This window comes from Rhizobium sp. PP-F2F-G48 (assembly GCF_004342335.1).
Classification (GTDB): Bacteria; Pseudomonadota; Alphaproteobacteria; order Rhizobiales; family Rhizobiaceae; genus Ferranicluibacter.
Genome location: NZ_SLVH01000006.1, coordinates 227,411 through 285,081, shown reverse-complemented (window position 1 = coordinate 285,081; position 57,671 = coordinate 227,411). Strand labels below are relative to the sequence as shown.

At 64.6% G+C, this 57,671-nt stretch carries 44 protein-coding genes and 1 pseudogene (2 of these 45 running past the window's edge); 14 read left to right on the top strand and 31 right to left on the bottom strand.

Features of this window, described 5'->3' with window-relative positions:
• From paoA to C8J36_RS15870, 4 genes are all read left to right on the top strand, one after another.
• Positions 1 to 679, top strand: partial view of an aldehyde dehydrogenase iron-sulfur subunit PaoA gene (paoA, locus tag C8J36_RS15885; protein ID WP_132536344.1) — the 3' portion only. 11 nt of this gene lie to the left of the window's left edge; only the last 679 of its 690 coding nucleotides appear in the window; its start codon lies beyond the left edge, outside the window; the stop codon is at positions 677 to 679.
• Positions 676 to 1,626, top strand: a complete 951-nt coding sequence (locus C8J36_RS15880) for a xanthine dehydrogenase family protein subunit M (protein WP_132536247.1) — start codon at positions 676 to 678, stop codon at positions 1,624 to 1,626. The genes paoA and C8J36_RS15880 overlap by 4 nt, the downstream gene beginning before the upstream one ends.
• Positions 1,627 to 1,630: 4 nt before the next feature.
• Positions 1,631 to 3,829 (top strand): aldehyde oxidoreductase molybdenum-binding subunit PaoC, encoded by a 2,199-nt coding sequence (gene paoC, locus C8J36_RS15875; RefSeq protein WP_132536245.1) that lies wholly within the window; start codon positions 1,631 to 1,633, stop codon positions 3,827 to 3,829.
• A gap of 109 nt (positions 3,830 to 3,938) precedes the next feature.
• A complete protein-coding gene (locus C8J36_RS15870) occupies positions 3,939 to 4,250 on the top strand; it encodes a Dabb family protein (RefSeq protein WP_132536243.1) in 312 nt (103 codons plus the stop codon).
• A gap of 11 nt (positions 4,251 to 4,261) precedes the next feature.
• Here the strand turns inward: C8J36_RS15870 and C8J36_RS15865 are convergent, their stop codons facing one another.
• The 13 genes and pseudogenes from C8J36_RS15865 to C8J36_RS15815 form a co-directional block, all read right to left on the bottom strand.
• The gene (locus C8J36_RS15865; RefSeq protein ID WP_245506582.1) at positions 4,262 to 6,601 is read right to left on the bottom strand and encodes a glycosyltransferase family 4 protein; all 2,340 of its coding nucleotides are present in this window, start codon (positions 6,599 to 6,601) and stop codon (positions 4,262 to 4,264) included.
• Positions 6,598 to 9,852 (bottom strand): glycosyltransferase, encoded by a 3,255-nt coding sequence (locus tag C8J36_RS15860; protein WP_132536241.1) that lies wholly within the window; start codon positions 9,850 to 9,852, stop codon positions 6,598 to 6,600. Before C8J36_RS15860 ends, C8J36_RS15865 begins: the two co-directional genes overlap by 4 nt.
• A gap of 109 nt (positions 9,853 to 9,961) precedes the next feature.
• A pseudogene (locus C8J36_RS15855) lies at positions 9,962 to 11,074 on the bottom strand (glycosyltransferase family 1 protein); the annotation flags it as partial.
• A 14-nt stretch (positions 11,075 to 11,088) separates the two neighbouring features.
• The gene (locus C8J36_RS15850) at positions 11,089 to 12,291 is read right to left on the bottom strand and encodes a glycosyltransferase (protein WP_132536237.1); all 1,203 of its coding nucleotides are present in this window, start codon (positions 12,289 to 12,291) and stop codon (positions 11,089 to 11,091) included.
• A gap of 61 nt (positions 12,292 to 12,352) precedes the next feature.
• Positions 12,353 to 12,970, bottom strand: a complete 618-nt coding sequence (locus C8J36_RS15845; RefSeq protein WP_132536235.1) for a BA14K family protein — start codon at positions 12,968 to 12,970, stop codon at positions 12,353 to 12,355.
• 183 nt (positions 12,971 to 13,153) lie between these two features.
• Entirely contained in the window at positions 13,154 to 13,294 is a 141-nt protein-coding gene (locus C8J36_RS24965) for a hypothetical protein (protein WP_165915074.1), read from the bottom strand.
• 81 nt (positions 13,295 to 13,375) lie between these two features.
• On the bottom strand, positions 13,376 to 15,580 hold the full coding sequence (gene glgB / locus C8J36_RS15840; RefSeq protein WP_132536233.1) for a 1,4-alpha-glucan branching protein GlgB: 2,205 nt from the start codon (positions 15,578 to 15,580) through the stop codon (positions 13,376 to 13,378).
• On the bottom strand, positions 15,577 to 18,906 hold the full coding sequence (gene treS, locus C8J36_RS15835) for a maltose alpha-D-glucosyltransferase (protein ID WP_132536340.1): 3,330 nt from the start codon (positions 18,904 to 18,906) through the stop codon (positions 15,577 to 15,579). Before treS ends, glgB begins: the two co-directional genes overlap by 4 nt.
• An 18-nt stretch (positions 18,907 to 18,924) precedes the next feature.
• Positions 18,925 to 22,170, bottom strand: a complete 3,246-nt coding sequence (locus tag C8J36_RS15830; RefSeq protein WP_132536231.1) for an alpha-1,4-glucan--maltose-1-phosphate maltosyltransferase — start codon at positions 22,168 to 22,170, stop codon at positions 18,925 to 18,927.
• Positions 22,171 to 22,277: 107 nt separating this feature from the next.
• Positions 22,278 to 24,134 carry a 4-alpha-glucanotransferase gene (malQ, locus tag C8J36_RS15825; RefSeq protein ID WP_132536229.1) on the bottom strand — a complete coding sequence of 619 codons (1,857 nt, stop codon included), beginning with the start codon at positions 24,132 to 24,134 and terminating at the stop codon, positions 22,278 to 22,280.
• 183 nt (positions 24,135 to 24,317) lie between these two features.
• Positions 24,318 to 24,473, bottom strand: a complete 156-nt coding sequence (locus C8J36_RS24960; RefSeq protein ID WP_165915073.1) for a hypothetical protein — start codon at positions 24,471 to 24,473, stop codon at positions 24,318 to 24,320.
• Between the two features lie 101 nt (positions 24,474 to 24,574).
• Positions 24,575 to 24,757: a hypothetical protein gene (locus tag C8J36_RS15820; protein ID WP_062475557.1), complete on the bottom strand. Its 183-nt coding sequence runs from the start codon at positions 24,755 to 24,757 to the stop codon at positions 24,575 to 24,577.
• 8 nt (positions 24,758 to 24,765) lie between these two features.
• Positions 24,766 to 25,005, bottom strand: coding sequence for a hypothetical protein (locus tag C8J36_RS15815; RefSeq protein WP_062475554.1), 240 nt, complete (start codon positions 25,003 to 25,005; stop codon positions 24,766 to 24,768).
• A 283-nt stretch (positions 25,006 to 25,288) separates the two neighbouring features.
• Here C8J36_RS15815 and C8J36_RS15810 point away from each other — a divergent pair, with 283 nt between their 5' ends.
• Complete coding sequence (locus tag C8J36_RS15810) at positions 25,289 to 25,810, top strand: DNA starvation/stationary phase protection protein (RefSeq protein WP_062595956.1); 522 nt, start codon at positions 25,289 to 25,291, stop codon at positions 25,808 to 25,810.
• 90 nt (positions 25,811 to 25,900) lie between these two features.
• Here C8J36_RS15810 and rfbA read toward each other — a convergent pair whose 3' ends face one another.
• Genes rfbA through rfbC form a run of 4 tightly spaced genes read right to left on the bottom strand, consistent with a single transcriptional unit; the run spans position 25,901 to position 29,351 of the window.
• Positions 25,901 to 26,776 carry a glucose-1-phosphate thymidylyltransferase RfbA gene (gene rfbA, locus C8J36_RS15805; RefSeq protein WP_062595955.1) on the bottom strand — a complete coding sequence of 292 codons (876 nt, stop codon included), beginning with the start codon at positions 26,774 to 26,776 and terminating at the stop codon, positions 25,901 to 25,903.
• Positions 26,777 to 26,795: 19 nt separating this feature from the next.
• On the bottom strand, positions 26,796 to 27,680 hold the full coding sequence (rfbD, locus tag C8J36_RS15800) for a dTDP-4-dehydrorhamnose reductase (RefSeq protein ID WP_132536338.1): 885 nt from the start codon (positions 27,678 to 27,680) through the stop codon (positions 26,796 to 26,798).
• Between the two features lie 5 nt (positions 27,681 to 27,685).
• Positions 27,686 to 28,750 carry a dTDP-glucose 4,6-dehydratase gene (rfbB, locus tag C8J36_RS15795; protein WP_062595954.1) on the bottom strand — a complete coding sequence of 355 codons (1,065 nt, stop codon included), beginning with the start codon at positions 28,748 to 28,750 and terminating at the stop codon, positions 27,686 to 27,688.
• Between the two features lie 22 nt (positions 28,751 to 28,772).
• Positions 28,773 to 29,351, bottom strand: coding sequence for a dTDP-4-dehydrorhamnose 3,5-epimerase (rfbC, locus tag C8J36_RS15790; RefSeq protein ID WP_062595953.1), 579 nt, complete (start codon positions 29,349 to 29,351; stop codon positions 28,773 to 28,775).
• 380 nt (positions 29,352 to 29,731) lie between these two features.
• On the opposite strand from rfbC, the gene C8J36_RS15785 reads away from it, so the two are divergent.
• The 3 genes from C8J36_RS15785 (at position 29,732) to C8J36_RS15775 (ending at position 34,470) form a co-directional block, all read left to right on the top strand.
• Positions 29,732 to 31,534 carry an ABC transporter ATP-binding protein/permease gene (locus C8J36_RS15785; protein ID WP_244481249.1) on the top strand — a complete coding sequence of 601 codons (1,803 nt, stop codon included), beginning with the start codon at positions 29,732 to 29,734 and terminating at the stop codon, positions 31,532 to 31,534.
• A gap of 119 nt (positions 31,535 to 31,653) precedes the next feature.
• On the top strand, positions 31,654 to 32,535 hold the full coding sequence (locus C8J36_RS15780; RefSeq protein ID WP_165915072.1) for a glycosyltransferase family A protein: 882 nt from the start codon (positions 31,654 to 31,656) through the stop codon (positions 32,533 to 32,535).
• A gap of 135 nt (positions 32,536 to 32,670) precedes the next feature.
• Positions 32,671 to 34,470, top strand: coding sequence for an alpha/beta hydrolase (locus C8J36_RS15775; protein WP_132536225.1), 1,800 nt, complete (start codon positions 32,671 to 32,673; stop codon positions 34,468 to 34,470).
• A 51-nt stretch (positions 34,471 to 34,521) separates the two neighbouring features.
• On the opposite strand, the gene C8J36_RS15770 is transcribed toward C8J36_RS15775, so the two are convergent.
• The 5 genes from C8J36_RS15770 to C8J36_RS15750 are packed head-to-tail and all read right to left on the bottom strand — an operon-like array spanning position 34,522 to position 40,350.
• Entirely contained in the window at positions 34,522 to 36,987 is a 2,466-nt protein-coding gene (locus C8J36_RS15770) for a glycoside hydrolase family 2 protein (RefSeq protein WP_132536223.1), read from the bottom strand.
• A gap of 42 nt (positions 36,988 to 37,029) precedes the next feature.
• Positions 37,030 to 37,998, bottom strand: coding sequence for a DUF1839 family protein (locus C8J36_RS15765; protein WP_132536221.1), 969 nt, complete (start codon positions 37,996 to 37,998; stop codon positions 37,030 to 37,032).
• A 7-nt stretch (positions 37,999 to 38,005) separates the two neighbouring features.
• Positions 38,006 to 38,914 (bottom strand): amino acid--[acyl-carrier-protein] ligase, encoded by a 909-nt coding sequence (locus tag C8J36_RS15760; RefSeq protein ID WP_132536219.1) that lies wholly within the window; start codon positions 38,912 to 38,914, stop codon positions 38,006 to 38,008.
• Positions 38,915 to 38,920: 6 nt separating this feature from the next.
• A complete protein-coding gene (locus tag C8J36_RS15755; protein WP_132536217.1) occupies positions 38,921 to 40,102 on the bottom strand; it encodes an acyl-CoA dehydrogenase family protein in 1,182 nt (393 codons plus the stop codon).
• The gene (locus C8J36_RS15750; RefSeq protein WP_062595945.1) at positions 40,102 to 40,350 is read right to left on the bottom strand and encodes an acyl carrier protein; all 249 of its coding nucleotides are present in this window, start codon (positions 40,348 to 40,350) and stop codon (positions 40,102 to 40,104) included. Before C8J36_RS15750 ends, C8J36_RS15755 begins: the two co-directional genes overlap by 1 nt.
• A 324-nt stretch (positions 40,351 to 40,674) precedes the next feature.
• Between C8J36_RS15750 and C8J36_RS15745 the strand changes: the two genes are divergently transcribed.
• Entirely contained in the window at positions 40,675 to 42,759 is a 2,085-nt protein-coding gene (locus C8J36_RS15745) for a GumC family protein (RefSeq protein WP_165915071.1), read from the top strand.
• Entirely contained in the window at positions 42,759 to 44,051 is a 1,293-nt protein-coding gene (locus C8J36_RS15740) for a UDP-phosphate alpha N-acetylglucosaminyltransferase (protein WP_132536213.1), read from the top strand. The genes C8J36_RS15745 and C8J36_RS15740 overlap by 1 nt, the downstream gene beginning before the upstream one ends.
• On the opposite strand, the gene C8J36_RS15735 is transcribed toward C8J36_RS15740, so the two are convergent.
• The 3 genes from C8J36_RS15735 to C8J36_RS15725 are packed head-to-tail and all read right to left on the bottom strand — an operon-like array spanning position 44,038 to position 47,905.
• Complete coding sequence (locus C8J36_RS15735) at positions 44,038 to 45,105, bottom strand: glycoside hydrolase family 5 protein (RefSeq protein WP_132536211.1); 1,068 nt, start codon at positions 45,103 to 45,105, stop codon at positions 44,038 to 44,040. The two genes, C8J36_RS15740 and C8J36_RS15735, sit on opposite strands and share 14 nt — an antisense overlap.
• A gap of 11 nt (positions 45,106 to 45,116) precedes the next feature.
• Positions 45,117 to 46,304, bottom strand: a complete 1,188-nt coding sequence (locus C8J36_RS15730; protein ID WP_132536336.1) for a glycosyltransferase family 4 protein — start codon at positions 46,302 to 46,304, stop codon at positions 45,117 to 45,119.
• A 26-nt stretch (positions 46,305 to 46,330) separates the two neighbouring features.
• Entirely contained in the window at positions 46,331 to 47,905 is a 1,575-nt protein-coding gene (locus tag C8J36_RS15725) for a flippase (protein ID WP_165915070.1), read from the bottom strand.
• Positions 47,906 to 48,250: 345 nt separating this feature from the next.
• On the opposite strand from C8J36_RS15725, the gene purU reads away from it, so the two are divergent.
• Together purU and C8J36_RS15715 are read left to right on the top strand one after the other, a co-directional pair.
• Entirely contained in the window at positions 48,251 to 49,135 is an 885-nt protein-coding gene (gene purU / locus C8J36_RS15720; protein ID WP_062595941.1) for a formyltetrahydrofolate deformylase, read from the top strand.
• A 104-nt stretch (positions 49,136 to 49,239) separates the two neighbouring features.
• Positions 49,240 to 49,626: a winged helix-turn-helix domain-containing protein gene (locus tag C8J36_RS15715; RefSeq protein ID WP_132536207.1), complete on the top strand. Its 387-nt coding sequence runs from the start codon at positions 49,240 to 49,242 to the stop codon at positions 49,624 to 49,626.
• Here the strand turns inward: C8J36_RS15715 and modC are convergent.
• The 3 genes from modC to modA are packed head-to-tail and all read right to left on the bottom strand — an operon-like array spanning position 49,601 to position 52,188.
• A complete protein-coding gene (gene modC / locus C8J36_RS15710) occupies positions 49,601 to 50,674 on the bottom strand; it encodes a molybdenum ABC transporter ATP-binding protein (RefSeq protein ID WP_132536205.1) in 1,074 nt (357 codons plus the stop codon). The two genes, C8J36_RS15715 and modC, sit on opposite strands and share 26 nt — an antisense overlap.
• Complete coding sequence (gene modB / locus C8J36_RS15705; RefSeq protein ID WP_132536203.1) at positions 50,671 to 51,372, bottom strand: molybdate ABC transporter permease subunit; 702 nt, start codon at positions 51,370 to 51,372, stop codon at positions 50,671 to 50,673. Before modB ends, modC begins: the two co-directional genes overlap by 4 nt.
• 60 nt (positions 51,373 to 51,432) lie before the next feature.
• Positions 51,433 to 52,188 carry a molybdate ABC transporter substrate-binding protein gene (gene modA, locus C8J36_RS15700; protein WP_245506581.1) on the bottom strand — a complete coding sequence of 252 codons (756 nt, stop codon included), beginning with the start codon at positions 52,186 to 52,188 and terminating at the stop codon, positions 51,433 to 51,435.
• Between the two features lie 209 nt (positions 52,189 to 52,397).
• Between modA and ung the strand changes: the two genes are divergently transcribed.
• Positions 52,398 to 53,084, top strand: a complete 687-nt coding sequence (gene ung, locus C8J36_RS15695; protein WP_132536199.1) for a uracil-DNA glycosylase — start codon at positions 52,398 to 52,400, stop codon at positions 53,082 to 53,084.
• A 20-nt stretch (positions 53,085 to 53,104) separates the two neighbouring features.
• Here the strand turns inward: ung and C8J36_RS15690 are convergent, their stop codons facing one another.
• The 3 genes from C8J36_RS15690 to C8J36_RS15680 all read right to left on the bottom strand — a co-directional run bounded on the left by C8J36_RS15690 (position 53,105) and on the right by C8J36_RS15680 (position 57,341).
• The gene (locus tag C8J36_RS15690; protein ID WP_132536197.1) at positions 53,105 to 54,001 is read right to left on the bottom strand and encodes a DMT family transporter; all 897 of its coding nucleotides are present in this window, start codon (positions 53,999 to 54,001) and stop codon (positions 53,105 to 53,107) included.
• A gap of 215 nt (positions 54,002 to 54,216) precedes the next feature.
• Positions 54,217 to 55,545, bottom strand: a complete 1,329-nt coding sequence (locus tag C8J36_RS15685; protein WP_062595935.1) for an HlyD family type I secretion periplasmic adaptor subunit — start codon at positions 55,543 to 55,545, stop codon at positions 54,217 to 54,219.
• Positions 55,542 to 57,341 (bottom strand): type I secretion system permease/ATPase, encoded by a 1,800-nt coding sequence (locus tag C8J36_RS15680; RefSeq protein ID WP_132536195.1) that lies wholly within the window; start codon positions 57,339 to 57,341, stop codon positions 55,542 to 55,544. Before C8J36_RS15680 ends, C8J36_RS15685 begins: the two co-directional genes overlap by 4 nt.
• A gap of 270 nt (positions 57,342 to 57,611) precedes the next feature.
• Here C8J36_RS15680 and cobF point away from each other — a divergent pair, with 270 nt between their 5' ends.
• Positions 57,612 to 57,671: the 5' portion of a precorrin-6A synthase (deacetylating) gene (gene cobF, locus C8J36_RS15675; RefSeq protein WP_132536193.1), read on the top strand. Its footprint extends 717 nt past the window's final position; the window shows 60 of its 777 coding nt (coding positions 1–60); its start codon is at positions 57,612 to 57,614; its stop codon lies beyond the right edge, outside the window.

The following is a 57,671-nucleotide window of genomic DNA, read 5'->3' as shown; positions in this document are numbered from 1 at the left end:
CATGCTACACCAAGGCGACCTCGATCTCTCCCGGAGGGACCTGCTGATGGCCTCCGCTGCAACTGTCGCGGTCAGCGGCGTTGCCTCGTCGGCACGCGCGCAGGCCCAGGCCCAGGCTCAGACTCAGGCCCCGGCCAGCGCAAAGGCAGCCGGCATGCCGGCCGGCGAGACCTCCAGCGTGTCGTTCAAGGTCAACGGCGAGAACCGGACCCTGACGCTCGACAACCGGACGACGCTGCTCGATGCGCTGCGGGAGCATCTGCAGCTGACGGGCACGAAGAAAGGCTGCGATCACGGCCAGTGCGGCGCGTGCACGGTGATGGTGGATGGACGCCGGATCAATTCCTGCCTGTCGCTTGCCATCATGCATGAAGGCGACGAGGTCGTGACGATCGAGGGTCTGGGCGAGCCCGGCAAGCTTCATCCGATGCAGGCCGCCTTCGTCAAGCATGACGGGTACCAGTGCGGCTACTGCACGCCCGGTCAGATCTGTTCGTCGGTCGCCGTGCTCGAAGAGATCAAGGCCGGCATTCCGAGCCATGTGACGGGCGATCTGACCGCCAAGACCGAGTTCAGCCTCGAGGAGATCCGCGAACGGATGAGCGGCAACATCTGTCGATGCGGGGCCTACTCCAACATCGTCGACGCCATTGCGGACGTCGCGGGGAGGCCGGCATGAAGTCCTTTACCTATGAGCGTGCGACGTCGGTGGAGGCGGCAGCCAAGGCGGCGGCCAGCCATGAGGCCACCCGGTTCATCGCCGGCGGAACCAATCTTCTCGACCTGATGAAGCTCGAAATCGAAACACCGACCCACCTGATCGACGTCAACACGCTGGGGCTCGACACGATCGAGGCGACGCCCGAGGGCGGTCTGAGGGTCGGAGCGTTGGTGCGCAACACCGAGCTTGCGGCCGACGAGCGGGTGCGGCGCGATTACGGCCTCCTGTCGCGTGCGCTTCTCGCCGGGGCTTCGGGGCAGCTTCGCAACAAGGCGACCACGGCGGGCAATCTTCTGCAGCGCACGCGCTGTCCCTATTTCTACGACACCAACCAGCCCTGCAACAAGCGGCAGCCGGGCAGCGGCTGTTCCGCCATCGCCGGCTTCAGCCGCCAGCTCGGCATCGTCGGCGTCAGCGCCTCCTGCATTGCGACGCATCCGAGCGATATGGCGATCGCCATGCGGGCGCTCGATGCAGTGGTCGAGACCGTTGGTGCGGATGGCGCCAAGCGCAGCATCCCGATCGCCGACTTCCACCTTTTGCCGGGCGACACGCCGCATATCGAAACGGCGCTGAAGAAGGGCGAGATCATCACCGCCGTCGTGCTTCCGAAGCCGATCGGTGGGAAGCAGATCTACCGGAAGGTTCGCGATCGCGCATCCTACGCGTTCGCGCTGATCTCGGTCGGCGCGGTGATCCAGCCGGACGGAACCGGCCGCGTCGCGGTGGGCGGGGTGGCGCACAAGCCGTGGCGTCTCGATACGGCGGACGAGGAACTGCCGAGCGGTGCCGGCCGGGTAACGCGCCGCCTGCTGCTCGATGCCCAGCCGACGGAACACAATGCCTACAAGGTGAAGCTGGTCGAGCGGACGCTTGGCGCCGTCCTTGCCGAAGCGAAGGGTTGAGACCATGAAGTTCGACACACCTGCGACACAGAATCCGATCGACCGCATGACGGTCGTCGGTAAGCCGATCGAGCGCATCGATGGTCAGCTGAAGACGACCGGCCGCGCGAAATATGCCTATGAGTGGCACGATGACGGCTTGCCCTATGCCTATGGTTATCCCCTCGGTGCCGCGATCGCCAAGGGCCGCATCCGTTCGATGGACGTGGCTGCGGCCAGCCGCGCGCCGGGCGTCATCAAGATCGTGACCAGCGACAGCATGCCGGATCTGAAGAGAGCCAAGCGCAATACGGCAAAGCTCTTCGGCGGTACCGAGATCAACCATTATCACCAGGCCATCGCCGTCGTGATCGCCGAAACCTTCGAGCAGGCCCGGGCCGCAGCCCACCTGATCAAGGTGGAATACGAAGAAGCGAAAGGCGCGTTCGATCTCGAGGCGTCGATGGACGGTGCCATCACGCCCAAGGACGGTGAGCCGGATTCGGCGGCAGGCGATTTCGCGCCGGCCTTCGAGGCGGCGGCGGTGCAGCTCGATCAGACCTATACGACGCCCGACCAGTCGCATGCGATGATGGAGCCGCATGCGTCCATCGCTGCATGGGACGGCGATGCGCTGACCGTCTGGACATCGAGCCAGATGGTCGACTGGTGGCGGTCGGATCTCGCCACCGCACTCGATATGGACAAGGAGAAGATCCACATCATGTCGCCGTTCATTGGCGGCGGGTTCGGGTCGAAGCTGTTCCTGCGCGCAGACGCGGTTCTCGCCGCGCTGGCCGCGCGTGCGGTGGGTCGCCCGGTGAAGGTCGCGCTGCCCCGGCCGTTCCTGATGAACAACACGACGCATCGGCCAGCCACCATCCAGCGCATCCGGATCGGTGCCGGGCAGGACGGCAAGATCACCGCGATCGCGCATGAGAGCTGGTCGGGCGACCTCAAAGGCGGTGGGCCGGAGGCGGCGGTGCAGCAGACACGGCTTCTGTATGCCGGCGCCAACCGGATGACGGCGACGCGGCTGGCCGTGCTCGATCTGCCCGAGGGCAATGCCATGCGCGCGCCGGGCGAGGCCCCCGGCCTGATGGCGCTCGAAGTCGCCATGGACGAAATGGCGGAGAAGCTCGGTCAGGATCCGGTTGCCTTCCGGATCCTCAACGATACGCAGGTCGATCCGGAAAAGCCGGAAAAGGCTTTCTCGCACCGCGATCTGATCGGCTGCATGAAGCTCGGGGCCGAACGCTTCGGCTGGGACAAGCGCAGTTCGCGTCCCGGTACGGTGCAGGACGGCGAATGGCTGGTCGGCATGGGCGTCGCAGCCGCCTTCCGCAACAATATGGTCATGGCATCCGGGGCACGCGTGAAGCTCGATCGCGAAGGCATCCTCACCGTCGAGACCGATATGACGGATATCGGCACGGGCAGCTACACGATCATCGCCCAGACGGCTGCGGAAATGCTCGGCCTGCCGCTCGACCGCGTTGCGGTCAATCTCGGCGACTCCCGCTTTCCGGTCTCGTCCGGTTCGGGTGGGCAGTGGGGCGGCAACAGCGCCACGGCAGGTGTCTATGCCGCCTGCGTCAAGATGCGGGACGCCATCGCCAAGGCGCTCGGCTTCAATGCGGACGGCATCGATTTTGCGGACGGCATGGTGATTTCGGGCGATCGGCGCGTGCCGCTGGGCGAGGCTGTCAAGGACGTGCCGCTTGTCGTCGAGGATACGATCGAATACGGCGATATCTCCGAGGAGAAGCAGCAATCGACCTTCGGCGCGCACTTCGTGGAGGTCGGCGTCAACATCGCGACCGGCGAACCGCGCATCCGCCGCATGCTCGCGGTATGCGCGGCCGGCCGTATTCTCAACCCGATGACGGCTCGCAGCCAAGTCATCGGCGCGATGACCATGGGCGTCGGCGGGGCTCTGTCCGAGGAGCTCGCCGTCGACAAGAAGCGCGGCTTCTTCGTCAACCATGATCTTGCGGGGTACGAGGTGCCGGTTCATGCCGACATTCCGCATCAGGAGGTCATTTTCATGGACGAGACAGATCCGATGTCCTCGCCGATGAAGGCGAAGGGTGTCGGCGAGCTGGGCCTCTGCGGCGTGGCGGCGGCGATCAACAACGCCGTCTACAATGCAACGGGCATCCGGGTCAGAAACTATCCCGTGACCCTCGACAAGCTGATCGGGGCTTTGCCTCAGCTCAGCTGAGGATCGGCACACGGAGCTTTGCTTTTGAGGCTGGCGCTTGTTTCGCGCCAGCCTCATCTCGTTTCGGCCCGTCCTCCCGACGGACCATCGGATTGGCAGGAGATACTCGATGATCCGGCATATCGTGCTTTTGAAATTCAAGGACAGCGTGACGGAGGCCGACAAGCAGTCGATCTACCACGAGCTCGACGCGCTGAAGGGCCATGTCGAGGGCATCCGCGCTTTTCATGCCGGTCCCAATGTCAGCGTCGAAACGGAGATGATGCGCGGCTTCAACGATGCGTTCTGGTTCGATTTCGAGAGCGCAGCCGTTCGCGATGCCTATCTTGTCGATCCGCACCACCAGGCGGCCGGAGCGCGGATCGTCGCCCACACCAAGGGCGGACCCGAGGGCGTCATCGTCGTCGATCTCGAGATCTGATCCGCCTCAGGTCAGAGGCGCAAAGCCCGCTGACCTTCCCGTATTCCTGCGCCGGAGTCCTGTCGGCCGCCGTGGTCCAACAGCCGGCCGTCACCCTGCCGGAAGGCGTTGATAGCGGCGGCCAATGGCTCATGAACGCGTCGTCCCTCCGCGGTCATGCCGGCGGAGAGGAGGCCGTTCTGGCAGGGACGCTTGTCGTCCCAGCCGGCATGGTTGACGATCGGGTAGAGACACAGACCTTCGAGCGGGACGCCGGCCTTCATGGCGGCCAGAGCTTCCTGTGCCACATAGGTGAACCAGGCGGCGCGGCGGTCGTCCTCGATGCCGGTTTCGGCGATCATCATCGGCTTGCCGTAGCGGGCATAGGTTTCGATCAGGATCGTGCGCAACGGCTTGTAGAGCGGATGGCCTATGTCGATCGGCGGACCGCCGTGAATCCACTGGTTGTTGAAGTAGTAGTTGACGCCGATGACGTCCAGATAGCGCTCGGCGCCGCCGATCTGCGGCCACATGCGGCCCGAAAGCAAATCCCATCCCTGAAACTGCGACTGCCGGTGTCCCTCCGCGACCGGGGTCTCCCATGGCCGGGACGGATCGGTGATGACGTTGATCACGGGGTCGCAATGCACGAAGCGTGCGCGGGGATCGATGGCGAGGATGGCATCCATGCCGGCGATTGCGGCACGGGCGAGCTGGACCTTCAGCTCGAAGCCACGGCCGTTCGCAAAGGGGTTGAGATAGCCGGCATCGCCGGCACCCCAGGAAAAGAACGAGATCTCATTGACCGGGCAATAGAAAGGGATGTCGTCGCTTTCCTCACGCACAATACGGGCGCAGGCACCGGCGAAGCGGGCAAAGCGCTCCACGAAATGCGGCGTCCAGATGTCGATATCGTCGGGCCAGCCATAATGCAGCACATCCCAGATCACCTGCGTGCCTGAGCGGGCCGCCGCCTGCAGCATGGGTCGCACGCTGGACCAGTCGAAGATGCCGCCGGTCTCGATCCTGTGCCAGCGGAAGCCATCGCGCACAGTGCGGATGCCGAAGCTCTGCAACTGTCGATAATCGCGCTCGGCGTGGATGTCGTGACCGATATCGTCGATCATGTCGAGACGGGGTCCGAGCGGCTCCTCCGGCGTCGGGCGCAGCCGATGCGTCGAACATTCGAACCCGCCCTGGATGAACGACCGGAAAAGACCGGTCGGGCCGCTGGGAACGCGTGCTGCAACCACCGTCTCCAGAAGGTGCTCCCACTGCGGCACGACGGCCTCGACGGCGTAGAGGCGTTCGACCTTCTTCTGCAGGGCATCGCCCAGACTTTTGCAAAGCGCCGGATCGGCGATCAGGCGGCGTGCGGCGGCGGCGACCGATGCAGGATCGTCATAGGGGACGATGAGCCCGGTGGTGCCGTCCTCGATCTGCTGCAGCGCGCCGTTGTCCGGGGTCGAAATGACCGGAAGGCCGGCGGCGCCGGCTTCTGCGATGACATGCGGCATGCCTTCGCCGCGCGACAGCCAGACGAAGATGTCGAAAGCCTGAAGCAGATCGGGAATATCCTTGCGGTCGCCCAGGAACTGCATCGCGTCCGACAGGCCGAGCGCCGCGGCACGCCGCCGAAGGTCTGCGGCATAGTCCGGCATGAAGGCGTCGGGGCCTCCGACGATGACGAAGCGCAAATCGGGATTCTCGGCCTTGAGAAGCGCTGCCGCTTCGATGACCTGTCCGACATTCTTCTTCGGATCGAGCCGACCGACCCACCCGATCAGGATGTGTCGGTCGGAGAGCCCGAGTTCCGCCCGCATGGCCGCCCGCCGGGACGGGTCGAAGGCGGAGAGATCCACCATGGAGGGGATCTCGATCGCATCTCTCTCGCGGCCCGGCATGCGGGAGGCCGCGGCATCCCGGATGGAACGACAGACGCCGACATAGCGGGCGGTCAGATGCTTCGGGCCGGCCAAGGCCTCGGAGACGAGACCGCCATGTTCGATCAGGGGCGGGCAGAGGTTCAGACGCTCCAGCGCCGGATAGATGTCCGCAACGTTCTGGCAGGAGACCACGACGTCGTAGCCCGGAACCTTGCCGGCGAGATAGGAGACCGTATCCTCGAAGGACATGGCGTAGGGGGCGGTGTCCACCGAAACGCCCAGCGCCTTCAGCTGCTCATGCGTCTGTTCCGGCATGCCGGGCTTGCGGAAGCAGGCGACCACGTCGATACGGTAACGGGCGGGATCGAGCGCCTGCGCAAGCAGCCGGACTTCCGTCTCCTCTCCGCCGACCACCAGCCAGGCGAAAACGAAGAGGATACGGATCGGTGGTTCCCCGGATACTGCCGCTTCTGCCGCCTGCATCATGCGCCGACCTTGAAGACGACCTGCAGGAAGTCCGGGCGATGCTCCACGAGATCCTGAAGGAAGGCGGGGCCGTCCTCGAACGGCACGACATGAGTGACCATGTGCTCGCGGATCGCCGCGCCGTCGTGGCGCAGGAGATCGACCGTCTCGAGCGCAAGACGCTGGCGGTTCCAGAGCGCCGACAGGCCGCGCGGCACGCGGTTGATCTGGGCGCATCGGATGTTGAGGCCGTTATGGTGGAACTCCTCGCCAAGCCGAAGATGGTCCGCGCCACCCTGATAGAAGGCGAGGTCGATCACCGTTCCCTGCGGACGCAGAGCCTTCAGCGCGGTCTGCAGGCTGCCGGAATGCGCGCGCGTCTGGAAGACGAGATCGGCGCCCCGACCGAGACCGCCATCATGCCAGCGGGCCTTCGCATGCTGCCAGGCCTGGTCCTCCGTCATGGCGGTCAGGCCCATGGCTTCGGCCTTTCCCCGACGGAAGTCCGAGGGGTCGGTGATGACGACGTCGGATGCGCCGAGCTTGCGGGCAAAAAGCGCCGTCATCAGGCCGACGGTGCCCGCACCGATGACCAGCACCGGACGGCCGGCAACGCCGGCGCCGAGGGTCGCGACCTGCGTTCCCATGGATTCCGCATCCGCATGCAGGATGCCGTTCGCGGCGATCGGGCCCATCTGCGCGACGAAAACGCCGAGAAGCGGATCGATCTCGGCCGGCATGGGCACGAGCACATCGTGATAGGGGTCGGCCGTATGGCCGGTCTTGTGGGCATAGGTCGTCGCGAGCACGTCGCCTTCGGCGTAGCCTCCGGTGCGGGACTCCGCCACGCGCGCGACCTCCATGTAGCCGAGGAAGGGCACGGGGTAGTGCAGATCCGGCTCGTTTTCGATGAACACGCCGCGGCCGGCATCGAAGCGGGAGCGGAAATAGGGGTTGGTGTTCTTGAGGAAGGTCAGTTCGGTGCCGGCGGAAAGGCCGGTGTAAAGCGTTTCCAACCGGACCTGTCCATCGGTGGGCGGACCTTCTTCATACTCGAACACATAGGCGCGTCCCGGCGCCTCGATCCCGAGCGAGCGGATTTTTCGGTGTCCGGGCGGCATGCCGCGGGGAGCGTCCTCCGGGCGGGGCTGAAACTGCAGCGGCGCCGGTGGGGTACGGGCGAGGGTGGGAAGGTCGAGATGTACGGGCTCGCCGCTGCGCGACGAGGCGACGACGGCAAGCGCCAGCCGGTGCGTGGCGACGGCATCGGCATAGGGGCAGCGAATGCGGTTCTCTCCACCGCGCACGGCATCGATGAAGTCGCGATCCTCCCGCCAGACAGGATCGCCATCGGCCGGCCGGACCGGCCGGCCCCGGCCGACATCGACCATGATGTCGCGATCGGTCAACTCGATCGCAAGCTTGTCGGCGAAGATATGCAGGCCGACGCGATGACTCCAGCCGAGAAGGCAGGTGGAGGCGATGTTGGCGACGACGCCGGACTGGAAGGTGAGGCTCGCGGTGCTGACGGTGGGCACGTCGAGACCGGGAAAGTCCTGCCGTTCCGCATGGCCGGCGCGACCATAGACCTCCGTCACCTCGCCGATCAGGAAGCGCGCGAGATCGAGCAGATGCGTCGTCTGTTCCACCATCTGACCGCCGGACTTGTCCTGCTTCCACCACCATTGCGGCGGCGGGGTCGAGTCCAGCCAGTAGCCGGACAGCAGTTGCGCGGGGTTGTCGGCCAGAAGCGCACGGGCTTCCTCGACCGTATCGAGATAGCGCCAGTGATAGCCGACAGCCGTCACGAGGTTCTTTTCCGCGATGCCCGCCGCAATCTCTTCGGCAAGGGCGATATCGAGCGACACCGGCTTTTCCACGAAAAACGGGATGCCCTGCGCGATCAGATCGCGCTCCGGATCGCCATGGGCAAAGGGCGGCACGCAAATGTAGACGGCGTCCACCGCTGCGTTCGCCAGCATGTCGGGGTGGCTGGAGAAGGATTTCGCACCGAAGCGACGGGCCGCCGCGTCGGCACGGGCCGCGTCCGGATCGGCGAAGGCGACCAGTTCGACATCCGGGAAGCTTGCGAGAATGTCGAGATGGCGGTGGGCAATGCCCCCGACGCCGATAAAGCCGAGGCGGGTCTTTTGCATGGAGCGGTCCTTTTGCAGGGATGAGTTCGGCGTGAGGAACGGCCGGTAGACGGAGGCGGTTTCCGCGGCCATTCGCGCGGCGGAAAAGTGGCTGCGAAAATGGGCACGTCCGGACTGCCCGACCATTGCACGTTTTGCGGGGTCGTCGAGCGCCTGAATGACGGTTTCGGCAAGCGAAGCCGGTTGACCCGGTTCGGCGAAGAACGGGTGCTCGTCGCCGAGCGCCTCCAGGGTGCCGCCGATCCGCGTGGCGACCACGGGGACACCGGCCGACATCGCCTCCAGCACGGCGAGCGGCAGGCCCTCGAACAGGGAGGGCAGAACGAAGAGATCGGCGATCGCCATGAGATCGGCGATGTCGTCGCGGTGCCCGAGGAAACGGACGCATGCGGCAACGCCCATCTCGCCCGCCAGGTCTTCGACCCGCATCCGTTCTTCACCGGAGCCGACCAGAAGAAGAGTAACCGCGGGGTGACGGTGCACGATCGCGGGCATGGCGCGGATCAGCGAGGCGTGATCTTTCTGGGCGGAGAAGCGGGCGACGGAGAGAAGAACCGTCCGCCCGGCAAGGCCGAGAGTTGCGCGCATCCGGTCGCGCGTCACGGCGGGTTCGAGCGGGAAGATACCGTTGCGAACGACGGTCATGCGCGACGGGTCGATATGACCGTCGGCATAGGTCTTCCGCGAGGCTTCCGACACGACGATGTGGTGGGCGAGACCGGAGGTTTCCGTGCGGTACTGCGCCTGCTGGTCCGGGTCGGTCAGGAGATAGGGCAGATGCTCCGTCCGGATGACGGGAATGCCGCCTGCGACGCCGGCGGCCGCAAGCCCGTGTCCTTCCCAGCCGATGCCGGCATGGACATGCAGCAGGTCGATATCCGCGTGTTCGAGCCAAGCCCCCAGTTGATCGTCGGGTAGCAAATCCTTGACGGCGAGCCCCTGTCTCACCGCCTTGGTCAGGAATTGGCCGGCGCTTTCCGGATCGGCGAGCAGGATCACGTCATGATCCACGGACAGGCCGCGGGCAAGCGCCAGCATATGCTCGCCGAGGCCCGATGGGTCGCGGCTGTCCGTTGCAAGGACGATGAGCGGGCGTCTTGCGGGCTGCTCAGGCATGGGGTGCCGGTTGACCCTGTGTCCGCGCGGCGTGCTGGCTGACTACTTCGGGCGAAAGCGGCGCTGGCCCGCCCATCGTGTGCTCGATCAGCATGCGCATCTGTCGCGCCGTGTCGTCCCACGAGGAGCGGGCCAGAAGCGCGTCCACCGTCTCCAACCAGGAATCGGAAGACTGCCGCAGAGCCAAGGCCTTGGCGCAGGCGTCGATGAAGCTTGCCGCATCATCGCCGATGAAAACGCCGGGCACGTCGCCATAACTGCGGACCACGTCGGTGATGGGCGTGCTGACGACGGGCCGGCCGGCGGCAAGATATTCCGGCGTCTTGGTGGGGCTGATGAACCGCGTCGCTTCATTCAGCGCGAAGGGCATCATCGCCACGTCCCAGCCGGAGAGATAGGACGGCAGTTCGGCGTAGCTCTTCTGCCCGAGATAATGAAGGTTGTCAGCGCGCGGGAGGTCGTCCTGCGAGATCTTTACCACCGGGCCGAGAAAGACGAACGACCAGTCCGGCCGCGCGGCGGCGATGTCGCGAATGAGAGCGAGGTCGAGCCGTTCATCGATCACGCCGTAGAAACCGAACTTCGGGCCCTTGATGGCGGCCTGATCGATTGGCGCGGACTGACCTTCGCGAGCCGTCCGGAAATGGTGGGCATCGACGCTCGATGGGAACGCATGGAGATTGTCGTGGCGGTCGCGCTTCGCCTCGTAGAGGCTGTAGCCACCTGTGAAGACGACATCGGCCCGGGCCAGCAGTGCCTGCTCCATGGCCTTCAACTGCGGTGGCGCGAATTTGAAATTCGCCAGTTCGTCCATGCAGTCGTAGACGACGGCCGCCGCGTCTACATGGCGCGCGAAGGCAAACATCAGCGGCGTATAGAACCAGAGGATCGGCTGTCGGCCGCCGTGCAGCGCCAGGAGATCGTCAAGCAGATGTGCGAGCGCGGCTTCGCGCTGTGCGTCGCTCCATCCGTGCGGCACGCGGGGGCGGATGGCTTTGACCGCGGTGCCGGCAAAGGGGTGAATTTCGAGATAGGCCAGATGATGGTCGGTCGGGATGAACTCTTCGAAGAAAAACACCTGCCGATCGGCAGAGAACCGCTGCATCAGGTGCTGCGGCCGCTGAAGAACGAAATCCCAGCGCAGATGAGAGAAACAGACGATCGGTGCGTCGGTGCAATAAATGCCCTCCGAAACCTTTGAAAACGCACCCAGTAGATTCATCGAGCTCCCTTCCGTCAAGCTTGCAGGAAACTGTGCGACCCTCTCTCGGTTCCGTGGCGAAGCGCTCTTTTTTCGTAAGTCTCCGATATCAGAGATTCCAGCCTCTGGACGGTGTGTGGCCAGGTCCATTGGGCCTGGACGATGGTGCGTGGGGCGAAAGCCGCCGGGTTTTCCAGCATGTCGGCGATGGCCAGATGGAAGTCTTCCGCCGTCGCCGTTCGGCCGGTCTCGGGCGTGATGTACTGCCGGCCACAGGAGAGGGCGCTGTTGGCAAGAACCGGAAGGCCCGCCAGCATGTATTCGGTGAGGATGGCCGGGGCGCCGTCATCGACACCGCAGACGACACCGATGCGCGCCGCGTTCATCAGGCGGTTCACCTCTTCGAAGGGAACGCCGGGCGGCTCGATGAGATCGACCGAGATGCCCCGCTCCGCGATCTGGCGCCGAAAGTCATCGATCATTTCCCCGTACCCGCAGACGCAGAGCGCTCGCACCGAGCGTGGAAGCCTGGCCATGGCGTCGAACAGAATGTCGTGGCGCTTGTAGCCCTGCGCCGCGGCGACATAGATGATGTCGTAGGTTTTCGGAAGGTCCAGCGGATAGAAGGTCGTATCCGAGGCGAATTCGGGACCGACCGGCAGGATGGCCGTCGCCATATCCGGATGCCGTTCGCGCACGACGTCGGACTGCCACTGTGCGCCGGTGAGGACGAGATCGAAATGTCGGCTCACCTCTGGCGGAATGCGCAGTGCCGGCGCGTCGATCGAATTGTAAATCTTGACGCTGTCGCGGCAGGCCAGAAGGATCTCCTCGCTGACCCCGAGGCCCCAGACGCAGAGAATGTGCGGCGCGCCGAAGGCTGCGATATGTCCGAGCATGTCGTTGGACGCGAAGGGCGCCTCCGGGCCGTTCATGCGGAAGACCCGGCGCGTCAGATGGGGGCTCGCGCCGCTGCGCGTTTCCGGCGGGTGGCTGCCGCGCCAATGCGTCCAGATCTCGGCACAATCAACAAGGCCCGATTTGAGGCAGGCGAGAGGCAGGCGCTCGATGTAGCCGCCATCGACCGCGACTGCCTCAAGATCCGAAACGATCTGCGGTCTGCCGCCCCGCCGGCCCGATATCCAGTCGTCGCGTGCTGCCTCCACCGTGGACAAGGCGCCATCGTCAGACGGCCCGTCCTGGAAGTCGCTGATGACGACGATGCGCCGCGCTGTCATGGCCTGCCTGTCATGAAAGGGGACTGTCTTCCTGCCTCGGGTTTTTGCTTGGGGCGCCGTATCAATTCGTGACGCAGGCCCGACGCGGGCCGCCATAGGGTTGGTAGGTGTCATCGGAGACGCGGTAGGACGAATAGCGCTGCTGGCACAGGCGGACATGATCGTCGGTCACAAGATCCGATGACGACATCCGGCCAATGTCGTCGGTGGACGCGACGTCCATATAGGGTGACATGCAGGTTTTCCGCTCGCCGCTATACGAGCTGTAGCTGTTGTCCTCGGGGCTATAGGAGCGGTACCGGCGCTCGCACCAGGTCTGGTGCTCGGGATTGCTTGCAGCCTGGCTCGCGGTGGTCGCGATGTCCGTCTCGGAGACGGGCGTGCCTGGCTCCGTCTGATCGATCTCGGCTGACGCGTTGGCCATTGCAACAACAGGCTCTGCAACGGCAAGGCTCTCCGAGGATGCGAGATCGACAGGCGGTGCGGCGGGCGCGCGATCAACGCTGCGCTCGGCCGTCTCGACCCGCTTCGGCTCGGAGGTCCAGAGGTCGGGTGCGTTGAGATTGGCAAGCGCTTCCGTCGCGGGCTTCGCCATCAGGGCGGAAGCGCTCAGGAAACCGGCAACGAAGAGCGTCATGGCGACGGTGAGGAAGAAAGCGAGCGTGGCCGTGGCTTTCATGATGATGCTCCTGACATGCAGAGAAAACGTGGCGATCCTTGAGAGAATCTGCCCGTCAACGCATGTTGCGGCGGAGTGTTCCGACAGCTTTCGCGTGTCGAAAACATCAGATCTGCATGGTATGAGATATGTGCCGGCGGTCCGCCGCGTTTCTGCGCCGTGGCGGAGATGAAAAGCGGCTGCTCAGACGCTTTTCATATAGAGCACGATCGACGTCGCCATGCTGCTGACCGTGGCCAGCACGACGATGCAGACGAGGACGCCGAAGATGAGTTTCGCCCGGCGGGAAGGCGGGGCGTCGTGGTCGAGATCGTGTTGGGGCATGTCCTATCTTTGCCGATGACGCCGCTTGCCGTCAATGGCAGGCGGCGTCATCGCATCGCGACGGATTGGCGCATCCGACCCTCAGGCGCGCCATCGCAGCAGGATCGTCGAGAGCGGTGGCAGGGTCAGCGACAGGGACTGCGGCTTTCCATGGGCAGGGTGATGCTCCGTCCAGGCCTCGACGTTGCCAAGGTTGGAGCCGCCATAGACCCCGGCATCGCTGTTGAACACCTCTTCCCAGCGGCCCTCGGTGGGGACGCCGATCCGATAGCCGTGGCGGGGCACCGGTGTCATGTTCGAGACGGCAAGGACCATGGATGTCCTGTCCTCGCTCAGGCGCAGCATGCCGAAGATCGAGTGCTCGGCATCGTCCGACACCGTCCAGTCGAAGCCCTGGGGATGCAGGTCGCCATATTGCAGGGCCGGCTCCGCGGCATAAAGACGGTTGAGGTCGCCCACGAGCCGTTGAATGCCCGCATGTTCCGGCCGGTCGAGCAGATCCCAGACGATCGACCCATCATGGTTCCATTCGGTTTCCTGCGCGATCTCGCCGCCCATGAACAGAAGCTTCTTGCCGGGATGCGCCCACATGAAGCCGAAATAGGCGCGGAGATTGGCGCGCTTCTGCCAAGCGTCGCCCGGCATCTTGCCCAGCATCGAGCCTTTGCCATGCACGACTTCATCGTGGGACAGCGGCAGCATGAAGCGCTCGGAATAGGCATAGACCATGCCGAAGGTCATCTGTCCGTGATTGTAGCGCCGATAGACCGGATCATCCTGCATGTAATGCAGCGTGTCGTGCATCCAGCCCATGTTCCATTTGAAATCGAAGCCGAGGCCGCCGTTCTCGACCGGCTGCGTCACACCCGGCCATGCGGTCGATTCCTCGGCGATCATTAGCACGTTCGGGCAGCGCTGGTGGACGATGCTGTTGAGGTGCTTGAAGAACTCGACGGCTTCGAGGTTCTCCCGACCGCCATGTTCGTTGGGGATCCACTCGCCGGCATCGCGGCTGTAGTCGCGGTAGAGCATGGAGGCGACGGCGTCCACGCGCAGCGCATCGACGTGATATTCCTCCAGCCATTCGAGCGCGCTGGCGATCAGGAAGCCTTTCACCTCGTTGCGCCCGAAATTGTAGATCAGCGTGTTCCAATCCTTGTGAAAGCCTTCGCGCGGATCTTCATGCTCGTAGAGCGCGGTGCCGTCGAAACGGGCAAGGCCCCAGACATCGGTCGGGAAGTGGGCGGGCACCCAGTCGAGAATGACGCCGATCCCGGAAGCGTGGCACCGATCGACGAAATAGGCGAAATCCTCCGGCGTGCCGTAGCGGCCGGTCGGCGCGAACAGGCCGAGCGGCTGATAGCCCCAGGAGCCGCCGAAGGGATACTCCATGATCGGTAGAAGCTCGATATGGGTGAAGCCGAGGCGGGCAGCATAGGGGATCAGGCGCTGGCTGAACTCGATCCAGTCCAGCGACCGGTTTCCGTCCTCGGCGATCCGCAGCCAGGATTCGAGATGGACTTCATAGACCGATATGGCCGCCTCTCCGTCGCGGATCTCGGTCTTCCGGCGCATCCAGTCGTCGTCTGTCCAGGGGAAAGGCGAGGCGGAGGCGACGATGGAGGCGGTGGCGGGGGCTGCCTCGCTCGCGCGTGCGATCGGGTCCGCTTTCTGAGCGAGCACATTGCCGGCGGCATCGATGATCTCGAACTTGTAGCGTTCGCCCTTGCCGAGGCGCGGAATGAAAATCTCCCAGACGCCGGCGGAGGGGCGAAGCCGCATCGGATTGCGACGTCCGTCCCAGGCATTGAAATCGCCGACAACCGAGACGCGCCGCGCGTTCGGTGCCCAGACGGCGAACCGCACGCCCTCGACGCCATCCACCTCCGTCACCCGCGCGCCGAATGTCCGGCCAAGGCTGTAATGCGTGCCCTGCGAGAAGAGGTGCAGGTCGAGATCGCCGAGCAGCGGGCCGAAGGCATAGGGGTCCTCCGTCTCCTGTACGGCCTCCGGCCAGGTGATCCGGAGCAGGTAGCGGGGCAGATCGGTCAGCGCCGCGAACAGGCCGCCGGGATGGACGAGGTCGAGGCTCGTGGCCACCGCGCCGCTCGTCGGGTCGAGGAGTTCGATCCGAACGGCGCCCGGCATCAGGACGCGCACGATGGTCCGGTCTGCATGGGGGTGAGCGCCGAGCACGGCAAAAGGATCGCCATGGTGGCCCTCGACGAGAGCGATGATGGCATCGTGGTCGATACCCTGGAGAAGATCGAGGCGTTCCAGCATCAGGAATTACTTTCCGAAAGTCTGCGGACGATGGCCGAGAAGCCAGCGAGCGGGATGGGCAGCCATTTCGGCCGGTTGCGGGCTTCGTAGGCGATTTCGTAAGCCGCCTTTTCCAGAAGGAAGAGGTCGAGGATGCGTGTCCGTATCGTCTCGGACATGCGCAGATCGCCGGATGTTTCGGTGACGGCAAAGTAGCTCGAGAGGAAGGTTTCCTCGGCCTTTTCGATGAAGGCGCGAATGAGCGCGCTTCGCCGATCGTTGCTCGGTTCGGAGATGGCTTCGTGGTCGAGTTCGGCCGTTGCAGCGAGATAACTCAGCGACCGCAACAGGCCCGCCACGTCGCGAAGCGGGTTGGCCTTCGCACGACGTTCGTCGAGATCGCGGGCCGGCTCGCCTTCGAAGTCGATGATATAGGCATCGGCCTCCGCGACGAGGATCTGCCCGAGGTGGAAATCGCCGTGATTGCGGATCATCAGTGTGTCCGCAGCGGCATCGGCCAGCGCCCCGATAGAGGCGAGCAGGGCCTCTCTCCCCTCGACCAGCTTTGCGATCTCGTCGCCAAGGGCCGGGTCGACGTCGCTGCGGGCACGGTCGAGGATGGTGAGGCCTTCCGAAATCTGGCCGACCACCTGGCGGCGCAAAGCCTCGACATCGTCTGTGCCGGCATGAAGCGGGGAAAAGGCCTCATCTTCGGTTGGTTTCGCCAAGGCGACATGAAGTTCGCCAAGGCGCGTTCCGACATTGGAGACGAAGTCCATCAGCGGCGAGAACAGGCCCTCCTGCACATCGGTGGACGCGATATCGGTGACCGAGGTCAGCGTGTCGTCGAGCGTGCGGCGCAGGGTGTCGAGCATCCAGGTCCAGGCGTCGCCCTGGTTGCGGATGGCGCCCTGGATGATGATCAGCGTCGATCGCGTGCCATCGGGCGCGATCCGGGCGATCTCGCCGAGGAGAGGCGCGGTGTTGGCATAGCCAACGCCGGTCAGGTAGCGCGTCATCTCCACTTCCGGGTGGATGCCCGGAAAGATATGGCGGATGAGCTTGATCATCGCGACATCCCCGACGATCAGGGAACTGTTGGATTGTTCGGCCGACAGCCAGTGGATCGGCAGGTCGTCGCGGACATCGATACCATCGAGCTCATCGCTTCCGACGAACTCCAGCGTGCCGCTGCGGCCCGAGATCTGCGTGCGCTCGCGGAGCCCCTTGAGCACCCCGCGGGCGAAGGCCTCGACCGCGAAGCCGTCGGTCAGGAAGCCGACACGGCGCCCTTGGCGAATTCGCGTCAGCGCCAGCTGCTGGGCAAGGGCCGGCGGGTTCGTATCGTCCCAGGAAATCGCCAGCGGCAGCATGTAGGTTTCGGTGTGACCTTCGAGTTCCGCCTCGAGTTCGCCGAGCAGGATATCGTGCGGGAAACCCATCGGCACGGCGCTGACGATCGTCGCACCGTGCAGCGTCTCGCCTTTTGAGCCGAACCAGCGGCGCTTGGCGAGGTAGGACGGAAGCACGTCGCGCGACAGCACGTTCGACAAGCGTGGCTCGTCCACCACCTCCAAAAGGTCGCGGCGCAGAACCATGGTGGCAAAGTCGGGCAGTTGCTCCGGCGGGTCGTTGCGCCAGGTCGGACCATCGGCTTCGGCCACGAGCTGGAACCAGAAGAAGCCATAGGGCGGCAGCGTCAGGAGGTAGGTCAGCTGGCCGATGGGCGGAAACGGCGACATGCCGGTCAGTTCGATCGGCACGCGGTTCTCGAATTCGGAGAGGTCGAGCTCCACGGCCTGCGGCAGGCGCGAAAGATTGAAGACGCAGAGGATCGTGTCGCCTTCATATTCCCGGAGATAGGCGAGGATCTTGCGGTTGCCCGGCTTCAGGAATCGCTGCGTGCCGCGACCGAAGGCGATGTGCCGACGCCGAAGCGCCAGCATGTGCCGCGTCCAGTTGAGCAGCGAATGGGCATCGGCCGATTGCGCCTCGACGTTGACGGCCTCGTAGCCATAGAGCGGATCCATGACCGGGGGCAGGACGAGACGGGCCGGGTCGGCGCGGGAAAAGCCACCATTGCGATCCGGCGACCACTGCATCGGCGTGCGCACGCCGTCGCGATCGCCGAGATAGATATTGTCGCCCATGCCGATCTCGTCGCCGTAATAGATGACGGGCGTGCCGGGCATGGAGAGGAGCAGCGCGTTCATCAGTTCGACGCGGCGGCGATCGCGCTCCATCAGGGGTGCCAGGCGGCGGCGGATGCCGAGATTGATGCGGGCGCGGCGGTCCGCGGCATAGATGTTCCAAAGATAGTCCCGCTCCGCATCGGTCACCATTTCGAGCGTCAGTTCGTCATGATTGCGCAGGAAGATCGCCCACTGGCAATTGTCCGGAATGTCCGGCGTCTGGCGCATGATGTCGGTGATCGGGAAGCGATCTTCCTTGGCGATCGCCATGTACATGCGCGGCATCAGCGGAAAATGGAACGCCATGTGGCACTCGTCGCCGCTGCCGAAATACTCATTCGTATCCTCCGGCCACTGGTTGGCCTCGGCCAGCAGCATGCGGCCGGGATGGCTCGCATCGAGCGCGGCGCGGATCTGCTTCAGGATGTCATGGGTTTCCGGCAGATTCTCGTTGTTGGTTCCCTCGCGCTCGATCAGATAGGGGATGGCATCCAGCCGGAAGCCGTCGATGCCGGTTTCCAGCCAGAACCGCATGACGGACAGCAGCTCCTCCATGACGCGTGGATTGTCGAAATTGAGGTCCGGCTGGTGAGAATAGAAGCGGTGCCAGTAATAGGCGCCGGCGACCGGGTCCCAGGTCCAGTTGGATTTCTCGGTGTCGAGGAAGATGATGCGCGTCTCGGGAAATTTCTGGTCCGTGTCCGACCAGACGTAGAAATCGCGCTCCGGCGATCCGACCGGCGCATTGCGCGCTCGCTGGAACCAGGGGTGCTGGTCCGATGTGTGGTTGATGACCAGCTCGATGATGACGCGGATGCCCCGCTCATGGGCGGCCTCCACGAAGGCGCGAAACTCGTCCATCGTGCCGTAATCCGGGCTGACATCGCCGTAGTCGGCAATATCGTAGCCATCGTCGCGCCGCGGCGACGGGAAAAAGGGCAGAAGCCAGATCGCGGTGACGCCGAGCGAGGCGATATGATCGAGCTTCTCCTGCAGGCCTTGGAAATCGCCGATGCCGTCGCCGTTTCCATCGTGGAACGACTTGATGTGCAGCTGGTAGATGATCGCATCCTTGTACCAGAGCGGATCAGCGGATCCGCTTTCGGCGTGCGTCTGCTGGCGCGTGTCGGTTTCGTCCTGCACGTGATCGGTGAGCATATCCATAAGCCTTCCTCCCTATCGAACGCGCCAGATGCCGAAGGGCATCGACGGGTCGAGACGGATGCGTTGTATTTTGCCCGTCCAGGTGAAGGGCCGGTCGGCAATGAGGTCTTCCATGGGAAGCGATCCGCTGTCGGGAAGGTTCCAGGACCAGAGCGGCACTTCGACATCCGCTTCCTGCGCTGCATGCGGATCGAGACTGATGGCGATGAGCAGGACGTTCTCGCGGCCGACACTGGCCTTTTCGAAGAACATGACATTGTCGTTCCAGGCCGGAAGCAGCGTTAGGCCGAGATGCGAATGCAAGGCCGGGTTCTCGCGGCGGATGCGATTGAGCAGCGCGATCTCGCCCTTGATATGGCCCGGGCGGTCGTAGTCCCAGGCGCGGATCTCGTACTTCTCGCTGTCGGCGTATTCCTTGCGCTTGGCGTCCGGCCGGCCTTCGCAGAGCTCGAAGCCGTTATAGACGCCCCAGAGGCCCGACAGCGTCGCAGCAAGAGCGGCCCGGATGAGATAGGCCGAACGCGGTGCGTTCTGCAGAAAGTCTGGGTTGATGTCGTGGGTGTTGACGAAGAAATGCGGACGGAAGAAGTCTTTGGGCTCCTGCGTCGTGATCTCCCGCATGTACTCCTCCAGCTCCCACTTCGCATTTCGCCAGGTGAAGTAGGTGTAGGACTGGGAGAAGCCGACCTTCGCCAGCCGGTACATGACCTTCGGCTTGGTGAAGGCTTCCGAAAGGAACACGACCTCGGGATGGCGACCGCGAATGTCGGCGATCAGCCATTCCCAGAAGGGAAACGGCTTGGTGTGGGGATTATCGACGCGGAAGAGCTTGACGCCCTGATCGACCCAGTGCTGGACCACATCGCGCAACGTTTCCCACAGCGAAGGGACCGCGTCCTTCGCATAGAAATCGACATTGACGATGTCCTCGTATTTCTTCGGCGGGTTTTCCGCATAGCGAATAGTGCCGTCCGGGCGCCAGTCGAACCAGCCGGGGTGATCTTTCAGCCAGGGATGGTCCGGTGAGGCCTGTATGGCGAGGTCGAGGGCGATTTCGAGCCCGTGATCTGCCGCAGCCGAAACCAGCCGGCGAAAATCCTCGGGGGTGCCGAGTTCCGGATGGATGGCATCATGGCCGCCGGCCGGCGAGCCGATCGCATATGGGCTGCCGGGATCGTTCGGGCCGGGGGTCAACGTGTTGTTGCGACCCTTGCGGTTCGTCGCGCCGATCGGGTGGATCGGCGGAAAATAGAGAACGTCGAAGCCCATTTCGCGAATGGCGGGAAGCCGGTCGATGACGTCGTCGAACGTGCCATGACGGTCGGCATCGCCGCTCTGCGACCGTGGGAAGACCTGGAACCAGCTGGCGAACCCCGCACCCTTGCGTTCGGCATCGACGGGCATGACGGAGGAACGGACGCTGAAGGGCCGGCGATCCGCGCGCGCCATCAGCGCGAAGGTTTCGGGTGCAAGCAGCAGCCTCGTCTTCGCTTCGGCGTCGCCGTCGGCAAGGGTCGCGAGAAGCGTTTTCAGCTCCGGCTGGACGCGCTGCGGCCCGTTTTCGGCGGCCGCCTTGATCAGGTTGATGCCTTCCTGAATCTCCAGCGTCAGATCGAGATGGGCTTCGTGTTTCTTGCCGAGTTCATAGCGGAAGATCGCATAGGGACTGCGCCAGGCCTCCACGACATATTCGTGGCGGCCCATCCGCTTCAGGATGAATTCCGCTTTCCAGCGATCGTTGACGACCAATTGCATGGGGACCTCGGTCCATGCCTGCGTATCGACTGGGCGCCAGAGCAGAACGGCGGCCAGCGGATCGTGGCCGTCGCCGAAGATATCGGCTTCGACCTTCACGACATCGCCGACGACGCGCTTGACCGGGAAGCGGCCCTCGTCCACGGCGGGGATGACCTTTTCGATCGCAAGCCGCGGTGTTGCGGCGGCGGCGCGGGCGTCCATCGCGGCACCCGCCATCAGGATCGGGTTTGAGGCCGAACCTTCGAAAATGCGGAGTTCGCCGGGAGCAAGCCGCACATCGGCATCGAGCGCGCGTTCCGGCCGCGCGGCATCGCAAAGGGGCAGGAAGGCGGACGCCGCTTCCCGGATCGCGTTGAACGGCACGGCGGCACTGCGGCGAAGATCGCGGTTGCAGACGATGACGCGGACCGTCTCCGCCTGCCGCAGGTCTGCATGATCGCCTTGAACGAGAGCACTCACGGTCGTCGCGCTGCTGGAGATCAGCGTCGGCGTGCCGCGAGACGGCATCGCAGCGGCCAGTTGGTCGTTGATGGCGCGGATGCTCGCGGTGATATCAAAGGCGCCGTGGGCTTTCATGCCGGAAATGCCGCTGCCCTGGCCATGCATCGGATCGAGCGGCGTTGCTGCTCCGAACTCGAAACCCATCGGGACGAGAAGACCCTGTCCAACGGTAGCGGACAGCGCAAGCGTTCGGATCGCCCTGCGCTTCAGGATCTCGCTGCTCTCGGTGCCATGTGCAATTCGCTTGGCAAACGGGGCTTCGGGAAAGGCGATCTGGTAGGCGAAATCGCACTGCAGCGCGTATTCGTCGAGAAGCCAGCGATCCTGCAGGTTCCACCAGGCGAGCGACGAAAAGCTGCCTTCGAAGCCTGCGGCGGCTAGACCCTTGCGGTCGTCAAACGGCGTTCCCGGCGTCCATGCGAGAAAGCGGACCTGCGGCTGACGCCGGTGAACCTCCGAGATCAGCCGGTGCCAGGCGTTGGCCGGGAGAGCCGTGAGGCCGACGCAGCGGAAGCCGGTGACACCGGCATCGGCAAGCATCAGGAGGCGTTCCGTCCATGTCGCGACGAGCGCCGCTTGCGACGCTTCGTTCTCTGTGGAAACCGCGCGACTGCCGGAAACCGTTGGCGAGATGCGCGGATCGACGGGCGCGCCGGCATCCGGCTCGCGATCCGCTTCGCGCCCGACGACGATGTCCAGCATCAGGGAGAGGCCGTGTCGCCCTGCGGCGTCGACCAGGGATGAGACGCCCCGTTCGACACTGTCGCCAAGGCCGAGGCCGGGGTTCAGCCTTTCGAAGCTGGCGGTGACGAACAGGCTGGTCGCGTCGCTCTTCTCAAACAGCGGAGCGGAAAGGACGGTGTCGAAACCAAGCGTTGCGGCATGCGCAAAGGCCGCGTCCCACGCCTCCATTCCCCGCAATTGCAGGGGGTGGATGTAGTAGATCCGCGGCGGCGTGATGACAGGTGTGTCTGCTTCGGCAAGCGAATGAACATTCATGGGCTGTCTCGCGTTGTTTCATCGAGAACCTTCCAAGCCCCGAGCTTGTTCCACGTCGTCTTGCCGAACATGGCAAACGACGGCGCCGCTCGCGTGCGAAATGCCGGCTACGATCGCGGCCGTTCCTCTTCCATGACGGTGGAAATGGCGAGGAGAAGCGGTGCCTCCGACAAGGCTTCGAGCGTTGCGGATAGCTTAGGCTTCCAGTTCGGATAGCTGTCGCTCGTTCCCGGAATATTCGTCGGATTCGTCTCGCCGGTCATATCGGCGAGGCGCACGGCTGCCAGCACCGAAGCGGTTTTCGCGATGAAGCGGTGGGCATCGACGACAAGCCCTGTCAGGGCCTGATCGGGCGCAGAGCCGGATGGAAGGCGCGTCGGCTGCTCGATGCCGGCCTCGTCCAGTGCGCGGGCAAGGTCCTTCCGCTCGGCTTTCCGCTCTTCCTGGTGTGCCTGCGTGATATCGGGCGGCAGGATGCCGTGGTCGGCACGGGTGGCGATGTCGGCGCCACGCCACCAGCCGGCCATGGTCTGGTGGTCATGGGTGGAGATGCAGGCAAGCGATAGCGCCGGATAGGCCTCCGCCGGCTTGAAGCCGTCCTCCGTCCGCTCGTAGGACAGGATGCGGTAGGAGAGGATGCGTGCTTCCATGAGGTCGTCCTGCAGTCCGTCCGGGAGCACGCCGAGATCTTCGCCGATGACGAGGCATTCGTGCTGTCTGGATGTTTGCGAGAGAATGTCGAGGAGATCCCTCTCCGGATAGGCGACATAGGCGCCGCCATCCGGCTTGAGATCGAGCGGCACGAGGAACAGGCGGCGGAGGGCTGCGGCGTGATCGATGCGGATGGCGCCGGCATAGCGCATGGCGGCGACCACCATGCGCTGATAGGGCGAAGGATCGCCGCTGGCGATGGCGGCAGGCTGAAAGGCGGCGAGATGCCAGTCCTGGCCGTCTGCGGCGAAGGGGTCCGGCGGGCTGCCGACGGTCGCGCTGGAAACATAGAGATCGCGCTCGCCCCAGGTCGCCGCACCGTCGAGCGCTTCGCCGACGGCGAGATCGAGATAGAGGCCGATCCGCATGCCTGCGGCTTTCGCCGCTTTCGCTGCGCCATGGAGCTGGCAATGCGCTAGCCATTGCAGCCACATATGGAAGCGGATCTCGTCCTCATGAGCATGCGCGAATGCCACGACATCCGGGCTCTCGGGGTCCTTGAAACGCTCCGGCCAGCCGTGCCACCCGGCGCCGAGCCCGCGATCGGACATGGTGGACGACAGGGTTTCGAACAGGGCATGCAGACGCAGAGGGGCGCCCTCGCGGTCGATGAAGTCCTCAAAAGTCTCCGGTTCGGTTTCGTCGGTCTTTCCCGGCGCCCATCCGGTCCAGATATTGCGCAGCGCCTCAAGCTTCAGGCTGCAGACGCCGACGTAGTCGACCAGCGGCGTCTCTCTCAGGCCGGCTGCCCTGCGCTCGACCTCGGGGTCGGCTTCATAGCCTGGAACAAGATCGACGGCGATATAGAGAGGGTTGAGGCGCTGGCGGCTGGAGGGCTCATAGGGGCTGCAGCGATTGGGATCGGCCAGAAACGGGGCGTGCAGCGGGGTCAGTCCGATGAAGTCGGCGCCGAGCGGGCCGAAGAGGCGCGCGACGTCGCAGAGATCCTGAAAATCGCCGATGCCCCAATTGCGCGACGAGCGCAGGCCGTAGGGTTCCAGGGTGATCCCCCAGACGCGGTTGTCTCGAAGGAAGGGTGGAAGGTAGGATGCAGGCAGGGGCTCTGACGGGGCGGATCTTTGCTTCGAGGCCGTCATGCCCGATGGCGCGGCGCTATCGGGGTCGACGTTCAATGCTGCGAGGATCTTCGTCTTCGTCTCGGTGGAGACCGTGACAACATGTCCATCGGGGCTCGGTCGCGTTTCGCCGATACCGTGCCGGCGTGCAAACTCGTCGATCGTCTCGCGCTTCATGGATGTCGTCGCCTCTCGCGGAAGTCCTGATAGGGTGTGAGGAAGACCTAAGGCGGTCCGACCGGATGGCAAACAGCGACCGGGTGTTTTGGAAGGCCTGTTGCCGGGTCGCTGTGTGCGGCGACGGAGCCTGCGCGAACCGCACGCCTGTGCGATGGCAGTCTCTTCCGTTGGTGGACGCGATCAGATCTTTGCCGATTGGCCGGATTGTTTCAGCGAGGCGAAGGTGATGGTGACGTCGCGCAGATTCGCGTCCAGCCAGTCGGCTATTGCCACCTCTTCGTCGAGATTGGCGCGCAGCGCGGGGGGCGGCATTGGGGAGCCGCCGAGTTCGGCCATGCTCGTGCTCCTTCTTGAACAAAGAGCAGCCGACCCATGGGACGTGCGTTACGTTCCCTAGGGAACGACAGGGCAGGCCACGAGGCCCGGCCGAGAAAGCCTCAGTGGCTGGTCGCTGCCTTGGCCTGGCGCATGGCGGCCAGATATTTCTCGCCCGGACGCGAGGCCATGGCGGCGACCTTGATGCGGGTCTGTTCGCGATGGGCCTCGGCCCGCTGACGGGCGGCTTCGCCCTGCGCGATCAGGATCCGGACGCTTTCGCGCAACTCGATCTGCTTATCCATCGCATACCTCATGCTGCTGCGAGATCGGCAACCTCGCCGAACTGGATGATCAGACGGGGCTCGCTCATGTCGCCGGACTCTTCGTCCACCTTGACGGCATAAGCTGCCACGCCCGGAAAGCGGGCGGACATCGAGGTCGCGATCTTCTCCGCGCTGACCGCGTTCGACGCCTGGCGCATCTCGCCCGGAGCAACGCCGCCACGAACTTTCTTGAAGGGCATGACGATGAACTTTTCTGCTGTTGCCATCTCGATCGTCTCCTGATTTGTTCTCTAAATGTTCTATTTTTTGTCGGAAGTCAAGCGCCGCCGTCAGGTTCTCTTTGGAACCCGGCTCGAAACCCGGCTTGGAACTTTGGCGGCGATCATCCGTTGCAGCTTCGGCATGCCGAAACGGCGACGGATCGGAGTGGCCGCTCATGCGGCCGTCGTCCGACGACGAGGATGTCGAGGACCGATCCTCCGAGCGACCGGATCCAGACCGATCGACCAGACCCAGACCCAGACCCATATCAGACAAGGAACAGAACCCATGGACCAGTCCGTAAAATCGCGCCGCAAGGCTGACCTGAAGACCCCCACAGGACTTTCACAAGAGGGTGTGAAGGATATTTCCGGCGGTGCCTCGGCGCTTCTGGCCGACGTCTTCGCGCTCTATCTGAAGACGAAGAATTTCCACTGGCATATGTCCGGCGCGAATTTTCGGGACTATCATCTGTTGCTCGACGATCATGGCGCCGAATTGCTGGCGATCACCGACCCGCTGGCAGAGCGCGTTCGCAAGCTTGGTGGATCGACCCTGAAGTCGATCGGCGACATTTCGCGCCAGCAGCGGATCAAGGACAACGATGCCGATTTCGTTCATCCGCATGAGATGCTCGCCGAACTGCGCGACGACAATGGCGCTCTGGTGCAGAGCATGCGGGAACTTCACGATGTCTGCGACGAACATAGTGACGTCGCAACCGCGAGCCTGCTCGAGAACTGGATCGACGATGGCGAGAAGCGCGTCTGGTTCCTGTTCGAGATTCTCCGGGGCACGAATGCGCGGTAAGGGCTCGAAGCCGTCCGACGTGAAAAGGCGCAGGCCTTGCAGCCTGCGCCCCTCTTTCCGGATTGTCGGCCACGGATGGCTGACGGATATTCAGATCCTGCCGTCTTTCAGGCGCGACAGAAGATACTTGCCATAGGTGCTCTTGCCGAGCTTCTTGCCCAGCACTTCCAGCTGGTTGGCGTCGATGAAGCCGTTGAGATAGGCGATCTCTTCCGGGCAGGCGATCTTAAAACCCTGGCGACGCTCCAGCGTGGCGACGAAGTCACCGGCGTCGAGCAGGCTGTCGGGCGTTCCCGTATCGAGCCACGCATAGCCGCGGCCCATGAGTTCGACATTCAGGTCGCCACGTTCGAGATAGGCCTTGTTGACGTCGGTGATCTCGAGCTCGCCGCGCGGGGAGGGCTTGAGATTGGCTGCGATCTCGATGACGTCGCTGTCGTAGAAGTAGAGGCCGGTGACGGCCCAGTTGGACTTCGCCGCCTCGGGCTTCTCCTCGATCGAGAGTGCCTTCATGCTCTTGTCGAACTCGACCACGCCGTAGCGCTCGGGATCGGCGACATGGTAGGCGAACACGGTCGCGCCTTCGGTCCGGGCACTCGCGCGTGCGAAGAGGTCGGTGATGCCGTGGCCGTAAAAGATGTTGTCGCCGAGGATGAGGCAGGACGGATCCGAGCCGACGAAATCCGCGCCGATGATATAGGCCTGCGCAAGACCATCGGGCGAGGGCTGTTCGGCATAGGTGAGGTTGATGCCCCAAGCGCTGCCGTCGCCCAGCAGGCGCTGGAAGTTCGGCAGATCGACCGGGGTCGAGATGATCAGAATGTCCTTGACGCCGGCCAGCATCAGCGTGGACAGCGGATAGTAGATCATCGGCTTGTCATAGACAGGCATCAATTGCTTGGATGTGACGAGCGTCATCGGATGCAGTCGCGTGCCGCTGCCGCCGGCGAGAATAATACCCTTCATCGAAATACTCCTGATAAAATCATGCCTCGAGGATGCGGGCGACGACGGTTTCGGTTGCCGGGCGCCAGTCCTGCAGGGTGACGCCGTGGGTGGATGAGAGCTTGCTGCCGTCGAGCCGGGAATTGGCCGGACGCTTCGCCGGCGTCGGATAGGCGCTCGACGGGATGGGGTTGACGGTCGCGGACGGGCCGTCGCGTTCGGCCGACAGGCGGAAGATCTCGGTGGCGAATTCCGCCCAGCTGGCCCGACCGGCATTGGTCAGGTGGAACGTGCCGCGCAAAGCGGCGTCGTCGCTCTTCAGCAGGTTGCCGGCGACGGTGAGAACGGCATCCGCGATGTCGAGCGCCGAGGTCGGGCAGCCTACCTGATCGGCAACCACGTTCATTTCGTCGCGATCGGCTGCGAAGCGCAGCATCGTCTTCACGAAGTTCTTGCCATAGGGGCTGTGCACCCAGGCGGTGCGCAGGATGGCGTGGTTCGGCGTGGCCGCCGCCACCGCCTGTTCACCGGCCAACTTGGAGCGGCCGTAGGCACCGATCGGGGCGACCGGGTCGCTCTCGACATAGGCTCCGGTCTTTGTGCCGTCGAACACGTAGTCGGTCGAGATGTGCACGATCGGAATGCCGAGACCGGCTGCCGCCGTCGCCAGAGCACCCGCGGCCTCGCCGTTGATCACCGTGGCGAGCGCTTCCTCGCTTTCGGCCTGGTCCACGGCCGTATAGGCGGCCGCGGAGATGATGATGTCGGGTCGTACCGCCGCAATCGCGGGGCCCAGGGTTTCGGGCGCGGCGAAGTCCACCTCCGGACGCCCGAAGGTGACGATGGCGATATCGGGATGCTCAGCGGCCCGCTCGATGATCGAGCGCACGACCTGCCCCTCCTTGCCGGTGACGAGATACTTCAGGGCCATCAGGACGCCTTCGGCTGCGTCTGGATGAGACCGAGGCGGCCGCCGTCATAGCCGTCGCGCAGGGGCTTCCACCACCATTCGTTCTCCAGATACCAGCGCACCGTCTTTTCGATGCCGGTATCGAAATTCTCGAGCGCTTTCCAGCCCAGTTCCGTTTCCAGGCGCGTCGCATCGATGGCGTAGCGGGCGTCGTGACCCGGACGGTCGGTGACGTGCTCGATCAGCTGGGCATGCGGTGCGCCCTGCGGACGAAGCGTGTCCATGAGTTCGCAGACGCGGTGGACGACGTCGATGTTGCGCCGCTCGTTGCGGCCGCCGACATTGTAGGTCTCGCCGACCTGACCGCGTTCGGCAATCAGATCCAGCGCGCGGGCGTGATCCTCGACATAGAGCCAGTCGCGGATATTGGCGCCGCTGCCATAGACCGGCAGCTTCTTGCCGTGCATCGCATTGAGGATGATCAGCGGGATCAGCTTTTCCGGGAAATGGTAGGGGCCGTAATTGTTCGAGCAGTTGGAGACGACGATCGGCAGGCCATAGGTGCGCTGCCAAGCCTTGGCCAAGTGGTCGGACGAGGCCTTGGAGGCCGAATAGGGCGAGCTCGGATCGTAGGGCGTCGTTTCCGTGAAGAGACCTTCGTCGCCGAGCGAGCCATAGACCTCATCGGTGGACACGTGAAGGAAACGAAAGGCGTCCTTCGCGTCGGCGTCCAGCGTGTTCCAATAGGCGCGGGCGGCTTCGAGCATCGTGAAGGTGCCGATCACGTTGGTCTGCACGAAGTCGGCCGCACCGGTGATCGAACGGTCGACATGGCTCTCGGCGGCGAGATGCATCACCCGATCCGGGCGGAACGTGTCGAAGGCTTCCTGGATCGCGCTGCGATCGCAGATATCGGCCTGCAGGAACCTGTGGTTCGCCTGGTTGCTGATGCTGTCGAGAGAGGTCAGCGTGCCTGCATAGGTGAGCTTGTCGATCGTCAGGACCTCGTAGCCCTTTTCGAGGACGAGATAACGAACCACGGCCGAACCGATGAACCCGGCACCTCCGGTAACAATAACGCGCATAATGATCGGTTCCTGACTGGTTTTACGAGTTGGCGTTCGCGCCGGTGTAGATGAAGCTTTCCTTCAGGTCCGCAAGCATCGGCTGAAGAGTGTCCTTCTTCGAGAGAACGGGCGTCTTGGCGACATCGGGCCAGACGATGCCGATGGCCGGATCATCCCAGCGAAGTCCGCGGTCGTGTTCCGCGCTGTAGTAGTCCGTCACCTTGTAGCTGACCTCGGTGGCCGGGACCAGTGTGCAGAAACCATGCGCAAAACCGGCGGGGACCCACAGCTGATGGCCGTTCTGCGCCGTCAGCTCGGCGCCGACATACTGACCATAGGTCGGCGAACCCACGCGGATATCGACTGCGACGTCGTAGATCGCGCCCGCGATGCAGCGCACCAGCTTGCCCTGGGCGCGCGGCTCCAGCTGGAAGTGCAGTCCGCGCACCGTGCCGGCATCTGCCGAAAGCGACTGATTGTCCTGACGGAACTCGACCTTGGCTGCCTGTTCCTCGAACAGGGACTGTCGAAACGTTTCCATGAAGTAGCCCCGGTCGTCACCGATTTTGTTCGGCTTGATCAGGACCACGTCGGAAATCGAGAGGCGCTCAAAATTCATGCGGATTTCCATCTGTCGTTGCTAATATAGTTCTATCTGTCGGCGTTACTTGTATCAATCGGACTGTGCATCTTTCAAGACACCCGTCCGAAACAGACAGATGCAAGAGATGAGCCATTTCGAAATCGCGCCGATTCAGCCGCGTCTTCCCCCACCAGATGACCATCGAAGACCGGATTGCGTGTTCCGCGTCGACATGCAGCTGCACTTTTCGACAGCAATGGTCAGCAAGCGGCAAGGTCGCCGCTTCATGGTCGTTTTCCCGTGGGAGAGATTGCGGGCTGCGCTATAGTTCAGCGCGACGTGATTGGAAGAAAGCCGCTGACATGCCGCATCGCAGGGACGCTCGCAACAAGCCGACAGAGGGCAGGAAGGGGCGTGTGACGGAAAGCGCGACCGCTGCCGCGGCAGGGGATCTGGAAGAAGAGCAGTCGCTCGGCCAGCAACTGCGGATGATGCAGCAGGCCTTCGTCGCTTCGCCGTCGCGGCGGATCATCCTTCTTCTGGCTGCCGGCCTTCTCACCGTCATCATTGCCATTGCCATCGGTCAGATCTTCCTCAACCGTTGGTACAAGCCATTCTACGACACGCTGGAGCGGCGCGACCTGCCGGCCTTCCTCAGCCAGTTCGTCGTCTTCGGTCAGATCGCCGGCGTGATCCTCGTGCTCAACGTCATCCAGACCTGGCTCGGTCAATGGATCAAGATCAAGTTGCGGGAGGGCCTGACGCGGGACCTGATCACAGAATGGATGAAGCCGACGCGGGCCTTTCGCCTTGCCAATGCCGGCTCGCTCGGCATCAACCCGGACCAGCGCATCCATGAGGATGCACGACATCTGACGGACCTGACGGCCGGGCTCGGCATCGGGCTCGTCCAGTCCGGCATTCTTCTCGTCAGCTTCATCGGCGTGCTCTGGTCGCTTTCTGCCGGGTTCGTTTTCCGGTTCGAGGGCTATTCCATCGCCATTCCCGGCTACATGGTCTGGGCCGCCATTCTTTACGCCGGCGTCGCCTCCTGGCTGAGCTGGCTGGTCGGGCGGCCGCTTGTGAAGCTGAACGGTGAGCACTACCAGCGCGAGGCGGCGCTGCGCTTCTCGCTCATGCGCGTCAACGAGCATATCGAGGCTGTCTCGCTCTCGGGCGGGGAGGCGAACGAGAAGCGCCGGATCGAGCGCGATCTCGCCTCCGTGCTGGAGATCAGCCGTGGCCTGATGTTTGCGATGACGCGCCTCACCTGGGTCACGGCGGGCTATGGCTGGGTCACGGTGATCGCACCGATTGTCATCGCCGCGCCGGTCTTCTTCGCCGGAAATCTGTCCTTCGGCGGACTGATGATGGCCGTCGGCGCCTTCAACCAGGTGCATGCTTCGCTGCGATGGTTCGTCGATAACATCGAGGCCGTGGCCGACTGGCGCGCGACCCTCCTGCGGGTCTCGGCCTTCCGCTCGGCCATGCTGATGACCGACGACCGCTACGAGAACGACAAGCGGATCGTCTATGCCGAGCCGAATGCCGGCAGCATCGTCATGGACGATCTCGCGGTGGCATCGCCCTCCGGCAGCGTCAAGCTTGCCGATGCGCATGTCGAGATCAAGCCGGGAGACCGGGTGCTGATCACGGCAAGGACCGATGTCGACAAGAGTTCGTTCTTCCGCGCGGTCACCGGTCTCTGGCCCTGGGGCCGCGGGCGGCTTGCGCTGCCGCCGCAGGACAGCATGGCGTTCATCCCGCGCGCGCCCTATTTCCCGCCGGGAAGCGTGGCGGAAACCCTGATCCATCCGGCAGCATCCGACCGTTTCCCGCGCGAGCAGCTTGCATCCGTGCTGACGCGTCTCGGGCTCGATCGTTTCGTCGCTGCGCTCGATCAGTCGCTGCAGTCTCAGGTGAAGCCGACGGAGGCGGAGTTGCGTCTGCTCGCCATCGCCCGGCTCGGCCTCCACAAGCCGCGGTGGATCGTCATCGAGGAGGTGCTCGATACGCTCGATCCGGAAACCTATCAGCGCGTCGTCACCTTCTTCACGGTGGAAACGGCGAAAGCCGCGATCGTCAATATCGGCCGGATGCAGCCGAACGATGGGTTCTTCAAGCGCGTGCTGCATCTCGAAAACGATCCCGGTGGCAAGACGTTGAAGCGACTTCAGCCGCACAGCCTGCGGACGCGCGGGACGCATCGGGACGGTTGACGCGCTTTTTCGCGTGCCATTAAGGGGACATTGGCGAATTCGCGTTATGCAGGAACGAGGGACCCGAAAGGGCAAACGTCACGGTATCCGCGTCTCTGGCGGATCGGGGGAGGCTCGACGTGGAAGGACCGCTGCAGCATCGCTTCTCCCTCGTGGTCGCCACCCTCGGGCGCGTCGAGGAGATCGAGCGGCTTCTGGTCTCCCTCGTTGCGCAGCAGCGTCGGGATCTCGAAGTGCTGTTCGTCGATCAGAATGGCGATGAGCGGCTTGTGCCGCTGCTCGCGCGCTTTTCCAGTGATATCGACATCGTTCACATCCGCTCGACCGAGACGGGTGTCTGTCGCGCGAGAAACCGCGGTGCGACCGCGGCCCGCGGCGCATGGCTGATGTTTCCGGACGACGACTGCTGGTATCCCGCCGATTTCTTCCGGTCTCTGGACACCCTGATGGCCTCGGTGCCGGCAGATATCTATAGCGGCCGCCCGACGGACCAGGATGGGCGGACGATCATGGGGCGGTTCGCCGGGGATAGCGTGACGCTGACCCGGGACACGGTATGGGACACGCTGATGGAGTGGATCGTCGTGGTGCGACGTCCGGTGTTCGAGCGCGCAGGCGGGTTCGACGTGGCTCTGGGGCCGGGGTCGGGCACGATCTGGGGCGCGCACGAGATCCAGGACATGGTGCTGAAATGCCTGGAGACGGGGGCGACCGGGCGATATTTTCCGACGCTGAACGCCCATCATCCCGAAGATCACGGCGATCGGCGCACGCTCGACCATGCGCAGAAGATGTATCGATATGGCGCCGGGCTCGGTTATGTGCTCCGCCGCCATGGCTATGCGATGAGACGCGTTCTGCCGGAATTGCTACGCCCGCTCGCAGGGATCGTCGTCCACGGGTTGAAACGCGATTGGGCCATGGCGCGCCGATCGCGGCATCTCTTTCTCGGGCGCCTGCAAGGATGGCGCACGGCACCGCCCCGAAAGGCCGAGCGATAGGCGGTTTTCGAGCCCATCCGTCCCTCGATTTGACGAGGCAAGATCTCGATGAGCGGGATCGAATATTAACCGGGTTTCGCCTAGACTGCCGAGCCCCGCACGGATGTGCATCCAATCAACGGAACCGAACGCGCAATGTCTGCCGCCAGCTTGGATACCATCCGGATACCGCACCCTGCAGGCCGGCCCGTTACGTTCGAAAACACCGTCGGCCTTTTCACACCGGCGCAAGGTGCGGTCACGCGTGCGGCGGTGCTGTTCGTCAGCCCGTGGGGACTGGAAGAACTGTGCGTGCACCAGGCCTGGCGCGAGCTTGCCGACAGCCTTTCGGCTGCCGGTATTGCCAGTCTGCGCTACGATCATCCCGGCACGGGCGATGCGTTGGATGTTTCCGAGCCCTCGGGCCTCGATCCCTTCGTGACGACGGCGATGGCCGCGGCGGGATGCCTGCGCGATCTCGTCGGGTTCGACCATCTGGTGGTGGTGACGCAGGGGTTCGGTGCCTTGCCGGTCTCAGCGCTGCTGCAGGCGCAGGGCTCCATGTTGCCACCAGCAGGCGTCGCTTTTCTCGCGCCCGTCACCAACGGGCGACGCTATCTGCGCGAGCTTTCGCTCTGGTCCAAGGTCGTCGACGAAGCGCTGGGTCTGCCACAGGGAAGCGGCGGATCGGGCACGTCCATTGCCGGGCTGGTCATGGAGGAGAGCGTTGCCGCCGCGGTGCGCCGTGCGGATGCCAAAGCCTTCAAGCCTTCCGCATCGACACGCTTTTTCATCGCGGAACGCGCGCAATCCGACACCGACGCTGCCTTGTCCCTCCAGTTGCAGGACGCGGGCGCGGATGTCACCCGCGTGGATTTCGAGGGCTATTCCAACCTCGTATCGAACCCGATCATCGCAGAGACGCCGGTTGCGGTCTTCAAGGCGTTGACCGCGTGGATCCTCGGCCTCGATCTCCCCACCGCAGCTCTGGGGCAGGGACAGGGGCAGGGCGGACCGTCTTCCGGCGTTCTCGACGGTGGAGACTTCATGGAATGTCCCATGCGGTTCGGTGCCGGAGACCGGCTGTTCGGCATCCTGTGCACCCCGGCGCATTCCATTCCCACGGGCACGGCCTTGCTGCTCGGCACCGGCTACGACCGCCAGTCCGGCTGGGCCCGATCGACCGTGGAGACCGCGCGGATGCTGGCGTCTTCCGGCATTGCGTCGTTCCGCTTCGACGCCGCCGGCGTCGCCGACAGCCCTCCGGTGCCGGACGGAGCGCGACAGGTGCTCTATTCGCCGGGCCAGATCGCCGATGCGCGCGCAGCGCTCGATCGCATCGAGGCCATCGGTCTGCCCGATCCCGTCGTCGTCGGCCGATGCAGCGGCGCCTATCTCGCCTTCAATGCGGCACTGGCCGATCCACGCTGCCGCGGCGTGATCGCGATCAACATCCTGACCTTTGCCTGGGACCCCCGCGACGATGTCGACCAGATGGTCCGCTACAATCCTCGCTCGCTCGCGGACTACAAGCGGCGCGCTTTCCGCGTGGAGACCGCCTACAGGCTGATCTCCGGCAAGATCGACGTCCCGCGCGCGGCCGGCAATATCGTGAAGATCGTCGTGCGCCGCGTCTTTCGGACGGCGGCGCCGGTCATGGGATCGCTGTCCATCGACGCAAGGCTTCGCAAGGCCGTACACCGCGCATTCCGCCAGCTGTGCGAACGTCATGTGCCGATCTTGCTCGTCTATAGCGTCGGCGATATCGGATTGGCGCGGCTGAGGCAGCATTTCGGCCGGGAGGGCAAGCTGCTCGCACGCTATCCGAACGTCTCCCGCCTCATGCTGCCGGATGCAGACCACAATGTGACGCCGCCTGCCGCGCGCGCTCTGTTGCGCGAGCACATCCGCGATGCGATCCTCGCCATCACGTCCCCGAAGCGCAAGGCATCCTGAGCGATCCGGTCTTTACGACCGCAGATCCAACGACCGGCGATCCCTTCCCTCTCAGACGTGAACGGTGAGGGCGCTGCCGATGGCGGAGATCTCGCCGGTGGGGCGCTCCGGTCTATTCGTCTGCGGGACCAGGTCGATGCGCCGCGTCGCGCCGGGGGCGAGGTGGAACCAGTTGTCGGACGGCAGAAAGCCGGGACAATCGAGGTGGACCGACTGAGCGAAACGGTCGGTCGCGATGTCGAGTGCAAACCCGCCCGAACTGTCAACAAGAGCGGCGGTCAGTGTCGCATCGTGGAGGGCGGCCCGGCGGCCGAGCGGGAAGTGGAAGGCATCGGCGATCCACGCGTTGGTTTCCGCCAAGACGAGGCGTGCCTCGGTGACGTCATGCTGCGGGCCGGCGAAACGATAGGCATAGGTCGTATCGAAAAACGCGCCGAACAGGTCGGTTGCCGCAAGACGCGACCTCGATCTCGGCGCAAGCACGGTTTCATGCCGGCCGGAGACGACGGTCTGGCGTCCGCCGCGCCGGCAGGTCACTTCCAGTCGCACGGGGAGAGCGTGGGCCGAGTCGTTGATGAGGTGGATGTCGAGACCGTTCGTTCCCTCGTCGAGGAGCAGAACCTGGACAGGGCGGAAGGCGCGGCGGACGGCATGCCAGACGGGCTTTGGCAGACCCGTCGCATCGACGAGCCCCCAGCCGGCCCCGGCCAGCAGGTCCTGGAGCGTCCAGACGAGCGCGCCGCCGCAGTCTGATCCCGCCCGCCGCCACTCCGAAAAGGTTGCTTCGACCACCTCGCCGGTCACCGCTCGGGACAGGTCGAGATAGCGAGCGGGGTCCTCCCGCCGCAGCCTCGCGGGGTCGAGGTCGTAGAGACGGCCAAGATAGTGGTCGCGCGTGTCCTCGAAGTCCCAGGACGCATCGCGATCCCGGGGAACGCGCGCCTTCCAGCGGGGATCGTGGACCGGGGCGACCGGGAGATGCGCGGCGAGGGTCACTTGCTCCGGCACATTGGAAAAGGCGAGGCACTCCGCCGCGAAGCTCACATTTGCGCGGCGCGCATCCTCCAGCGGTCGCTCATAGGCACCGACGCCGTAGTAATGCCCGACGCCTGCGTTCGGAGAGAAAGGCTGCGCCCCACCGAAGGGGGAATTGGGGATATAGGCGATGTCGGGGCGCTGGTCCGCGACGATGCCGGGAAGGATCGCCTCGGTCAGCGGGCCGGCCCAGACACGCTCTGCAAGGCCCATCATCGCGGCCTGCTGATACATCTCGCTGCCGCCGCAGAAGACGACGAGCGACGGCGAGGCCCGCGTCGCCCGCAGCAGCATCTCCACCTCGTCTTCGAGTGCGGCGGTAAAGGCCTCGTCCTCGGCCGGATAGTCGAAATTGGCGAGCATCGCGTCCTGCCAGACCATCAGGCCGAGTTCGTCGCAGAGCGAGAAGAAGGCCTTCGTCTCATAGGTCATGGTTCCGCCGATGCGGATCATGTTCATGTTGGCCTCGGCCGCGAGATGCAGCCAGGGCGCATAGGCCTTTCGGTCTCCCGGCAGTGCAACGATGTCCGCATTGGTCCAGACGGCGCCGCGGCAGAAGATGTCGATGCCGTTGATCTTCAGCGCGAAACGCGTGCCATCGGCACCGCGGTCGATCTCCACCCGCCGGAAGCCGGTGCGGCCGAGACCGATGCGATCTCCGTCGAAGAGAATCTCGACGTCATGGAGCACCGGCTCGCCATGGCTGCGCGGCCACCAGGGCGAAATACCGGGCAGATCGAGCGTCGCCTCCGCATGGCCGTTCTTGATCGTGACGGCTGTCTCATGGCCGCCGCAACGGAGCCGCATGGACTGCGTCGCCGTCGTCTCGAAGCGAACCGTGAGATGGCCCGTGGCGTCGGCATCGAGCGACGCGGCCATGTCCACGGCGCGGATGGAATGCTGTCCGGGGCGCAGGAGCGTCACCGGGCGATAGGGCCCGGCCGCATGGATCTCCGGGCACCAGCCGGGCATGTAGCCGAGCGCGGTGGTCCGCATGCCGCGCAGGCCCGCAGGCACGATCATCTTGGTCCGCCAGCGGGCGCGCTTCAGCTTGCGCGACAGATGCGGCAGGAGGGCGCGGCAGCAGATGGCGAGGCGATCGCCGTTGCCGGTCAGGCGGACGGGGACGTCGTGGCGCGTGAACATGCTGTGCGACGACAGGATCTTTTCGCCGTTGAGAAAGACGTCGGCGACGGTTGCGAGCCCCTCGAAGCGCAGAAGGGCGTCTCCCGGCGCCTCGTCGGCGATGATCGTGAAGAACCAGGCATCCTGCCCGTTCAGCGGCTGGGGCGTCGTGCGGTCGAAAAGGCCTGCCGCTTCCAGGGCTCCGGCCACGGTGCCGGGAACGATGGCGGATATGCCGTCGTCGTCCGCTAAATCCGATGGGTCGGCGTGCAGGTCCGGCGGCGTCAGGACGAGGCGCCAGCCTTGCGTCAAGGTGCGTTCATCCACGAGACGGAGGCGGGCGGGAAGCGGTGTCATGATGGCCTGCGGTTTCCTGTCTCTCGGCGTGTCGATGCGGGGTCAGGCGAGCTTGCCCGCGAGCCCCTGCATCAGCGCATCCCAGGCGTCCGCCGCGGGCGCGAGCGTTCCTGCCAGCGCGTCGAACTTCTTGCGGTTGACGGCGCGCGCGACCTGGAATTGCACGGTCTTGCCGACTTCGGAGATTTTCGTCGCGGCCAGACGTTCGGTCTCATAGCGACCGTCGGTCGCGATCCAGCCGAGATGGGTGGCCAGCAGTTCGTAATTTGCACCGAACTGGCGAAGCGTGTTGAAGGCGTATTTGTGGAAGAAATCGAAGTCGCGGTCGGCCAGAGCCTCGACCTGCGCCGGGAAGACGGCCGCAAACGCCCGAAACGGGTTCTCGCGCGGCCGGCGGGCAAAATGGAATGCGAGCAGCGCCTCTGCCTTTTGCCGGATATGCGCCTCGTCCGGCAGCACGCTCGGCAGCTTGGCAAACTCGGTATAGGGCAGAAGCGGCACTGCAGTGGGTGCGCTCAGCGTCTGGAACAGGCCGTCGAAATCGTCGCCTTCCAGATGGAAGAAGCCGCCATTGTGAAAATAGTCGAGGCTGCGGCCGGCCGTATCCAGCCGGTTGATGCCGATCGTCGTCTTGCCATGCTCGCGGCCATAGGCGACACCTACGGTGTCGGGCATGAAGAAGCTGTCCATTTCGACCAGGCAGAGACGGCCGCGGGCGATCTGGGTTTCCAGATGCCGCTCGACCTTGTCGAAGATGGCCAGTTCCGTGCAGGTGATGCCGTAGAGCGTTTCGAGGTCTTCCAGCGGCACCTTGAAGAAGGTGAACTGGTCGCCTTCGAAATCCTGCGTCAGCGTAAAGCCGAGCATGGCTTCCGGCGGCAGGCCGAGCGTGTTCAGGACCTCGATCCAGAGATCGATATAGCAGTTGGTCTCCGGCCACATGCGCTCCTTGTCGTGGAGCGCATGCGGGCGATAGGTCTCGGGCGCGAGGCCGGGGAAGACGGCTTGCATGGTTTGATCAGCCCCAGAGCGTCTTGCGGACGTCCGCCGGCCATTCGTTGACGTCGAGGCCGTGATGCTTGAACAGAGCGAGCGCGATACGCTCGAGACCGAAGCCGACGCAGGCGGTATGCGCCGTTTCGCCGTCTGCCGTCGTCAGGCCCCAGGTCTTGCCGAAATGATCCTGATGGTAGTTGAAGCTCATGCAGGCGGTCGGGCCGGCATTGGCGTTGACGGGGATCAGCAGCTCGAACTTGAGGTTCTGGTTGCGCTGGTTGTTCTTGTACATTTTCCCGGCGCGACCGAAGAAGGGATCGTTGGCGACGTCGATCTCGACGGGCAGGCCGACCGATTCCATCAGCTTGGTGCCGCGCTCCATCCAATCCTGGCGGAAGGCGACGACATCCGCGGGCTTGCCCATGCGAACATATTCGCGCATGCGGAACAGCTGCATGCGGGTTGGCTCTTTCGAGGGCTCATGACGGAAGCAATAGGACTGCAGGTCGAACAGACCGCCGCCGGCCGGCAGGGCGCCGCGCTTGGCGATCGTCGGGTAAAGGGGATAGCAGGCGGCGGGCGTCAGGACGATATCGGTCGCCTGCTGCTGTCCGGTCCAGTCCTTGCCTTCCTCCATGCAGGTGAGCAGGCTGACATGGTCGAGCTCGCAACCGCAAAAGGAATGGATGGTGCCGGCCAGCTGCGGAAAGCTCTTCATGTAGCCCGAGCCTTCGAAATGGGCGCGGTTCATGCCGGGCGGGAAGCGGATCGCCTCCGGCTTGTCGACGCCGCCGAGACCGTCGATGACGGCTTCGAAGCGGGTGATGACGTCTTCGAATACGCCGCTGCGGCCGTAGAGCCCATCGACACCGGTATCGATGAGGAGGCCGGCCGCGAACAGCCGGTCAAGCAAGGAAAGCTGCATATCCATGGTCCGTTACCCCAGAAGGTTGGTTTCGATCTTGTTGACGAGAAGCATGTTCGACGTGTTGGCGAGAATGCGGTCGTTGGAAATCATCAGCTGCGCAGACTGGGCGTCGCGCAGGTGGCGTCCGAGCGAGAACGGGGTGCCGTTCTTGTAGCCCATGATGCCGGTGATCTGCATGGCGTGGTCGATGATCTCGGGCACGGTCTTGGAGACGGCGAGCTTGACGTTGTTCATCGCGACGGAGAATCCCATGGAGGAGAGCAGCTCCGGCTCGACGAGGGCCGCCTCGTAGCGGGCCAGGCCGGCGGTGACGTTGGCGCGGACCTGTTGCAGGAGGCTCGACGCCTCCGCGAGATGGAGTGCGCCGGGCGGTGTCTGGCCGGGGCTCTTGCGGGCTGCGGCGCGAACGAAGGCCTGTGCCCGGGTCATGGCGTTGACGGCGATGCCATACCAGACGCCGCCCCAGAGCAGGTGCGAGCTTGCCAGCATCGACTGCGCCGCAATCTCGGCGAAGGGCTTCGGCAAAATCTGCTCCTTCGGAGCGACACCTTTGAAAAGGTAGCCTTCCGAACAGGTGCCGCGCATGCCGAGCGTGTCCCACTCGTTGGTCCGCTCCAGCGTGTACTGGTCTTTCGTGAAGACCGTCATGACCTGGTCGGTGGTGACGGCATCCGGATGGGCGCGGGAGGTGATGAGGATCGCGTCGGCGTGGCGGCCGTAGGAAATGACCGTCGCATCCTTCTCGAGCCGGCAGCTATCGCCGTCGATTTCGATGGCGCAGATCGAATTGCGCATGTTGCCGCCGATGCCGCCTTCCGTCGTCGCCGAGGCGATGAGAAGCTGTTCATCGACGATGCGGCGCATGAAGCTCTGATGCCAGGGGCTGTCGATGCCGTGGGACACGAGGCTCGACAGCTTGATGTGGTGCATGGCGAAGATCATGGCAGAGGCGGCGCAGGCCTGGCCGAGAACGGTGCAGGCTTCCGCGATCTGCGCGGTCGTCGCGCCCTCACCGCCCAGTTCGATGGGGATCTGGATCGACAGGAGCCGTTCCGAAACCAGAGCATCGACGGCTTCGCGCGGGAAGCGGGCATTGCGGTCCACGTCGTCTGCGTGCTGGCCGGCGATGCCCGCCACGCGGCGCGCGCGCTCCAGCAGCGTCGATCCTTGAGCGGTGAGGGAGACGTCCATCAGGCGGCTTCTTTCCCGGCGACCAGCTGGGTGACCGTCTGCTCGATGATCGTGATGGTGGAAAAGGACCGGCGGTTCAGCAGGTTGTCGGGAAACTCGATGTCGAACGTGTCTTCCAGCGCCAGCATCAGCTGGACGGAGCCATGCGACGACATGCCGGCCGCGTAGAGGTCCGCGTCGTCGTCCAGATCGGCTGCCGATGGCAGCGAGGCATATTGGGCAAGCATCTCTCGGATTTGGGTCTTCATGGCATCGCTCCTTCTCAGCGCGGCTTGGGGCATTCGGCTGTGGTGATGCAGACTTACTGGTTGTGGGCTAAAAACGGGCTAAGGAATATAGCTAAAGTTTCCTCAAGCAGGGTCTCATATGGCGCGACCAGTGGACCTGCACGCTTAAGCCCCTGCAATTGCAGTGCTTCGCCAGAATGCCAGTGCCCGCGTTCAGGGCTTGTTAACTATAAGCTGTCAAATCTCAGGACGGAGACCCTCGTGCGGGTGGATCACCGGCCGTCTTGGACCCGGCACGTCTCGACCAAGCGTGTTCGCCGCAACCTGGCGTGGAATGGAAGCCCTATGGACATCGATGTCTTTCAACTTCCGTCGATCGTGATGCGCCGCATCGGCATCGTCATCGTGACGGCGTTGATCTTCGGCGGCCTGGGCTTTGCCTTCGTATTGAGCCAGCCGGCCGTGTTTCGCGCTTCCACGCAGATCCTGCTCGACCCCGAGCGGCTTGCCGCCGTCGGCCAGTCCGCCGGCGACACGGCTGCACCCGCGCAGGCGCAGCAGGCGATCGACAGCCAGATCTATGTCATGCAATCCTTCAGCGTTCTCTCGGAAGCCGCGCGCAAGCTCGAGCTCAAGAACGATCCCTTCTTCCAGGCAAAGGCCGGCCTGATCGGGCGAATTCTCGGGCGGTCTCCTCCGGGCCCCGGCTCCGACGAAGCGGCCGCAGCCGGCGCGGCTGCGGCGCTGGCGCAGAACCTCATCATCACGCGGGCCGACCAGTCGCTGGTCTTCACCATCACGGCCCAGCATCCGAATGCGGACCGCGCCGCCGAGATCGCCAACACCGTGTCCGCGATCTACCTCGACAAGGCGAACAAGATCGGGTCCGACAAGAGCCTCAAGGCCAGCATGAGCCTGCAGGTCGAGGCCGAGGCGCTGCGCAAGCGGCTGCTCGAAGCCGAGGACAGGGTCGTCAAGTTCCGCACACAGAACGGGCTGATCAGTACCGGCGAAAAGGGTCTGGTGACGGACCAGCAGCTCGAGGATGTCACGCAGCAGCTCGGCAGCGCGCGCGCGGCGCTGGAACAACAGCAGATCAACTACAATCAGGTGCGGGCTCTCACCACCGGGGATCTCGCCTCGGGTGCGATCCCCGAAGCGCTCCAGCAGACCTCGGTCACGACGTTGCGGACGCGCTATGCACAGACGCTCGACCGGCTGGCCGAGCTGCAGACCAGCCTCGGCAGCCGTCATCCCCAGCTTCTGACCGCGCAGGCACAGGCCGAAAGCATGCGCCGGGCACTGGAGTCGGAGCTGAAGCGGGTGCAGGACTCGGTGCGCAATACGTTCGAGCGCAGCAAGGCCAATGTCGCGGCGCTCGAAACGCGTTTTGCCGCGCTTCGCAATGCCAATGGCGACAGCGGCGACGCGCGCACGACGCTGGCCCAGCTCCAGAGCGAGGCGGACGCGATCCGCGGCGTCTACACGTCCTTCCTGACGCGGTCGGAAGAATTGAGCCGCCAATACGACATCGGTTCGGGCAATTCGCGCATCATCTCGGAAGCTTTGCCGCCGACGAAGACGACGCGCGCCTCCGCTTTGCTGGTGGCCATCGCCGGCGTCCTGTTCGGGGCTGCCGCAGGCTCGGCCATCGCCGTCGGGCTGGAGATGCTCGATGGCCGCGTGACCTCCGATCGTCAGATCGTCGACATGCTCGGCGTTCCGGTCATCGCGCGCATCGCCCCGCGTCAGACGCTGAAAGCCGGGCCGGCTGACGACGACGCCTGGGATGCCAGCCGGTCCCGCCGCGGGCGCGGTCTGTTCGCGCGGATGCGCGGGCGCTTGCCGATTTCGGGTCGGGCGGCTGCCCGATCGCATGCCGCCGAACGCCAGCGCGAAGCCGGCGTTACGCGCGCAGCCTATGTCTTGACCGATGCCGTTGCCGCCGTGCCCGCCCGAATCGTGTTTCTGTCGCCGGGCCTGGAAAAGCCGGACGAGACGCTGGTCGGCGATATCGCGCTCGCGCTCGCCGCGACGGGTGCCGCGGTCGATCTGGCTGCCGCGTCCGTCTCCGCGTCCTCACCGCTGGCCGGCACGTTGCAGCGGATGCAGACAAGCGGCGTGCCGGCATTCGAGAGCGTCGGCTATCGCCGCCTCGATCGCCACGCCATGCCGCGTCAGCGCAGTCGCGCGTCCGGTTCTCTCCTGTCGGCGGCCGTCCGGCCTGCGCCGGCCGATTTTTCGGTCATCGACGCGACGGGAGAGGAAAATGCCGCGCGGCTGATGGCCTTCGTGAAGGACAGCGATGCGATCGCCATCGTCATCCGGCCCGGACGCGTCGGTCGCTCCGATCTGAAGGATCTCGCGCAATCGCTCGGGCCGTGGAAGACCAAGCTCGTCGGCGCCGTCATCGTCGAGGCTGCGGCCTGATGAGCGTCCTGCAGGACGTCTCGGCCCGATACGCCTTGCCGGTCCGCGGCCTGGCAGCAGCGGACGATGATGCCTGGCGGGGCCTCTATGCGCGTCTTGCGGCCTTTAGCGTCATTGGCGGTCTCGTCTTCAACGCGCTTCTCTGTCTCGTCAATACGCGCGTGATGCGGGTGTCGGACGGACATGTGATGATGTCGGAAATGGTGCTTATCGGCTGCGTCTTCATCGTCGCGCTGGGGCGGCGCACGGCGCCCTACATGCTGCTCGCCGTCTTCATCTCCTACATGCTTTTCCTGTTCACCATGCGCGGCCAGCCCGACCTCAAGGCCGTGCGCGATATCCTCATTCCGATCGGCTTCTATTTCGCCGGCCGGACGCTGCACGACCTCAGGCTCGCCGACCGGCTGGTCTTCACTTCGGCCGCCATCGTGGTCGCTGTCGGTCTGTTCGAATATATGGCGCTCGACGTCTACATCTCCTTCTTCAACGTCATCGGCTATTACCTCGCCCGCGGCAGCGTCACGGTCGATCAGCTCTACGGACAGACGACCGGGCTCTTCATCAGCGGCATGCGGCCGAGCGCGCGCACCATCCTGCCGTTCCTCGGCATGCACCGGGTGTCCTCGGTGTTCCTCGAGCCCGTGTCGGTCGGAAATTTCGGGGCGATCGTCTATGGCTGGTGCCTGTTCCGGCCAAACATGCGCCTGCGGTTCGTGACGCTGTTTCTCGCCCTGACGGTGATCGCCCTCGGAGATGCGCGGTTCGGGCTCTACACCTGCATCCTCATGACGCTGCTTCTGCCTGTCTACCGCTTCATGCCGCGTCTCGCATGGTATGTCCTGCCGTTCATCATGCTGTCGGTGCTGGCCTATTACGGCATTCAGTCGGGAACGCAGGGCGGGCCGAACGATATTGGCGGGCGGTTTCAGGTCACGGCGCATCTCCTGACCTCGCTTGATCTGCGCGTGGTGTTCGGCGCCCAGACGACGACGCAGTTCACGGCGGATTCGGGTCTTGCCTACACACTCACGAAGTTCGGCCTGTTCGGCTTCATGGGGCTGTGGGGACTGCTCGTCTTCGCGCCGCTGAAGAGCGGCAGGGCCCGCATCTTCCACGGCATGGTCATCGTGTACCTGCTGCTGCTGATGATCATCAGCGACAGCGGCTATTCCATCAAGACAGCGGGCCTGCTGTGGTTCCTGTTCGGCACCATTTCGGTTCTCGACGAGGCCGCACTCGGGCGCAAGCCGCGAGACGCCTCGTCAGCCGGGCGCGATCTCAGCGCGGCTTGAAGGCGTCGAGCGCCGGGCAGGAGTCCTCCTCGCGGGCGAGTTTGCGCGTCGTCAGGGCTCGCAACTGCAGCCTGTCGCCGGTTTCGGTCGGCTGAACGTTCAACGGTTCGTCCGGCGACCACCAGTCGCCGGCTGCCCAGTAGGTCCAGCCGATCCAGACGTCCTTCGCCTCCGCCATCACGTCGACCATGCGGGCCAGCCCGATCATGCAGTCCGATGTCGCCGATCCGCCGAATTCGCCCAAAAAGCCACGCGTCTTGTTGGCGCGGAACCAGTCGGTCATGGAGCGCAGGGCGGCGACCGCGTCGTCACCGCGCGGGCAATCGTCTTTCGTGCCGGAGAAGTCGCCGTCGAGATACTGGTGCACCTCGAACGCCATATTGTTTGCCGTATCCCTGACCTTGATCATGGTCGAGGCATTGGAGGAGCCGCCGATGTCCACCTGCCAGCTATGCGCGCCCGTCCAGGAGACGCCGGGCACCAGCACGAGGTTCTTCGCGCCCGTCTTGCGGATCGCGGCAATGGCGGCATTGGCCGGCGGCAGCCAGGCGGTGGGGGGCATGTCGAAGGGTTCGTTCATCAGCCCGAAGACCACGCCTTTCTGATTGGCGAAGACCTTGGCGAGACGCGACCAGACATCGGCGAGCGCTGCCTGCGGCACGTCCTTCGTGCCGACGATCTTTTCGTTGTAGCGGGCGTAGTTGTGCAGGTCGAGAATGACGGTCTGCCCGTGTGCGCGCATCGCCTCGACGCTCTCCTTGAGACGGGCGAGTTCCCCGGTGTCGAGCGGGCCGTTCAGCCGGCGCTGGATGCGCTCCCAGCGAAACGGAAGGCGGACGGTGTTGAAGCCCTTGCCGGCGAAATAGTCGATCGTTTCCTTGGACGGGTAGGTGTATTCCTTGCCGAAGGTGCCGGGGATGGTGCCGAATTCGGCGCCTGCAATATTGACGCCGTTGAAGCAGCCGGCAAGGGCCGGCTGGACGCCGGTCGAGAGGCAGGCTGTCAGCGCGAGCAGACGGGCGGCGCGTCCGGTGAAGGACCGTGTCGATTGCATGATGTCAGTCCTTATCGGGCAGGGGCGGTCGCGTCGAACGATAGGGCAGGGCGGGGTGCCGCGGCAAGGCCGAGCACCGAGCGATAGACGTCGCAATAGCGATCGGCCACGGCATTCCAGCCATAGGCTCTGGCGGCAGACATCAGATCGGCCCGAAGTGCGTCGCCGCGCGTTTCCAGGCGGGCGTAGGCCGCTTCCAGAGCGTCGGCGGTGGCCGAGATGTCGGCGAAGTCGCTGAGCGACAACTCCGTATGCCGCCCCGCCAGATCGGTGAAGGCGGCGTTTGCGTTGAGCACCGGAAGCAGCCCGGCGCTCATGGCCTCGACGGCCACAAGGCCGAAGCCTTCATAGTCGGAGGCCGAGACGAACAGGGAAGCCTCTGCAAGACGCGCGCGGATCTCGGGATTGGTGAGGCCCTTGTGGAGGGTCACGGCCGTCTCGACGCCCTGCCTGCGCGCCTCGGCCTGCAGCATGTCGACGGTGAGGTCGGAGGGAACACCGATGATGTCGAGGCTCCAGTCCGGGTGGCGGGCCTTCAGCGCGGCCGTCAGTTCGATCAGCAAGGGGAGGCGTTTATTGGCGGAGAAGCGACCGATGGTGACGAGCCGGCGCGTCGGCACGCGGCACGCGGCATCCTCGAACTTGGCGATATCCACGCCGTTCTCGATGAGGCGGACGCGGCTTCCGGCGATCGGCTCGAAGGTGCGCATATCCGCCTCGCTGCAGCCGATGATCTCGGCATAGCCCTGGGCCGAGCCGCGCGTGACGGTGTTGAACCAGGTTTTCTTCAGAGCTGAAAAGGACTTGGTGTGAAAGAAGCCGCCATGGGTGGTTGCGACCATCGGGCGACGGTGAAGGACGCGCGCCCAGGAGAGGGCATCGAAAAAGAAGTCGATGGCGTGGACATGGACGAGATCGGCGTCGCGCAGATGCCGGAAAATGGCGGGTGCGACCGGATATCGGGGGGAACCGCGCCAGGGAATGCGGACGATCTCGATGCCGTCGATGGTCTCCTGGTGGGGCAGCCGGCCGCGCTCGGGTTCGGAGAACAGGCTGTCGCAGGTGACGACGCGCACGCGGAAGCCGCGCTCCGGCAGCGAATGGCAGAGATTGGCGACGACGTCTTCGAGGCCGCCGCGATTGGGCAGGAACTGGCGCACGACCTGAACGATCAGGGGTTTCTGGCCATGCGGCGTCATATCGCTGCTCTGTCGCGTCGCCACCGTCAGGCTCCCTGCTTTTCGACGGTCTGCGGCGCGCCGACCGCAGGCGGAAAGGTGCGCCCGACGATCGAGGGACTGGTCACGGGCACCGCAGAGCCCGCAGACCGGCGTCGGTTCCATGCGCCCATCGCGACCGCCAGCGTCTGGGCGAAGACCTCCCGTTCCTGAAGGCGCAGGAGGACGATCGCGATCACCATGCTGACGCAGGCGGCGAGGAAGAGCGCCGGGGTCGAGCCGGCGAGAACAAACTGGAGCACGCCCGCCGCGACAACCAGAACCGCGGACGGAAAAAGCGCGCGGAAAATGCGCCGGGGCATATGGGAGAAGAGAATGAGCAGGCTGCAATCGGCATAGCCGCGGCAGAGGAAGGCGATGGCGGCGCCGAGAATGCCGAACTGGTGCGTCAGGAGCACCAGCAGCAGGACATAGGGCACCATCTGCGCCACATGGATCTTCGCCGTCATGTCGGGACGACCCTGTCCCTGCAGCAGCGTGAAGGGCGCGAAGGTCAAGGCATTCGGCCAGCTGCCCATCAGGAGGACGACGGCGACGGTTCCGGCAATCGCCGTGAAGGACGGGCCCATCCAGAGGTCGAGAAAGGGCCGCATGAGAAAGATGCCGGCCGCGCAGAGCCCGGCATAGAGGATGCCGCTGACCATCATCGCACGCTCGGAAATGGCGATGGCCTCTGCCCGCGGCAGGCTCGACAGGCGCGGAAACAGCGTGCGTGCAAGCGAGCTGGTAAAGACCTGGCTGCGCATTACGAGGTTCATCGGCACCGAATAATAGGTGACGGCGCTGACGCCGAGCGTCTTGCCGATGATGATCTGGTCGAGCGTATTGAGAACCGGCAGGATGATCGAGGAGAGCGTGATCCAGCCGCCATAATTCATCAGGGACCGGACTTTCGCAAACCGGAACCTATCGAAACGGAAGCCCTGCTCCGTGTAGAGCGCGATCAGCGTCGCCACGACGACGGAGGCCGCGCGGGAGAGGGCGGCGGCAGGAATGATGACCGAGAGATCGGGCGAGATGAGGATGGCACAGAGGACCGGGACGACCTGCCCGACGATCATGCCGCCGATCTGCAGCCCGTTGGCCAAAAGGAAGCGCTCCCGCGATTCGAGGATGCCGATCGAGAAGCCGGAAATCAGAGCGAGCGGCAGGAGACAGGCGATGAACGGCAGCGCCGTGGCGATTTCGGCCTCGAGCTCCGGCGGCACGGTGAAGACGGTGAGCAGCAGGAAATTGCCGGCGAAATAGAGGAGCACGGCCCCGAGGCTTGCCAGCGCCATGTTGAGGATGAAGGAGGTCGCGACGATCTCGGAGCGTTCCTGCGTGGCGGAAAAGGGAAGGCGCGACAAGGCATTCGTCGAGGCGCGCGACAGGCCGAGGTCGAGAAAGCCGAGATAACCGAGCAGAACCCAGACGATCGACATGACGCCGTAACGGGCATCGCCGATATGGCGCACGAGAATGGGCACCGTCACCAGCGCGATCACGATCGGCGCGATCGCGCCTGCGACGTTGATGGCGAAGTTCACCGATAGCTGCTGCTTGGGCTTTTCCGTCGACATTGGGTCTTCCCGGGTCATTGCCATGGTCGAGCCGCATCCCGCCATGTCCACGGCGCGCGGTTCGTCGTTCGTTACGCAGATGTAGAGGTCAAAGACTAATGGATGCTGCAGAGCACACGTCATGTGCGAGAGAGGGTAACCGGCGCGTTAACAAGGAACCTCGGCCGATATGGTGCGCGATTTTCGGCGTGGTCTCGCCTGTTCGACGCCCGGGAGTGACCGGATGGCCGGTTCCTGCTAGCGGATGTCGCGAAGCGGATGGACGGAGGGTTCGCAAGCACGGTAGCTTGCAGCCTGACGGACGAGCGCGTCCGCGGCGATCTGCAAAGGCGAGAGACCCATCCCATGAAGAGCTATGTGCTGACCGTCAGCTGCAAATCCACCCGCGGCATCGTTGCGGCGATCTCCGGGTATCTGTCCACGCAAGGCTGCAATATCGTTGACAGTTCCCAGTTCGACGATCTCCAGACCGGCCTGTTCTTCATGCGGGTCAGCTTCATTTCCGAGGAGGGCGTCAGCGAGGCGGCGATCCAGGAGGGGTTTGGACCGATCGCGGAAACCTTTGCCATGACTTGGCAGATCCACGATAGCGCCAAGCGCATGAAGGTGCTGCTGATGGTGTCGCGTTTCGGACATTGTCTGAACGACCTTCTCTACCGCTGGAAGATCGGCGCGCTGCCGGTCGAGATCGTCGGGGTCGTGTCCAACCATTTCGAATACCAGAAGGTGGTCGTCAATCACGACATTCCCTTCCATCACATCAAGGTGACCAAGGACAACAAGGTCGAGGCCGAGGCGCGGCTGATGGACATCGTCGAGCAATCGAATGCGGAACTGATCGTGCTTGCCCGCTATATGCAGGTTCTGTCCGATGCGGTGTGCAAGAAGATGTCGGGCCGCATCATCAACATCCACCACTCGTTCCTGCCGAGCTTTAAGGGCGCCAATCCCTACAAGCAGGCCTACGAGCGCGGCGTGAAGCTCATCGGCGCCACGGCGCATTATGTCACCGAGGACCTGGACGAAGGTCCGATCATCGAGCAGGACATCGCCCGCATCACGCATGCGCAGTCGCCCGACGACTACGTCTCCATCGGGCGCGACGTGGAAAGCCAGGTTCTCGCCCGCGCGGTGCATGCCCATATCCACCACCGCGTGTTCATGAACGGCAACCGCACCATCGTGTTTCCGGCAAGTCCCGGCTCCTATGCATCCGAGCGGATGGGCTGACGGTCGTTCGCGATGGCGGGTTGACAGCCGTGGCCACCTTGCGCTCCCATGCGGGGGACAAGAGGGCCGTTCCGGTCTTGCTGCCACACCCCGACGGATAATCCATGGTCCAGACATCGCCGCCACGGCCCGTCATCCGGCTCGATCTGCCGGGCCCCTCCGGGCTTGAGCGGCTGGGGCGCGGCAAGATCACGCTTCTCGAACATATCCGCGACACCGGGTCGATCTCGGCCGCCGGGCGCGCCATGGACATGAGCTATCGCCGCGCCTGGCTGCTGGTCAATGCCGTGAATGCGATGTTCGAAGACGACGCCGTGACCTCCCAGCGTGGGGGCAAACAGGGTGGCGGCGCGGCGGTGACGCCGTTCGGCGAGGCGCTGATCGCGCGTTTCCGGGCGATGGAGGACAAGGCGCTCGCGGCCATGGCCGAGGATATCGCCTGGCTCGAGACGCATTGCGCCGGGCTCAAGGATCCAGCGCAACCGTCTTGATCACGGCGTGAACCGTCATCCCCAGGACAAGGCCGAGCATCTCGGCCGAGACGCTGGTGATGCGCGCCGTCAGCCGCGTGCCGGCGCAGTCGAGTGCGACATCGACCTGATCATGGCCGGACAGCTCCAGGCCGGTGATGATGCCCTCGATGATGTTCAGCGCGCTCAGGCCTTCCGGGCGACGGGTGGCCAGCAGAATGTCGCGGGCCGCGATCCGCAGGCGAAGGCGTTGTCCGCTTTTGCGCCCGGTGCCGGCCAGCCAGAGCGTCAGGCCGCCGGCGACCACCTTGACGATCCTCGGATCGGTTTGCTCGGACGCGACGATCGCCTCGATCATGGTTCCGGCCTCGCGGCGGCTGATCGCCTCGCTCGAACCCGGCAGGCTCAGCATGTCCGACGCCGTGCCGCTTGCGGCCAGCCGGCCGTTCTCGATCATCAGCACGCGATCGGCGAGCTGCGTCACTTCCGCGACGGAATGGCTGACATAGAGGATCGGGATGTCCGTCTCGTCGCGCAGGCGTTCTAGATAAGGGAGGATCTCGGCTTTCCGCGCGTCGTCGAGGGCAGCGAGCGGTTCGTCCATCAGCAACAGGCGCGGCCGCGCCAGCAGTGCCCGGCCGATCGCCACCCGCTGCTTCTCGCCACCGGAAAGATTGGCGGTTGGGCGTGCGAGCAGCGGCGCGATGCCGAGAAGGTCCACGATGCGCTCGATGTCGCCTGTGTCCGCCGAGACGTTGGAAAACCACCGCCCGTAGAGCAGGTTCTGCCGCACGCTGAGGTGCGGAAACAGCCGGCCTTCCTGAAACACCGTGCCGAAGCGGCGGCGATGGGGCGGGATCATCGTCCGGCTTTCCGTATCGACGATGGTTTCGCCGTCGAGCCGCACATGCCCTTCGTCGGGACGGATCAGGCCCGCGACAATCCGGATCAGCGAGGTCTTGCCCGAGCCCGAGCGCCCGAAAAGGGCGGTGATGCCGCCTTCGGCGGAGAAGGCGATGTCGAGCGAGAAGGCGTCGAGCCGCTGGCGCACGGAGACATCGAGCGTCATGCACCGGCCACCTTGCGGGCGGCGGCGGTGGCGAGCCATTCCGACAAGAGAAGCGCTGCCATGGAGATGACGACCGAGACGAGCGTCAGGCGAAGCGCGCCGCCATCGCCGCCCGGCACCTGCGTGAACGTATAGATGGCGGCGGACAGCGTCTGCGTCTCCCCGGGAATGTTGGAGACGAAGGTGATGGTGGCGCCGAATTCGCCCATGGCCTTGGCGAAGGAAAGAATCATGCCGGCGATGATGCCCGGCAGGATCAGTGGCAGGGTGATGGTGGCAAAGACCCAGCCGGGCGACGCGCCGAGCGTGGCCGCGGCCTGCTCCAGGCGTCCATCGACCGCCTCGATCGACAGGCGAATGCTGCGCACCATCAACGGAAATCCCATGACCGCGCAGGCAAGCGCCGCCCCGGTCCAGCGGAAGGAGAAGACGAGGCCGGTATAGGTTTCGAGGAAAGCGCCGACCGGCCCCCGCCGTCCGAACAGGATGAGCAGCAGAAAGCCCGTGACGACCGGCGGCAGGATCAAGGGGAGGTGCACCAGACCGTTAAGGAGCGAGCGCCCCCAGAATCGGCCACGTGCGAGCGCCATTGCCGCCACGAGAGCCAAAGGCAGGCTTGAGAGCATGGCGACGGCCGAGACCTTCAGGCTCAGCCGGATCGCCGTCCATTCCGCATCGCTGAGGGCAAGCCAGTCCACGTCGCATTAACCTCCACCCTCTGCGCAATCCGTGACTGTCTGCGCCTGCCTAGCCTTCTCCTATTTGCCGAGAACGGTAAAGCCTTGCGCCTCGAAGAGAGGTTTTGCGGCCGGCGAGCGGACGAAATCGAGATAGGCGGCGGCGTCGGGATGTTTGCTCTCCGCCAGGATCGCGATCGGATAGACGATGGGCGGGTGGGACGTTTCGGGGAAGGTGCCGACGATCTTGACCGAGGGGTCGGCGGCGGCGTCCGTCTCGTAGACGATGCCGAGCGGGGCCTCGCCCTTGGAAACGAGGAGCAGGGCGGCACGAACGTTTTCGGCGCCCGCGACATCCTTTTCGACCGATTTCCAGACGCCGAGCTTTTCGAGCGCCGCCTTGCCGTATTTGCCGGCCGGTACCGAGTCGACGGCACCCATGGCAAGCTTGCCGCCGGCAAGCCGCGCCTTCAGATCAAACCCCTGGCCGATGTCGATCGGCTTGGCGTCTGCTGCCGGCGCCACGAGCACGAGACGGTTGCCGAGAAGCGTCGAGCGGCTGTCCGCGCGGATCAGCGTCTTGTCCGCAACGTAGTCCATCCAGGCGAGATCGGCGGAGATGAAGATGTCGGCCGGCGCGCCCGCTTCGATCTGCTTGGCGAGCGCCGAGCTGGCGGCATAGGACGTGGTAACGGCCTGGCCGCTCTGCTTCTCCCAGGCGGTGTTGACGGCATCGAGCGCATTCTTGAGGCTTGCGGCGGCAAAGACGGTCACTTTCCCCGCGGCTGCCGCCGGCGTTGCAAGCGATGCAACGGCAAGCGCCAGGACCGCCAGCATGGTTCGTCCGTTTCTCTTCAGTGCTTGTAACATTGATGTTCCACCCTCTCCGGAAATCGAAATATCTTGAGGAATATAACGAGCGTCGGCTGGTTGGCTAGCGATATGTTTGCGGAAATACATTGCGACGCCGCTCTTGCGATGGCGGCGCGATGATCTATCGTTTGCCCGACGAGAGATCCTTCAAAAACAGGCATGGGACGGGCAGGATGGACGGGACGGTCAGGCTGGAGGAGAGCTGGAAGCAGGCGCTTTCGAAGGAATTCGACAGCGCCTATATGGGCACGCTCAAAAGCTTCCTTCAGGCGGAGAAACAGGCGGGAAAGCAGATCTTTCCTAGAGGATCGGAGTATTTCCGGGCGCTGGACCTGACGCCGCTCGACAAGGTCAGCGTCGTCATTCTCGGGCAGGATCCCTATCATGGTGAAGGCCAGGCGCATGGGCTGTCCTTCAGCGTGCGGCCCGGCGTGCGCATTCCACCCTCGCTCGTCAATATCTACAAGGAACTGCAGACCGATCTCGGAATCCCGCCGGCCCGGCACGGGTTTCTCGAACATTGGGCGGAGCAGGGCGTGCTGCTGCTCAACAGCGTGCTGACGGTGGAGCGGTCGCTGGCGGCCTCCCACCAGAAGCGGGGATGGGAGACGTTTACCGACGCCATCATCCGCGCCGTCAACGATCAGCCGAGGCCGGTCGTGTTCATCCTGTGGGGTTCCTACGCCCAGAAGAAGGCCGCCTTCGTCGATCAGAGCCGGCATCTCGTGCTGCGCTCGGCGCATCCGTCACCGCTGTCGGCGCATAACGGGTTCTTCGGCACGGGCCCCTTTTCCAAGGCCAACGCCTTTCTGGAAGCGCACGGGCGGCGGCCGATCGATTGGGCGCTGCCGCCGCTCTGATCCCGTCGCTCGCGCCGGCCTCAGGCCGGGGGGCGGCTTTTGAGGGCGCCGGCCCGGCGGGCGACGACGCTTTCGCGCCAGACCGTGAAGATGCCGGCAGCCACGACGATGACGGCACCGACGATCATGTTGACGCTGAGAACTTCGCCGAAGACGGAAACGCCGATGATGCTGGCGAACACCAGTTGCAGATAGGTCAGCGGCTGCACTTCCGAGGCATCGAGATATTCGTAGGCCTTGATCAGGAAGAAGTGACTGGACGTGCCGGTGACGCAGAGGAGCGCCATCCACAGCCAGTCGACCGGGGCAAACCAGGTCCAGTAGAACGGCCCGACCAGCGTGATGGCCACCGCGCCGGCCGCGCCCGTGTAGAAGAAGCTGGTCATCGCCGTATCCTCGCGGCTCACGAGGCGCGTGGTCACCACATAGAACGCGAAGATCAGCGCCGAGGAGACGGGAACGATGAGCAGCGAGGCCTGTTCGCCGCCGTTCGGATCGAGGATCACGATGACGCCGACAAGGCCGACGAAGATCGCCGTCCAGCGGCGCCAGCCGACGCGCTCGCCGAGAACGACGATCGAAAGAAGCGCGACGAAAATCGGCCCGACCGAGAAGATCGCCTGGGAATGCGCCAGCCCGACGCTGGCGAAGGAGGCGATGACGAGGACGATCTGGCTGACCAGAAGCAGGCCGCGCAAAACCTGAAGCACCGGGTGCTTCGTGGTGACGGCGGCTTTCAGGCCGCCGCTGGAGCGTGCCGCCAGGACGACGACGAAGGCGGCGAACGCCCAGTAGCGGATCATCGTGATGAAGACAGGCGGATAGAGGCTGCCCATATGCTTGGAGGTCGCGTCCTGCAGCGTGAAGATCAGGATTGCGGCGAAGACGAAGAGATAGCCCTTGCGCTTGGATGTCATCGGAGTCGTCTTGCCGTGCTCGCCTTGAGACCGTTTGGTCGCGCTCAGGTCTTCGGGATATGGCCCGGGACCGGGCATCCCCGTCTCCTACTGCATATTGTCCCGAGTCGGTATCGATTTCAGGACGAAAACGACGGCAGGCCCATCGAGGCCGCAGATTGTACGGCGTCTGCTCTTGCTGTCCGTGCTCCCGTGCCGTCCGTCCTCCCGGGCCCTCAGTCCTCCCGGAAGGTGCGCTGCATCTGTTCGGTCAGAGGCTTGGCGAGATAGGAGATCACGGTCCGGTCGGCGATCTTGATATAGGTTTCCGCCGGCATGCCCGGATAGAGCGTGAGGCCCTTGAGAGCGACGAGGCTGTCGGCCTTCGGGCGAATGCGCAGCGGATAGTAGCTGGCGCCCGTCCGCTGGTCCGTCACCTGGTCCGGGGCGATATTGGCGACCTCGCCCTGGACGACCGGCGTCGTGCGCTGGTTGAAGGCGCTGAAGCGGATTTCGACCGGCTGACCCAACGTGATCTGGTCGATGTCGGTGGTCGCGATCCGGGCTTCGATCGTCAGCGTGTCGGTCGCGGGAACGACGAGCATCAGCACCTCGCCCGGATTGACCACGCCATCGACCGTGTGGATGGCCAACTGCGAGACCCGGCCGGCGAGCGGCGAGCGGATGTCCAGCCGTTTCAACTGGTCGAGAGCGGCGACGCCCCGATCCTCGTATTCCGCGATGCGCGCCTCGACATCGGTCAGGTCCTTGGCATTCTCGGTCCGGCGGTCTTCGTCGAGCTGGAGGATCTGCAGGTCGATCTCGCTCGATTTTCCGGCGGCTTGCGCCCGGGCGGCGATGCGGGCGCCGCGGTCGCCCTCGAGCTGGGCCTGGTCACGCTTCAGCGCCGTGACGCGTTGCATGGAGACGAGGCCCTGCGCATAGAGCTTGTCGACGCCTTCGAGTTCCTGGCTGATCAGCTTCAGGCTGTCGGCGATGGCGTTCAGCTGCACCGTCTGGCCCTCGCTCTCGTCCTTCAGCTGAGCCTTGCGGGAGGCGAGCTGGTTCTTCATGCCGACCAGCGCGCTGCGGCGGCTGTCGAACAGGCGCCGCTCGCTGTCCTCGAAGCCCTTGGACGCCATGTCCGTCGGCACGACCTGCACGATCTTCGGAACGGTGAAGGTGGTTTCGCCGGCCTGCTCGGCGAGAATCCGGGCGCGACGGGCATAGAGCTGGGCCAGCGTGTTCTGAACGATCGACAGATTGGCGCGCACCGTGGTGCCGTCGAGCCGCACCAGAACCTGCCCGGCCTCGACGGTTTCCCCTTCGCGCACGCGCAGTTCGCCGACGATACCGCCGGTGAGGTGCTGGATCTTCTTGACGTTGTTCTCGACCACGACCGTGCCGGGCGCGACGATGGCGCTGGAAAGCTCCGTCGTGCCGGCCCATCCTCCGATGCCGCCGACGAGCACCAGCGCCATGACGCCGACGGCCACGATGTGCTTGGAAAGGGACCGGCGCGACTGGGCCGTGGGGACTGGGGAGGAGGTCTCGCGCGGGCTCATGATGCGGCTTCCTGTCCGTTGCCGACGGCTTTCAGCGTGGGTGGCTGCGCCTGTAATTGTGCCTGGGCGTGAGACTGGAACGGCTGTGCCGCCGCCGGGCGTGGCGTGTCCCGGCGAAGGATCTGTGCCAGAACCTCGTCCTTCGGGCCGAAGGCCTGCATGCGGCCCTCGCTCATCATCAGCACGAGATCGACGCTCGCGAGCGCACTCGGGCGGTGGGCGACGACGATGACGATGCCGCCGCGGGCCCGAACGCCCAGGATCGCTTCGCTCAATGCCTGTTCGCCTTCGGCATCGAGGTTGGAATTCGGCTCGTCGAGAACGACGAGGAAGGGCTCGCCATAAAGGGCGCGGGCAAGCGCGACGCGCTGGCGCTGACCGGCCGACAGCGACGAGCCGCCATCGCCGATCTCGGTCTCGTAGCCGTTCGGCAGTTTGAGAATGAGGTCGTTGACGCGGGCGGCCTTGGCGGCCTCGACGATGGCGGCCGGTGTGGCATCCTCTTCGAAACGCGCGATGTTCTGCGCCACCGTGCCCGAGAACAGTTCAACGTCCTGCGGCAGATAGCCGATATGCTTGCCCAGGCGGTCGCTGTCCCACTGGTCGAGCGCCGCGCCATCCAGCCGGACGGCGCCGCGCAGGGTCGGCCAGATACCGATGAGCGCGCGGGCGAGCGAGGACTTGCCCGAGGCACTCGGCCCGATGATGCCGAGCGCGCTACCGCTTTTCAGGGTGAAGGTAACGTCGGCAAAGGTCAGGCGCTGGACGCCGGGCGGGCCGCCGGCAATGCCTTCGGCGGTCAGCTTTTCGCGCGGCACCGGCAGTTCCAGCGGCGCATCGCGCTCCGGCAGGGCGGTCAGAAGCTCGCCGAGGCGCTTCCAGCTCTGGCGTGCTGCGACGAAGGAGCGCCAGTTGCCGATCGCCAGTTCCACCGGCGCCAGCGCCCGCGCCGTGAGAATGGAGCCTGCGATGATGATGCCGGGCGAGGCCAGTCCCTCGATGACGAGCACCGCCCCCGTGGCGAGCACCGCCGACTGGAGGATCATGCGCGAGACCTTGGACAGGGCGCCATAGCCGTTCGATACGTCGGAATTGACGAGATTGTGGTGTCGATAGGCGTCGTTGCGCTCGCCCCACAGCGTCGACATCCGGCCGAGCATGCCCATGGACTGCATGACTTCGGCATTGCGCTGCGACGACTGGGCGAAGGCGTTGCGAAGATTTCCGGTTTCCGACGCTTTCTTGGACGGGCCCTGGGTTCCGCGGTTGGTGAGGAAGGTGAGGGCGATGAGGATGAGCGAGCCGACGACGGAGACGATGCCGATCACCGGATGGAACAGAAAGCAGATACCGATGTAGAAGGGTAGCCAGGGCAGGTCGAAAAAGGCCGCAGGTCCCGCACCCGACAGGAAGGCCCGCACCTGGTCGAAATCGCGCAGCGGCTGCAGGCCGTCGCCGGACGTGCGCATCTTCAGCGGCTGGCGGACGACCGTGCGGTAGATCCGCCCCGTCATCGCCTCGTCGAGGGCGCCGGCAATACGCACCAGCATGCGGCCGCGGATCCATTCGAACGCGCCCTGGAAAGCGTAGAGCAGCAGCGCGAGGATGCAGAGCGCGATCAGCGTGGGGATGCTGCGGCTCGGCAGGACGCGGTCGTAGACCTCGAGCATGAAGAACGAGCCCGTGAGGTAGAGCACGTTGACGAGCGCGCTGGCGACGGCGACACCGATGAAGGCGCCTTTGCAATCGCGCAGGGCCTGCGCCGGCTCCGTGCCTGAATGTCTGGTCTGTGTCATCGTCACCCCAAATGCCCGCAAGAGCTGTCGTGTCGCCAGAACGCGGCATTCCCCCAACGCCGTCCTGCCATCCCGCGCGCAGAACCGTCACGACCGGTCGCTGCGCTGCCTGGACGCGGTCACATTAGAGACGATGATGTCAATATTTTATCACCAAACGCAATTTTCGACGAATTTTAGCATTTCACGTTTCCTCGGGCCAGCCGCTATAGGAACGGGCCACGGCCGCGGACCCTCGCGGCTCCCTGAACGTGCTTGGAAGGAGAAGCCATGCGACGGATCCTGGTGATCGGCATCGGAACGGGCAATCCCGACCACCTGACGCTTGAG

Excerpts from the sequence above, each read along its gene's own strand:
- C8J36_RS15760 (WP_132536219.1), bottom strand. The coding sequence starts at position 38,914 with ATGGATATGCAGCTTTCCTTGCTTGACCGGCTGTTCGCGGCCGGCCTC.
- C8J36_RS15750 (WP_062595945.1), bottom strand. The coding sequence starts at position 40,350 with ATGAAGACCCAAATCCGAGAGATGCTTGCCCAATATGCCTCGCTGCCA.
- C8J36_RS15820 (WP_062475557.1), bottom strand. The coding sequence starts at position 24,757 with ATGGATAAGCAGATCGAGTTGCGCGAAAGCGTCCGGATCCTGATCGCG.
- treS (WP_132536340.1), bottom strand. The coding sequence starts at position 18,906 with ATGCTCACCGATCACGTGCAGGACGAAACCGACACGCGCCAGCAGACG.
- C8J36_RS15815 (WP_062475554.1), bottom strand. The coding sequence starts at position 25,005 with ATGGCAACAGCAGAAAAGTTCATCGTCATGCCCTTCAAGAAAGTTCGT.
- C8J36_RS15850 (WP_132536237.1), bottom strand. The coding sequence starts at position 12,291 with ATGACAGCGCGGCGCATCGTCGTCATCAGCGACTTCCAGGACGGGCCG.
- C8J36_RS15740 (WP_132536213.1), top strand. The coding sequence starts at position 42,759 with ATGAGCGTCCTGCAGGACGTCTCGGCCCGATACGCCTTGCCGGTCCGC.
- modC (WP_132536205.1), bottom strand. The coding sequence starts at position 50,674 with ATGACGCTCGATGTCTCCGTGCGCCAGCGGCTCGACGCCTTCTCGCTC.
- purU (WP_062595941.1), top strand. The coding sequence starts at position 48,251 with ATGAAGAGCTATGTGCTGACCGTCAGCTGCAAATCCACCCGCGGCATC.
- C8J36_RS15685 (WP_062595935.1), bottom strand. The coding sequence starts at position 55,545 with ATGAGCCCGCGCGAGACCTCCTCCCCAGTCCCCACGGCCCAGTCGCGC.
- C8J36_RS15735 (WP_132536211.1), bottom strand. The coding sequence starts at position 45,105 with ATGCAATCGACACGGTCCTTCACCGGACGCGCCGCCCGTCTGCTCGCG.
- rfbA (WP_062595955.1), bottom strand. The coding sequence starts at position 26,776 with ATGAAGGGTATTATTCTCGCCGGCGGCAGCGGCACGCGACTGCATCCG.
- C8J36_RS15880 (WP_132536247.1), top strand. The coding sequence starts at position 676 with ATGAAGTCCTTTACCTATGAGCGTGCGACGTCGGTGGAGGCGGCAGCC.
- malQ (WP_132536229.1), bottom strand. The coding sequence starts at position 24,134 with ATGAAGCGCGAGACGATCGACGAGTTTGCACGCCGGCACGGTATCGGC.
- C8J36_RS15810 (WP_062595956.1), top strand. The coding sequence starts at position 25,289 with ATGGACCAGTCCGTAAAATCGCGCCGCAAGGCTGACCTGAAGACCCCC.
- C8J36_RS15755 (WP_132536217.1), bottom strand. The coding sequence starts at position 40,102 with ATGGACGTCTCCCTCACCGCTCAAGGATCGACGCTGCTGGAGCGCGCG.
- C8J36_RS15725 (WP_165915070.1), bottom strand. The coding sequence starts at position 47,905 with ATGTCGACGGAAAAGCCCAAGCAGCAGCTATCGGTGAACTTCGCCATC.
- C8J36_RS15775 (WP_132536225.1), top strand. The coding sequence starts at position 32,671 with ATGTCTGCCGCCAGCTTGGATACCATCCGGATACCGCACCCTGCAGGC.
- rfbC (WP_062595953.1), bottom strand. The coding sequence starts at position 29,351 with ATGAATTTTGAGCGCCTCTCGATTTCCGACGTGGTCCTGATCAAGCCG.
- C8J36_RS15830 (WP_132536231.1), bottom strand. The coding sequence starts at position 22,170 with ATGAATGTTCATTCGCTTGCCGAAGCAGACACACCTGTCATCACGCCG.
- C8J36_RS15860 (WP_132536241.1), bottom strand. The coding sequence starts at position 9,852 with ATGCCTGAGCAGCCCGCAAGACGCCCGCTCATCGTCCTTGCAACGGAC.
- C8J36_RS24960 (WP_165915073.1), bottom strand. The coding sequence starts at position 24,473 with ATGGCCGAACTCGGCGGCTCCCCAATGCCGCCCCCCGCGCTGCGCGCC.
- C8J36_RS15745 (WP_165915071.1), top strand. The coding sequence starts at position 40,675 with ATGGACATCGATGTCTTTCAACTTCCGTCGATCGTGATGCGCCGCATC.
- ung (WP_132536199.1), top strand. The coding sequence starts at position 52,398 with ATGGACGGGACGGTCAGGCTGGAGGAGAGCTGGAAGCAGGCGCTTTCG.
- C8J36_RS15680 (WP_132536195.1), bottom strand. The coding sequence starts at position 57,341 with ATGACACAGACCAGACATTCAGGCACGGAGCCGGCGCAGGCCCTGCGC.
- C8J36_RS15865 (WP_245506582.1), bottom strand. The coding sequence starts at position 6,601 with ATGATGCAGGCGGCAGAAGCGGCAGTATCCGGGGAACCACCGATCCGT.
- C8J36_RS15845 (WP_132536235.1), bottom strand. The coding sequence starts at position 12,970 with ATGAAAGCCACGGCCACGCTCGCTTTCTTCCTCACCGTCGCCATGACG.
- C8J36_RS15770 (WP_132536223.1), bottom strand. The coding sequence starts at position 36,987 with ATGACACCGCTTCCCGCCCGCCTCCGTCTCGTGGATGAACGCACCTTG.
- modA (WP_245506581.1), bottom strand. The coding sequence starts at position 52,188 with ATGCTGGCGGTCCTGGCGCTTGCCGTTGCATCGCTTGCAACGCCGGCG.
- rfbB (WP_062595954.1), bottom strand. The coding sequence starts at position 28,750 with ATGCGCGTTATTGTTACCGGAGGTGCCGGGTTCATCGGTTCGGCCGTG.
- C8J36_RS24965 (WP_165915074.1), bottom strand. The coding sequence starts at position 13,294 with ATGCCCCAACACGATCTCGACCACGACGCCCCGCCTTCCCGCCGGGCG.
- C8J36_RS15715 (WP_132536207.1), top strand. The coding sequence starts at position 49,240 with ATGGTCCAGACATCGCCGCCACGGCCCGTCATCCGGCTCGATCTGCCG.
- paoC (WP_132536245.1), top strand. The coding sequence starts at position 1,631 with ATGAAGTTCGACACACCTGCGACACAGAATCCGATCGACCGCATGACG.
- C8J36_RS15690 (WP_132536197.1), bottom strand. The coding sequence starts at position 54,001 with ATGACATCCAAGCGCAAGGGCTATCTCTTCGTCTTCGCCGCAATCCTG.
- C8J36_RS15870 (WP_132536243.1), top strand. The coding sequence starts at position 3,939 with ATGATCCGGCATATCGTGCTTTTGAAATTCAAGGACAGCGTGACGGAG.
- C8J36_RS15730 (WP_132536336.1), bottom strand. The coding sequence starts at position 46,304 with ATGACGCCGCATGGCCAGAAACCCCTGATCGTTCAGGTCGTGCGCCAG.
- C8J36_RS15765 (WP_132536221.1), bottom strand. The coding sequence starts at position 37,998 with ATGCAAGCCGTCTTCCCCGGCCTCGCGCCCGAGACCTATCGCCCGCAT.